General features: G+C 43.7%; 49 protein-coding genes and 2 pseudogenes (2 of these 51 cut by a window edge). 12 read left to right on the plus strand and 39 right to left on the minus strand.

Going from position 1 to position 57,671, the window contains the following annotated elements; translation table 11 throughout:
* The 36 genes and pseudogenes from TI10_RS25740 to TI10_RS21210 all read right to left on the minus strand — a co-directional run.
* A protein-coding gene (locus TI10_RS25740) for a tail fiber protein (protein ID WP_053093489.1) crosses the window boundary here: on the minus strand, positions 1-432 show its start. 1,119 nt of this gene lie to the left of the window's left edge; the window shows 432 of its 1,551 coding nt (coding positions 1-432); its start codon is at positions 430-432; the stop codon falls past the left edge of the window.
* 84 nt (positions 433-516) lie between these two features.
* A complete protein-coding gene (locus tag TI10_RS21030) occupies positions 517-3,864 on the minus strand; it encodes a hypothetical protein (protein WP_049585276.1) in 3,348 nt (1,115 codons plus the stop codon).
* On the minus strand, positions 3,861-6,560 hold the full coding sequence (locus tag TI10_RS21035; RefSeq protein ID WP_049585277.1) for a hypothetical protein: 2,700 nt from the start codon (positions 6,558-6,560) through the stop codon (positions 3,861-3,863). Before TI10_RS21035 ends, TI10_RS21030 begins: the two co-directional genes overlap by 4 nt.
* 54 nt (positions 6,561-6,614) lie before the next feature.
* Entirely contained in the window at positions 6,615-7,031 is a 417-nt protein-coding gene (locus TI10_RS21040; RefSeq protein WP_049585278.1) for a hypothetical protein, read from the minus strand.
* Positions 7,028-7,489, minus strand: coding sequence for a GPW/gp25 family protein (locus tag TI10_RS21045; protein WP_049585279.1), 462 nt, complete (start codon positions 7,487-7,489; stop codon positions 7,028-7,030). The genes TI10_RS21040 and TI10_RS21045 overlap by 4 nt, the downstream gene beginning before the upstream one ends.
* Before the next feature lie 13 nt (positions 7,490-7,502).
* Complete coding sequence (locus TI10_RS21050) at positions 7,503-9,104, minus strand: phage baseplate assembly protein V (RefSeq protein WP_049585280.1); 1,602 nt, start codon at positions 9,102-9,104, stop codon at positions 7,503-7,505.
* Positions 9,101-9,784, minus strand: coding sequence for a CIS tube protein (locus TI10_RS21055; protein ID WP_049585281.1), 684 nt, complete (start codon positions 9,782-9,784; stop codon positions 9,101-9,103). The genes TI10_RS21050 and TI10_RS21055 overlap by 4 nt, the downstream gene beginning before the upstream one ends.
* Entirely contained in the window at positions 9,771-9,950 is a 180-nt protein-coding gene (locus tag TI10_RS21060) for a DUF5908 family protein (protein WP_049585282.1), read from the minus strand. Before TI10_RS21060 ends, TI10_RS21055 begins: the two co-directional genes overlap by 14 nt.
* Positions 9,947-10,405 carry a phage tail protein gene (locus tag TI10_RS21065; RefSeq protein WP_049585283.1) on the minus strand — a complete coding sequence of 153 codons (459 nt, stop codon included), beginning with the start codon at positions 10,403-10,405 and terminating at the stop codon, positions 9,947-9,949. Before TI10_RS21065 ends, TI10_RS21060 begins: the two co-directional genes overlap by 4 nt.
* 13 nt (positions 10,406-10,418) lie before the next feature.
* A complete protein-coding gene (locus TI10_RS21070) occupies positions 10,419-11,624 on the minus strand; it encodes a phage tail sheath family protein (protein WP_049585284.1) in 1,206 nt (401 codons plus the stop codon).
* 48 nt (positions 11,625-11,672) lie between these two features.
* Entirely contained in the window at positions 11,673-13,046 is a 1,374-nt protein-coding gene (locus TI10_RS21075) for a phage tail sheath family protein (RefSeq protein WP_049585285.1), read from the minus strand.
* 11 nt (positions 13,047-13,057) lie between these two features.
* Complete coding sequence (locus tag TI10_RS21080; RefSeq protein WP_049585286.1) at positions 13,058-14,143, minus strand: phage tail sheath family protein; 1,086 nt, start codon at positions 14,141-14,143, stop codon at positions 13,058-13,060.
* A gap of 54 nt (positions 14,144-14,197) precedes the next feature.
* On the minus strand, positions 14,198-14,647 hold the full coding sequence (locus TI10_RS21085; RefSeq protein WP_049585287.1) for a phage tail protein: 450 nt from the start codon (positions 14,645-14,647) through the stop codon (positions 14,198-14,200).
* A 1,013-nt stretch (positions 14,648-15,660) separates the two neighbouring features.
* Positions 15,661-15,969: pseudogene (locus TI10_RS21095) on the minus strand (ISNCY family transposase); the annotation flags it as partial.
* A 117-nt stretch (positions 15,970-16,086) separates the two neighbouring features.
* On the minus strand, positions 16,087-17,049 hold the full coding sequence (locus tag TI10_RS21100) for an Rpn family recombination-promoting nuclease/putative transposase (RefSeq protein WP_049585290.1): 963 nt from the start codon (positions 17,047-17,049) through the stop codon (positions 16,087-16,089).
* 832 nt (positions 17,050-17,881) lie between these two features.
* Positions 17,882-18,364, minus strand: coding sequence for a DUF2778 domain-containing protein (locus TI10_RS21110; RefSeq protein ID WP_049585292.1), 483 nt, complete (start codon positions 18,362-18,364; stop codon positions 17,882-17,884).
* Between the two features lie 2 nt (positions 18,365-18,366).
* Positions 18,367-18,849 carry an Hcp family type VI secretion system effector gene (locus tag TI10_RS21115; protein WP_049585293.1) on the minus strand — a complete coding sequence of 161 codons (483 nt, stop codon included), beginning with the start codon at positions 18,847-18,849 and terminating at the stop codon, positions 18,367-18,369.
* 358 nt (positions 18,850-19,207) lie between these two features.
* Positions 19,208-19,612, minus strand: coding sequence for a hypothetical protein (locus tag TI10_RS21120; RefSeq protein WP_049585294.1), 405 nt, complete (start codon positions 19,610-19,612; stop codon positions 19,208-19,210).
* A 221-nt stretch (positions 19,613-19,833) separates the two neighbouring features.
* Positions 19,834-20,868, minus strand: a complete 1,035-nt coding sequence (locus tag TI10_RS21125; protein WP_049585295.1) for a hypothetical protein — start codon at positions 20,866-20,868, stop codon at positions 19,834-19,836.
* 123 nt (positions 20,869-20,991) lie between these two features.
* Complete coding sequence (locus tag TI10_RS21130) at positions 20,992-21,987, minus strand: hypothetical protein (RefSeq protein ID WP_049585296.1); 996 nt, start codon at positions 21,985-21,987, stop codon at positions 20,992-20,994.
* A 174-nt stretch (positions 21,988-22,161) separates the two neighbouring features.
* Complete coding sequence (locus tag TI10_RS21135) at positions 22,162-23,067, minus strand: DUF4255 domain-containing protein (RefSeq protein ID WP_049585297.1); 906 nt, start codon at positions 23,065-23,067, stop codon at positions 22,162-22,164.
* Between the two features lie 24 nt (positions 23,068-23,091).
* Positions 23,092-25,191, minus strand: a complete 2,100-nt coding sequence (locus tag TI10_RS21140) for an ATP-binding protein (RefSeq protein ID WP_049585298.1) — start codon at positions 25,189-25,191, stop codon at positions 23,092-23,094.
* Between the two features lie 9 nt (positions 25,192-25,200).
* The gene (locus TI10_RS21145; RefSeq protein ID WP_049585299.1) at positions 25,201-26,751 is read right to left on the minus strand and encodes a contractile injection system tape measure protein; all 1,551 of its coding nucleotides are present in this window, start codon (positions 26,749-26,751) and stop codon (positions 25,201-25,203) included.
* 58 nt (positions 26,752-26,809) lie between these two features.
* Positions 26,810-27,757, minus strand: a complete 948-nt coding sequence (locus TI10_RS21150) for a phage tail protein (protein WP_049585300.1) — start codon at positions 27,755-27,757, stop codon at positions 26,810-26,812.
* An 89-nt stretch (positions 27,758-27,846) separates the two neighbouring features.
* Entirely contained in the window at positions 27,847-30,696 is a 2,850-nt protein-coding gene (locus TI10_RS21155; protein ID WP_049585301.1) for a hypothetical protein, read from the minus strand.
* A pseudogene (locus TI10_RS21160) lies at positions 30,689-33,393 on the minus strand (hypothetical protein). Before TI10_RS21160 ends, TI10_RS21155 begins: the two are co-directional and overlap by 8 nt.
* Before the next feature lie 84 nt (positions 33,394-33,477).
* Positions 33,478-33,894 (minus strand): hypothetical protein, encoded by a 417-nt coding sequence (locus TI10_RS21165; protein WP_049585302.1) that lies wholly within the window; start codon positions 33,892-33,894, stop codon positions 33,478-33,480.
* A complete protein-coding gene (locus tag TI10_RS21170; protein ID WP_049585303.1) occupies positions 33,891-34,334 on the minus strand; it encodes a GPW/gp25 family protein in 444 nt (147 codons plus the stop codon). Before TI10_RS21170 ends, TI10_RS21165 begins: the two co-directional genes overlap by 4 nt.
* A gap of 12 nt (positions 34,335-34,346) precedes the next feature.
* Positions 34,347-35,948, minus strand: a complete 1,602-nt coding sequence (locus tag TI10_RS21175) for a phage baseplate assembly protein V (protein WP_049585304.1) — start codon at positions 35,946-35,948, stop codon at positions 34,347-34,349.
* The gene (locus TI10_RS21180; RefSeq protein ID WP_049585305.1) at positions 35,945-36,628 is read right to left on the minus strand and encodes a CIS tube protein; all 684 of its coding nucleotides are present in this window, start codon (positions 36,626-36,628) and stop codon (positions 35,945-35,947) included. The genes TI10_RS21175 and TI10_RS21180 overlap by 4 nt, the downstream gene beginning before the upstream one ends.
* Entirely contained in the window at positions 36,615-36,794 is a 180-nt protein-coding gene (locus TI10_RS21185; protein ID WP_049585306.1) for a DUF5908 family protein, read from the minus strand. Before TI10_RS21185 ends, TI10_RS21180 begins: the two co-directional genes overlap by 14 nt.
* Positions 36,791-37,249, minus strand: coding sequence for a phage tail protein (locus TI10_RS21190; protein WP_049585307.1), 459 nt, complete (start codon positions 37,247-37,249; stop codon positions 36,791-36,793). Before TI10_RS21190 ends, TI10_RS21185 begins: the two co-directional genes overlap by 4 nt.
* 13 nt (positions 37,250-37,262) lie before the next feature.
* Entirely contained in the window at positions 37,263-38,459 is a 1,197-nt protein-coding gene (locus TI10_RS21195; RefSeq protein WP_049585308.1) for a phage tail sheath family protein, read from the minus strand.
* A 55-nt stretch (positions 38,460-38,514) separates the two neighbouring features.
* Positions 38,515-39,900, minus strand: a complete 1,386-nt coding sequence (locus TI10_RS21200) for a phage tail sheath family protein (RefSeq protein WP_049585309.1) — start codon at positions 39,898-39,900, stop codon at positions 38,515-38,517.
* Between the two features lie 11 nt (positions 39,901-39,911).
* Entirely contained in the window at positions 39,912-40,976 is a 1,065-nt protein-coding gene (locus tag TI10_RS21205) for a phage tail sheath family protein (protein ID WP_049585310.1), read from the minus strand.
* A 93-nt stretch (positions 40,977-41,069) separates the two neighbouring features.
* Positions 41,070-41,519, minus strand: coding sequence for a phage tail protein (locus tag TI10_RS21210; protein WP_049585311.1), 450 nt, complete (start codon positions 41,517-41,519; stop codon positions 41,070-41,072).
* Positions 41,520-42,480: 961 nt separating this feature from the next.
* Here TI10_RS21210 and TI10_RS21215 point away from each other — a divergent pair.
* From TI10_RS21215 to TI10_RS21260, 10 genes are all read left to right on the plus strand, one after another.
* On the plus strand, positions 42,481-43,047 hold the full coding sequence (locus TI10_RS21215) for a type 4 pilus major pilin (RefSeq protein WP_049585312.1): 567 nt from the start codon (positions 42,481-42,483) through the stop codon (positions 43,045-43,047).
* A gap of 173 nt (positions 43,048-43,220) precedes the next feature.
* Complete coding sequence (locus tag TI10_RS21220; protein WP_049585313.1) at positions 43,221-44,018, plus strand: prepilin peptidase; 798 nt, start codon at positions 43,221-43,223, stop codon at positions 44,016-44,018.
* Positions 44,019-44,129: 111 nt separating this feature from the next.
* Complete coding sequence (locus tag TI10_RS21225) at positions 44,130-45,716, plus strand: prepilin-type N-terminal cleavage/methylation domain-containing protein (RefSeq protein WP_049585314.1); 1,587 nt, start codon at positions 44,130-44,132, stop codon at positions 45,714-45,716.
* A gap of 64 nt (positions 45,717-45,780) precedes the next feature.
* Positions 45,781-46,305 carry a hypothetical protein gene (locus TI10_RS21230; protein ID WP_049585315.1) on the plus strand — a complete coding sequence of 175 codons (525 nt, stop codon included), beginning with the start codon at positions 45,781-45,783 and terminating at the stop codon, positions 46,303-46,305.
* Between the two features lie 127 nt (positions 46,306-46,432).
* The gene (locus tag TI10_RS21235) at positions 46,433-46,732 is read left to right on the plus strand and encodes a toxin co-regulated pilus biosynthesis Q family protein (RefSeq protein WP_244161679.1); all 300 of its coding nucleotides are present in this window, start codon (positions 46,433-46,435) and stop codon (positions 46,730-46,732) included.
* A 4-nt stretch (positions 46,733-46,736) separates the two neighbouring features.
* Positions 46,737-48,344 (plus strand): PilN family type IVB pilus formation outer membrane protein, encoded by a 1,608-nt coding sequence (pilN, locus tag TI10_RS21240; RefSeq protein ID WP_049585317.1) that lies wholly within the window; start codon positions 46,737-46,739, stop codon positions 48,342-48,344.
* A gap of 36 nt (positions 48,345-48,380) precedes the next feature.
* Complete coding sequence (gene pilO2, locus TI10_RS21245) at positions 48,381-49,649, plus strand: type 4b pilus protein PilO2 (protein ID WP_244161680.1); 1,269 nt, start codon at positions 48,381-48,383, stop codon at positions 49,647-49,649.
* Positions 49,636-50,166, plus strand: coding sequence for a type IV pilus biogenesis protein PilP (gene pilP, locus TI10_RS21250; RefSeq protein WP_049585319.1), 531 nt, complete (start codon positions 49,636-49,638; stop codon positions 50,164-50,166). The genes pilO2 and pilP overlap by 14 nt, the downstream gene beginning before the upstream one ends.
* 31 nt (positions 50,167-50,197) lie before the next feature.
* Positions 50,198-51,754 carry a GspE/PulE family protein gene (locus TI10_RS21255; protein ID WP_080985114.1) on the plus strand — a complete coding sequence of 519 codons (1,557 nt, stop codon included), beginning with the start codon at positions 50,198-50,200 and terminating at the stop codon, positions 51,752-51,754.
* 12 nt (positions 51,755-51,766) lie between these two features.
* Positions 51,767-52,858: a type II secretion system F family protein gene (locus tag TI10_RS21260; protein WP_244161681.1), complete on the plus strand. Its 1,092-nt coding sequence runs from the start codon at positions 51,767-51,769 to the stop codon at positions 52,856-52,858.
* A gap of 161 nt (positions 52,859-53,019) precedes the next feature.
* Here the strand turns inward: TI10_RS21260 and TI10_RS21265 are convergent, their stop codons facing one another.
* The 3 genes from TI10_RS21265 to TI10_RS21275 all read right to left on the minus strand — a co-directional run bounded on the left by TI10_RS21265 (position 53,020) and on the right by TI10_RS21275 (position 55,793).
* The gene (locus TI10_RS21265; protein WP_049585321.1) at positions 53,020-53,301 is read right to left on the minus strand and encodes a helix-turn-helix domain-containing protein; all 282 of its coding nucleotides are present in this window, start codon (positions 53,299-53,301) and stop codon (positions 53,020-53,022) included.
* Positions 53,282-53,611 (minus strand): type II toxin-antitoxin system RelE/ParE family toxin, encoded by a 330-nt coding sequence (locus TI10_RS21270; RefSeq protein WP_049585322.1) that lies wholly within the window; start codon positions 53,609-53,611, stop codon positions 53,282-53,284. The genes TI10_RS21265 and TI10_RS21270 overlap by 20 nt, the downstream gene beginning before the upstream one ends.
* Before the next feature lie 868 nt (positions 53,612-54,479).
* A complete protein-coding gene (locus TI10_RS21275) occupies positions 54,480-55,793 on the minus strand; it encodes an FAD-dependent oxidoreductase (protein ID WP_049585323.1) in 1,314 nt (437 codons plus the stop codon).
* A 160-nt stretch (positions 55,794-55,953) separates the two neighbouring features.
* Between TI10_RS21275 and TI10_RS21280 the strand changes: the two genes are divergently transcribed.
* On the plus strand, positions 55,954-56,628 hold the full coding sequence (locus tag TI10_RS21280) for a TetR/AcrR family transcriptional regulator (protein ID WP_049585324.1): 675 nt from the start codon (positions 55,954-55,956) through the stop codon (positions 56,626-56,628).
* 295 nt (positions 56,629-56,923) lie between these two features.
* Positions 56,924-57,671, plus strand: the beginning of a protein-coding gene (gene ldtD / locus TI10_RS21285) for a L,D-transpeptidase (protein ID WP_049585325.1). The gene runs 983 nt beyond the window's last position; only the first 748 of its 1,731 coding nucleotides appear in the window; the start codon lies at positions 56,924-56,926; its stop codon lies beyond the right edge, outside the window.

Here is a 57,671-nt window from a genome sequence, read left to right on the forward strand (position 1 = left end):
ATTGACGGTGATACCGTTGGCAGCTTTGACAGCCACATTATCATTATTGACAACAATGCCACTACCTTGTCCAACACATATGCCATTGGTTTTATTAACCAGGCCACTACCAAGATCTATGGATAAAATATCTTTTTCAAGTATTAAGGGCGAAAAGTCTTGGCTGGCAAGCGTGCCCATTTTTAAATTAAGCGTACCGTCATCAGCTAATTCCAAACCTTTTCCTGGCCCATTTTGTTGTGGCGCTTGACCACAGGCTCGGCGACCGATATCAGCAATATTAATTAGATCGGCATAATCGGTTTGTAATGGAATACTGCCTTCTTTAAAACGGTTTTTCAAATCACCGACTGAAGGCCCGGTTGATTCAATATTAGCACTTTTTAGATTAACTTCTGTGTTATATAGATATAGGTTGTATTTCTTTGCCATTTTTATCACCTTATATTGTGTGCGCTATTATACTGAGATTCTTGAAATGTTCTGATATATAAATAAGATATTTATTGTATATTGTTAAGGTTTATTTCCATCATAAGTAAAATTAAAGCCGAATTTTGTCCGGGTTTCTCCTTTAAGGTCATTAGGGTCAGATATATAATTCAGCGATAAAATAATCGGCTCTTCGGTGTAAAATAATGCGCCAGAAAGATCTTGGTTATCGCCTAATACAAATCCGTAATAGAATGACCAGCTATTTCCTGCCGGTGGATCGTATAAATTCATTGCTTTCCATGCTAAATTAAGCCCGACTTTCTTCCTTCCTTTAATATGTAATGTTTCATCGGTAATAACACCATTTTTGTTTTTCTTCACTTTGATAGTGTAATCTGTCCATGCATTATCTGATTCCAGTACGGCATATTCAGGGCCTGTCTGACTGTTATCGGTTAGAAATACCAGCTTGCCTTTATTATCTACCGGTTGATACAGAAACTCTGAAACAGTGGTTTCTTTATTATTCTCTTTATTAAGATCGATATTTACCCATACTACCTTCTTAGTATAAGGCACATATAATAATTGATCACCTTTTATGACTTCTTCGTTCCATTTATCCCCAGACTCGCCAATTACGTCAATACGTTGTTGTTCAGTAGCAATTCGCATACTACCAATACCCGTTGCAGCGGAAGGCAGGCGCCCTAAAGTTAAGGTTTCTAAAATATGGTATGCCTCATCTCCTAACGGCGCGTCATTGTTTTGCCAGCGTTTGTAGGTATTGGCAAAATCTTCAAAGTGTTCCGGTGATAACCAGTGAATAATCATCGAAATATGCGCGGGGAATTCAGCGAGTATCTCTGTTTTCACCCAAGCTTCCAGTTTATAAGGGTCAACTCTGTTACTTGCAATTAACTGATGATCCACTACCACGCTGACGACAAATGAGAAGCGATCGGCCAAGGCGTATTTTTCGCTGGAGAAGTACCAGCGATAACGCCAGGCTTCGGTCTCGGCCGGAAAGTCTTTATTTAGTGAGTCTTGGTTGCATTTAATTAATATCTTACCTTGAATGCGATCAAATTTAATGACGCGGGCTTTGAGTTCATATTCGGATCGCGGTTCACTACGCGCTAATATTTTTTGCGATGGTTTGGATGGGGTAATGACATATTTCAGCGTGATTTCGTCATTGACTTCGATCATTGCAGGAAAAGGGCTTTGGGCGCTGGAGGTGATCCAACGTTCATCTTCGGTCGCGTTTTTATACGTCTCATTGGCATAAACTAATTGATAATCCATATCTTCCAGCCACACCGGGCTATTTTGCCAACGTAACTTACCATCATCAAATGCCTGTTGCACCCGGTGCAAATTGTGCTCCAACCCCGTGCTGTTACGCGAGCTAAGAGAGAAAGTATCTCCTGTCACCTCGGTGATCATCTGGCCCCGCAATATAAACTCTCTATCATCTTCAATGATAATCAGGTTAATTACTTGGCCTTGTAATAAGCGGCCTGCGGTACCTTGTTGGGTAATTTTTAACTGGTCATCTTCAACTGCCAGAGAATCGGGCTTTTGCTCAGCATTGAATTGGGTATCGGGTTTTTCCGGTAATAACTGGCGATGTTCAATTAAATAGAAAGGCAGATTAGCCAGATCAGGCGTATCAATGAAACATTCCCCGCCCAAACCTAATCGGGCAGCAATCCGTTTTTGCAATGCGGACACTTTATCAATCCGAATATTATTACGTTGATAGGTCAATTCGGGTTGTTGAGCCAGATAACCACGTTGGGTGTCCAGAAAATCCTGAAAATCAAGGGTGAGTGGTCTGGCGGCAAGTTGAGCGCCAAAATAGCCCAACAGATGATCCAGAATTGTCACTTCCTTTATATAGTTTTCGCTCTGAATTTTGTCATCAATATAGATTTGTGAATCACGGCTCAGCTTTGCGGTTAAGTCAGGGATGATCTGTTGATGAATGTTGTCACCGAGGGTATCTGCTTTAAAAGGCCATTGCACACCGTGTACCGTTTCCCCTCGTTGTTTAAAGGCCAGTAATTTTGGTAACAGGGCCAATTCGGCACAGCCGTTAGCCAACATTTGTTCAAACGGCAGCATAAATTGGTGCAACTGCACTTGTTGTGGAGTTGGTTTATTGGTCTGCAATCCATAGCAAGCCGGTAATTTATTACTCACAGGGTAATAATCCAGAACTTTACGATGTTTACCCCAATGCAGTAATTCCGGCTGCGTATCAATTAGGGGTTCTGCAATAAGCTTTTTTTCTATATCTTGTTTGGAAACGCCAATTTTAACGCCCCCTTTGGCGGTAATGGTGAGCGGGCTGTTTGGTGAGGTAATTAATGCTAAGGGGTCGTTACCCCATAGTCTGGGATAATATCCTTGGGCGATTTTCCAGGACCAATTATCGTCCGACAGTTGAGTAATAGTTTCGTCGTGATGAGTTAATGCCAGCCGGGTTACACTTTGAATACCTTTAATAGCTAATAATCGGTTAACCAAATGGCTGAGATTTAATACGGTAGCATCGGTGTAATCTTTAACTTGAGGTAATGTCGGTATCCAACCGTGATGTAAATAAGGGCCGGAAAATATCTCTTCATGATGGTAACCCTGATCTTTCATGGCCTGAGTGGTATAACGTTTTGGGTTTGCCTGCGCCATCTGTTCCGCCGTCATATAAACTTGGGCGAAAATATCAGGAAGATCAATGACGTTATCATCAAGTTCAATATCAATCTGTAAAGGCAGATCGGTGGGTTGCAGCCAAATAATGTGACTGACGGATTCCCCCAGATTACGGTTATTTTTTAGGAAAGCGTTAAGTTTTTCCTGAGCCAGCTTATTATCGGCCTGCGTTTCCCGGCTAGGGAGTAAATAGAGCCAGTAATTTCCTCTTAGTGCTAATTCGCCGTCCGCGCCTAAATCATTAAAGGTATATTCACGTTTCTGTTTGTTATACCAATATTTATAGCGTTGATTTTCAGGTTCACGAATTAATTGGACATCATTAAATAAAAAATAACCTTCATTGGTGTCATTAATTGCGTCACTGCTATGTAGGTCTAGCAAAGCCCGGCGATAATCTTCTGCGGTGATGGGGCCACAGGTCAGCGTTTGTTGTGGGCCAAACTCTTGCGGGAAAATACCGTCGCCGGATAGCTGTTCTTCCGGTTTTGGCGTCAGCAGATCTCTCAGTGGCAATGCGTGGCGATAGGCCAGATCGGAGGCGCCATAACAACAAGCTTCCAATAAGGTGGTGCCGGGATCATTTTCATTGCTATTGCTCCAGCATTGACCGGATTGCTGCTCAATCACCGTTTTGGCCTGAGCAAGTAAGGCATCGAAGGTAATGTCGTCTTTGACGATGGGAAACAGGGCATCCTGATGACTCATTGGTTAACTCCTTGGTTTGAGGGACGCTGCTCTGGCCAGACTAAAATCAGCACTTCATCATCGGCGGCTTCGATACTTTTACCCACGGCGCCTGTGACTCGGTTAGCGATGGTTATGTTTAAATCGGTGACGCGTTCCACCAGAGGAGATTGCTGGATCGTGGCTAATAACTGGTAATAATCAATGCGATTACCGGTTGTCACGCCGATAGCCGGATTTTCGCCCCACGGCATATAGTTGCGGCTTAATTCCTGCTGTAGCTGGTGATGGCCGTAGTCGGGGTTAACGCCCGCGATAAAGGTCACTTGATAATTCACATTAACGTCAACGTAGGTGGGATTGTTAATTTCAATGGTTGCCCAAGGGCTGCTGAGTTGTTTGATCCATTCGACCATCTCTGCCAGTCGAGCGGGGTTTAACGTTGGACGCAATCCATCATCGTTGTCTTTGTAACGGCTGTCGGGGATCACAATCAGTTGCTGTGTATTCGGCGCCGGAATTTTGGTTAATTCACTGGCAGACGGGTATTTGACATCAAACAAGCTGATAAATTGCTCTTTTAATAAGGTGACAATGTTGCCCCAACTCAGTACCCGATTGCGGTGGGATAAGCGGGCAGGAAGTCGCGTCAGGAAGGCTTGCTCGGTTTCTGGCGGGCGACCGTTCCACGAGGCCCAAGGTTGGGTGACGTTGCTGATGGCAACTAGCGGGTTGGTGGGTTGTTTAATGGCATCTGCGGCTAATCCATTGATAAAGTGATTCTGCTCAACGGTTTCTGCGTTGATTAATGTCGCCGTGGTGGCGTTATACAGTAGACCCTTAATGCGTGGGTAATCTTGGGGATCGGTTTGATGAGTTATCTCTGCTTTCAGCCAATAGCGTCCCGTAGGCATCAGGGCCGCCTGATTGGCCGCATCCTGTGGCAATAAGGTGCGCCAGATACCCCGGTCAAACAGGTTATGGGTTTGGTCGTCAACTAATTTGTCTAATTTGCTCCAGGTGTTGTTCTTATTGAGATAAGACCAAGATAACGCGAGTGCTTTAACACCTGCCAATTGCCAATAGAGAGATAAAGTTTGCCCCGGCAGTACACCCGTAAAGCCTAAATAGAATGCTTCATGAGTTAATGCAGGCGTTTCTGCTGCTGCTTCGCCCCGGCCAAAAGGCGTTAGGGGATAGACGGAAAATTGTCCAGTTTTAGCTTTAGCGCTGAATTGAATCTGCAATGCACTGATTTGCGGCGTATAAGGGACATTTTTGTCCGTGGGATTTTGCCAATATTGAGTGTGCATAAAATCCTGCTTATCCAATTCTATGCGTATTGATGCCGGCCATTCATTGGGAGATGGACTATCTGCAACAGGGTAATGCATTGTTGGCAAGGTGAATTTTAGGCTTTGTCCTTGTGGTGCTTCTTTTCCATTGAATAATGACTGCGCTTCATTAAGTTTTTCTCTCTTTTGGGGCGTGATTAAATAACCCTGTACTTTAAAGGCACTATTGTCGGGTTTAGTTTCATATCTTCCATACCATTTTGAAAAGTTTTGTTGCGGCAATCCCACCCATTGGGGGGTAATCGTCACGGTGGCGCTTTCAGTGCCATACCATTCTGGGGCAATTAGATTGAAACCAGAACCTAACGACGGTGATTGACCAAAAGGGAAGCTGGAGGTGTCCGTTTGTTCGATACCGCCATCAGAGGTGTAGAGCACACTGCGGTTACCGTTAGCACTGACTTCGATCCCGGTAATCTTGGGTAGAATAGGGCCTTGAGCGGCGCCTAGCTTTAATACCGGTACATCAAACGTCATATTATCCAGAGCATCAGGAGGCGTGGTCGGTGCATCACTGGCGGATAATCCAAGTTCAAGCGTTGTTTTGTTGACAAGTTTTACCGATAAGGAAAGCCAGCGATTTTCTGCGCTGATATTAGCCGTGATGTGCTCGGATTTACCGGTCCACTCGCTGGCTAATGTGACTTTAATCGTGCGTTCTCCTGCTGACATGGCAAATAAAGGCGAAGTGATCAGATAACCAGACAAAACTGGAATGTCATTGGGCGTTGGGCTAAAAAGTCGAATACCGTTTTCAGGCAATGCCATGTTATCTGCAAGATTGAAGAGGATTGCCGATAACCAACCATCATCTTTTTTCCGATACCAACGCAGGTCGGTCAGCTCCCCTTGGTTAGCCAGTAAATCCCTATCTGACGCATATTGTAGCGGGGTACCGGCGTTATCTTGCCCGGCATCAAATAGCGTACCCTGAGCTATCAACGATTCTGTGCTGTCAGGATTGAGCGTAATCCCTATCGCAACTTTATCCGCTTGCGCTTGTTTGGGTTTGAGTCCCAATAATTCCCGGTAATAAAGATTACGGTGCCGGGCCGGAAAGGTATTTAATAATCGATTAGTTGTTTCTAATAACTTTAAAAAAGCTAGGACAAAAGCTTGATGGGCAGGTAAAAATCCATTCGCTTTATTCACGTTTTGGTAAATATCGGCTAATTGTTGAGGATTATTTGCTTGAATAAAGTAGAAACTATCCCAGAACTGTTTTTTTTCTTGATCGAAAGGGATTTCTTCAGCGTAAGCTTTAAGCCAATTTAAAATATCTAGCGTGCTTCTTTCATCAAGTTTAAATTCAGTATCTGGTACAATAGCAGAGAGTTTATTTTCTAACTCGGCTTGTCCCATATTTTTATCACCTTTGGAAATATTGTTATTTAAAATTAAAATTGGAAAGATTATTTATCCGGCAGTGACCGCATATTGACTGGCAATAAAACGGCCTTTGCCCATACTGGGGGCTGTCACATCCGGGCCGCTCGATGGATTATTGGCTGGCTGTGTCGGGGTAAAACGGGCGATAAATTGTTGCCCGACGATAATCACCGTGACTGGACTACGGCAGAAGTTTACCTGCTGGCTGGCATCCAATTGAGCAATGGTGACCATCCCCATGCCGGGAACCGGGTGACTCGGGGTAATATATTGCGCTTGCAGTTGAACTTTTTTTTCATCACCCACTGTGACGATCTTTTTGCCCTGAATTTTGGCGTGTCCGCTACCCCGGATGGTTGCTGGCCCTAAGATGGTGACTTGCCGGTTGCCAAATAACGGCTCGAACAGCAAGGTATCGCCATCCACCACCAGTTGTTTGCTCATAAGCTCACCTGTACCCGACCTTCATTAATTTCAAGGGCGCCTTCAATTTGCTGGCCGATTTCGCTGCCTCTCAGGGTGTAAGTGACCTGAATATGCAGGGTATTCGGCACGTCGGTTCTCTGGTTTACTTGGATCTCGCTGATATCGGCGCGGGGTTCATAACGTAATACTCGTTCTTCAATCCGAGTTTGAATTTCGGCCATCATTTCGTCACGGATATTAGCAAACAGATAATCACTCAGGCCACAGCCATAATTTTCACGCATAATTCGTTCGCCGGGTTCGGTGAGAAAAAGAATTTTCATATTTTGACGAACATTTTCTGCTCCTTCCGCCATTGTGACGCCGGTTGCTATTTCTGGATGAATATTATCTTTGATAGAAAATTGCGGCGGAAAGGCCCAACCTCTACCATAAATATCGGCTAATACGGTGTTGGTTAATACTGTATTTGTCATCTCATTACCTTAATTATTGGGTTAAGTTAATTTTCGCACCTTTAATATCCACCCCGGATTTCCCAGAAGCAGATAGAGATTTTTCCGCCTCTATTTTAATTTCCTGAGCATTGGTGATGAGGTTTTTAGCCGAATGAAGCGTGATATCTTTATCCTGTTGCAGAGATAAGGTATGTTTTCCGCTATTTAATGCGAGCGTTTTATCTTTATTATTAAATAATAATGCCTGCTGGTTCTCTCCTTGTTTAATCACTAAGGTTTTCACCGGATTTTTTTCACTCGGTTCTAACGGCGCCTTATTTTTAGGGTTGTGCATCGATCCTAATATCACTGGGAAGCGGGGATCACATTCAAAGAAACCGATAATCACCTCATCCCCCGGTTCAGGGTAGAAGCAGAAGCCGCTTTCATGACTGGCGTAAGGTTTACCTAAGCGGGCAAAAAGGGTGCCGTTGGTTAAGTTTAAGGCCGGTATTTTGACCGGAATGCGCCCCAGTGACTGGCTATCTCGCTGGTATTTTTCCACAACCCCGACATGCAGCTCTTTCGCCTGCGGTACAACTTGCTCTGTTTCCGGTAATAGCCCCAGAGTCAGCCGAGTACGCCAGCCTTGCCGTTGATTGATGGTGTGACTGACGCCAGTGATAATCGCCTGACCGTCCATCCCTTGACCAAATCCGCTTAACGCCAGAACATCACCGGCTTGATAACGGTTATCGCCTTCGACCTCAAAATTACCGGAGACATTATGACTTCGGCGGTTATTCAGGATGCCTTGAGCCAGTTGTTTGGCCTGCTCATTATCTAACGGATAGCTGAAAACCCATTGCCATTGTTGATTGGTCAATGACGCTAGATTGTCTGTGGCGAGTTGATTGCGACCGAGATTACTGTTTTTTGCCTGATTGGCTGGAGACAGTTTTTGTTGGGCGACATCCCAGGATTGTACGCTCACGGTTTTGGGGCTACGTTGGTTATCCCATTGCAGATTCGCCTCAAATAACACCGCATCCTGATGGCGAGCTCGCTGGTGGATGGTATGTACGGTTGACCGATTCAGTGATTCCGGGGTGACCAGCGTCACGCTATCGTTGCCGGGCAATAACCAAGTATGAGTCGCGAGCAGCCGGTTTTTTAGAAAAGCCCAGTCATTACAGCGAAACTGCACCATTTGCTCATGTACGGTGTTAAGCTGCGGGGCTTGTTTTATCGTGACGGGGATACTCGCTTGGCTAAACAATTTCTTGATAATCGCCTCATCACTCTGTTTGTTGAACAATTGCGAGTGGCAGTTGTGAGTTAATTTTTGCAACGCATGTTTGGCGGTCAGAGTAATGATGCTGTCCTGACCTTTAAGTCCCAATGTTTGCCGAACGATGATCCCTTTAAACACCACGGTTTTTTCGATTTGCACAATCAGTTGATGACTGGGGCGGCAACTTGCCAATTCAGCTTGCGCCTTGGCATCAAAGATATGACTGGCATCACCGGCGATCCCCAAAGTGATATTAGCCGAGGGAATGCCATTAATATGATGGTTAACTGTCAGATTGATAACCGTAAGTTGGCTAAGGGCTTTACCACCGATTTTGAGCGTTATCGTCGGTATCTTCATGCCTCCCCCTGTGCTTGCAGCGTTTGCCCCGGCGTGAAATCATCAAGATTATCCAAATCGTTTTGCCAGGCCAGCGAGAGATAATCGATACCGCCCGCCAGAGAGGCGCCAGCACCGAGAGCGATCAAGGGCAGGGAGAGCATATCGGTTATATTAACTGCGGTAACCGGTGGTGATTTTAATTGCTGCTCGGTGGCTTGAATGACAAAGCTTTCATCTGCTGCCAGAGATAAGGTAGCGCTGGCCCGCAACGGTGTGGCGTCCCGGTCAAACAGGGTGTAATGAATGCTGAGACCGCTGGCGCGACAGGCAAAATAGCCTTTGTTTTCCCAACGCATTTTGCCCCATTTGATTTTAAGAAAGTGAGGGACGTTAGTACTGGCATCCACGGCACATAAGGCTTTTAGCGTTGCCAGTTGGGTTTCTACCGGCGTGTTGTTGCCGGGCATGGCGGCATCAAATAATAGGATTAATGACAGACCCGCCGGTTGGGATAACACATAGCGGCTGCTTTGGCTGGCGCTGTTAATGCTTTCATCCTGCTGATAACGGGTTTGATAATCGAGCTGGATGGCATCAGGGTTATACATCGCCTGTAAACTGCCTACGGAGATTTTCCCCTCGCGGTCTTTGAAGGCGGTGAGGGTGAGTTTGGATAGGCTGCGTTCAATTAAGCTCATAATGACCTCCTGTTTCACGCAATGCGTCTAATACTGCTTGTTTCACTTTCTCAATCAGGCGGGCGTCATCCAGCGCTTCCTGCGCTAATGTTGGCGGCGCGACCGGATGACTCGCCGAATCGGTGACTTTGGCCTGAATAATCAGTTCCTTAATTTCGACGGTCATGCTTTCACTCCTAACCAGCGCATATCCTGATAACGTAACTCCAGCGCATTAACCAAAACCGTATTGCTATTGGCATCAAGGTCGCCGGTGGACCAGCGAACCGGCAGCGCGTTACTTAGCGTCCAGCTTGCCACGGGTAAGGTGTTTTCATTCAGTAGCATGATGACCACATCGGCATAAACTGCTTTCTCGCCGCGCAGGACGCGATCAAATACCCAAGTCAGCGGCGTAACGGTCATAACACCGCGTTCCAGTACTAAACTGCCGTGTTGGATCTTCTCGGCTAGCCAAACATTTCTGGCATTTTCTCCGCCCTGACTGTGTTGGCTAGTTTGCAGTTCGCGGCTGAGGCCCGATATTCGTTGGAAAGCTATGTCGAGTGGGCTAGGGATGTTGTTAAACAGAAAACTGGCGATAAAACGGTGTGATACTGATGGGGTGTATAAGATGTTCATATTTTGCCCCTGTTTAATGGGTGATGCCGGTGCGGGTATCAAATGTCAGACTCAGCTCAATAAATTCCGCCGGAATTAACAGCGCCAGCCTGATCTTCATGATCATTTTCCCGGCCCGCAGATCCGCTTCGCTCATCGATTCATCAACTCCTAGCAATACCTCAAAGGCTTGATCTTCCTGAGTGCCCCGTAGTCCGCCGTTTAGCCATAACTGATGCAGCCAGTTGTAAGCTTGACCTTTAAACTTCATCCAGGTGATGGCGTTATTAGGTTCAAACACAAAGGCCCGGCCCAGTTGAGTCATATGGGCTTCAATATAGGAAACCAGACGGCGAGTCTGGATATAGCGCCAAGGAGAGCCGGGGGTGTTATCCAGCGTGCGGCATCCCCAGATTCTTGTCCCTTTGCCGGGGAAGCTGCGAACCAGATTCAACGAGGCGCCATCCTGATTAAACAGGGCATCGGCTTCAATGTGAGAGCGTATTGGGCTGATCACTTTGGCTAACGCGACGTTGGCGGGCGCATGCCAGACAACCATTTGGTTATCGTTACGCTGGATGACGGCAGCCACTGCCGCAGTTGGCGAAAGGACAACCGGTTGATTTTGTTCCTGATAGGCGCTGTTTACTCTTGGCCAATATACCGCGGCCCATTGCCGATCATTGGAAGAGAACTGCGTTAAACATTCAACGGCCAGTGCGGGATCATCGGGGGCATCCAGTAATCCCATGATGCCGCGTCGATTCTTGCAAAGGTTAAGTACGGATTGCCAAAACTGTAGCCAGAATTGAACCTTATCGTGTTGATCGATTTCCGAGTTGGGATTGTTCATCTGATTCAGATAGACAATATCGGGGACCACAATCAGCGTGATAGCATTCTGTGCGGAGATCGCTTGTTTAATCCAATCTTGCTGTAGGGTGTTGGTCAGTGATTGAAAATCGTCTCGTGGTTCATCAGACCCTAGCGACAGCACATAGGCTTGCTGACCGCCGTTTTCAAAAAAGTGACGCACGGAATGATACATTAATCCTGTCTTTTTAAATGACAGGGTAAAATCTGCCAGACTATTGAGCTTGATGGCGGTTTTATCATTGGCATGGCTATTTTCAGCAGGTTGGGTATAGCCGATAAAAACCGGTATACCGACAAATGCCTCATTTTGTTTCTGGGATATCAGATTCTCCGTGATGGTGACGCCCGGCTGTGTTATTTCCATTCTCGTTTCCTCAATAGAACAGGCGCGGCGAACCGCGCCTCAGTACGGTTACTGTGTTACATTTTGCGAAAATTGCAGGATAATAAATTCAGCCGGACGCACCGCCGCCATCCCAACTTTGACTACCATTTTGCCTTGCTTAATATCGGCATCGGACATCGTGAGACCTTGACCGATTTGCACAAAATAGGCTTCTTGTGGGCTATTACCGGCCAGCGCCCCTTGTTGCCAGAGTTGATGGAGATAGTTATCAATGGCTGACCGGACCCGTTCCCAGGTAGGTTGGCTATTGGGTTCGAAGACGGCAAACCGCATGGCTTGCTTGATATCCCGTTCTGCCGCATTAAATAAACGTCGAACCGGAATGTAGCGCCAGTTGTCATCATCTTGCAGGGTACGTGCGCCCCAGACGACAAAACCTTTGTTGCTGAAATAACGGATAGCATTGATCCCGTTTTGATTCATGGCGCCTTGCTCATCTTCGCTGAGCCGTTCCGCCACATCACTAATTCCGCTCAGCACTACGTTAGCGGGCGCTTTCCAGACGCCACGGCTGGCATCAGTGGCGCAATAGACACCCGCCATAACTGCACTGACGGGAATCGTTCTGCTTATATTCTGTATTGCCGCGACGGCTTGCTGATAGACATCAAGGTTTTTCTCTTTGAGTTGTACCAGATTGGTGATGGTGTCTGATGTTGTATCTGCATCCCGATAACCTGAAACAGCGACGAGGCTCTCTTCCGTTTGCATAAGCTGTGAGACTTTCACCGCAGGATAATACGTTGCGGTTTGTGACGGCACGTTAACGCTGATGGCGGATGCTTTGTCCTGATTATCAGCGATAAGGAAATAACCCTCATTCAATAATGCTGGCGTCAGGCTGTTATATATCTTGCTCTGATAATTGGAATCTTGTTCAGGACAGACGATTAAGGTGATTTCTAATGCCTGCTTAATTAACTCAGGGATGAATGCCAGAGTAGCTTCTTGGGTATCGGTAATTGGCAGGATATAACAAGGTCCGCCGCCATTTTGGAAATAAAGTTTTAACGCATCACTGCCCGTTGTGTAGGTATCCACCACCACTTGGTAAGTGTAATCGGGAGTTTCTTCATCTGCGCTGAGCGTCGCGGCCTTTGCATCGTCTTTGACGGAGGTATCGCCGTCGTCGGTTTTAGGTTTTTCAGGAGGAGTCGGAGCGGTTGATGTGATGGCGATTGATGTCACACAACCTAGATGGAACAAGTTAGTGAAATCCAACCAGCTACTAATGCGTGTCGCTTGGGGCGTTGTACTGGTTTTTTTAGTTAAGAAACGGCCAATAAAAACCGGGATTGCCGTGTTCCCTTGACTGACGGAAAGCGCCAGTGATGCATCTTCTTCAATATAGACGCCAGGATAAGTTGGTGTTGTTGGCATGCTGCCTCCAATTATTGAGCAATGTTTTGCGTGAATTGCAAGATAATGAACTCGGCTGGACGAACTGCTGCCAGACCCACTTTGACAATCATTTTGCCCTGATTGATATCGTCATCGGTCATGGTGGCGCCTTTACCGATCTGCACGAAGTAAGCCTGTTCGGCTTTATTACCCATCAGCCCGCCTTGTTGCCAGAGGGCATAGAGATAGTTATCGATAGCGCGGTGCACGGTTTTCCAGGTCGGTTGGCTGTTGGGTTCAAATACCATAGCTCTCATGGCATTTTTAATATTTTGTTCTGCGCTGTTAAACAGGCGGCGAACCGGGATATAACGCCAGTTATCGCTATCTTCAAGTGTACGAGCTCCCCAAACCAAAGCGCCGCTCTTAGGAAAGGTACGGATCATATTCAGCGCTTTGCCTTGGTTATATTTCCCTTGCAGGTCGTCAGTCACTGGATATTTAGGTTGCAATCCGCCTTGAATAGCCACATTAGCGGGTGCTTGCCAGACACCCCGATTGTTATCGACGCTGGCATAAATACCGGCCATCACGGCACTGGGTGGAATATCAATGGCGGCTTTATTTTCTCCCCATTCGGCGGTCAGCCAAGGGTAATAAACGGCGCCATAGGCAGTGGCGGTATAAGATTTGAGCACTTCATCGGGTTTTTGCTCCGAAGTGATTTGAGTGACTGGACCATCAAAAATAGCAAATAAGCCTTTGCCCGGTTTACAAAGTTTTCCCGTCACCTCATTGATATCTTCTCCGGCAGCAACCAATAAGGTGACATCATCAAGTTTTGGCACTTGTTGTTCTAACGCTTCGGTTTTAACGAGATAACCATAACCGCCGCCGTTAATAAAATAAGCGCGCAGTGCGACATCAAGCTTATCGGTGGGAGTAAATTGACCGCCTTTGAGCGACAGATAATCCAACCAGCTACTAATACGAATATAGGGATTATCATCGGATATTAATGAATTATCCTGTGCAACGGCAAAGACAGGCACTGCTGTTGCGCCGGCGCGGACAGAGAGGGCTGGTGAGGCATCCTCTTCAATATAGACGCCGGGATATTTTAATTCTGTTGGCATATTGCCTCCAATTATTGTGCGATATTCTGAGTAAAACAGCTTTATAAATGAGTCTTAAGCCGCTTGAATAGTTACCCGATCTGCGGTCAGGGAAATTTCCTGAACAGCAACTTCATTGCTGGCGGCATCAAAAGAAGGGGAGGTTAATGAGGTTGGAAAGGCATTTGCCACACTCCAGGTCATTAAAATTTCAGTGCCTGCTTCGTTGGTCAGGCTGATTGAAATATCTTTTTTCTCAACCTGATTCAGTTGGATGGAATTAAGCCAATCAAAAAGTTTGGTATCACCGGCGAATACCCCTTTGCGCAGGGTAATATTGATCGCCTGACGTTGACCGGGCATTTTGTAATAATTACCGGTACCGTCTTTATATTCTATGACATCGTGGGAAATATCGAGCCCGGAAACGCTATTAAAAGGGATCTGCTCATCACCGATTGAGACGACAAACCGATAAGTAGGGATCGGATATTCAACAGCGATTTGTTCTGGAGTTGTAGCCATAATGTTTTCCTTTGTGAATTATTGATATTTAAGAGACAAGAAAGCAGCTATCACCTTGTTTCTACTCGCATTGAGCTATGGGTATAGCTACCGCAGCAACCTGACAAAGAGGTTATTATTCATACTGGTAAAATTTGCCTGATAACTATTTAGGTCATTTTTAATAAAGCGGCATGATTATAAGTAATGAATCTTTAGAGGGAATATTAATTAATAATGAAGGGTAATTATTAGTTGGTATGGCAGAGGTTAACCATTTTAGGTATTAGCGCGGTTTTATTTGGTTTTAGGGGTAGGGAAATTATGAATGGAGAATTATTTTCTGTTTTATCGATTAATTTATGATCAAAAAATAGATAGGTAAGTATGATTATACAAATCGCTATAGGAGAAAATAATCTTGGTGGTATAAGAGGAAAAGTATCTCTTCCGATTAGGGAGGAAAAAGATATACCCTTCATCTTTCAAGCTGCTGCTTTGTTGGCTGCTTTCACTCACCCCAGTCACATCGTTATCTATGCTCCTGGGGATTCATTCACTTGCCGCCGCGCTGCAACTCGAAATCTATTAGGTATAGTCTTATTGCAGTGCTAATAAAATGGATTTTTTACGGTAGTAATAAATAGATAAAATGAAATCATGTTTGCAGTTAGATTATTTCTTTAGGGTGGCAGATAATACGTCTATTATAGTTTGAAATCAATATTAATTATGTTCAGGAATTGGTACTTTTTTGATTGCTTATTGGTTATGAAATTTAGTAGTAATTCGATTTAACCGATTTTCTACGAAATTCAGTAAATAGTTAAAATTGATATTTGTTCATTAAGACAATAATTGGTTTATTATAAGATTATAACTTTTGTTTTTTTATAAACCGTGATTTTGTTTCCGCAAACAACTCACCTAATCGCGTTCCTCATGCTCTTAAGGTGTCATTTTGCTCCCTATAAATAAGAACAAAAATGCCGATCTTGAATATCGGCATTTTGCTGTATAAAGAGAAGATTAATTTAATGCTTTAACGCTTCAATTTTATCTCGGCTCAGTCCGGTACTGGCGACAATAATGTCCAAACTCACGCCATGCCGTAATAAGGCACGGGCCGTTTCCAGTTTATTTTCAGCTCTACCTTCCTGTCTACCCTCCTCTCTACCCTCCTCTCTACCTTCCTGTCTACCCTCCTCTCTACCTTCCTGTCTACCTTCCTCTCTACCTTCTGTTCGGCCTTGCTCAATACCTCGCTCAAGCCCTTTTTGTTCAAGCTGTTCTGCAATAGTCATCAACATTGTTTCATGCTCCGGAGATAGTTGCTTTAGTCTGACCGGTTTCAGCTTCGCCGGGTAAACGTAAAAGTCCCTTGTATAGCCATCACCTTGAATAAGAACAAAAATGCCGATCTTGAATATCGGCATTTTACAGCGAAAAAGGAGATTAATTTAATGCTTTAACATTTCAATTTTATCCCGGCTCAGTCCGGTACTGGTGACAATAATGTCCAAACTTACGCCATGCCGTAATAAGGCCCGAGCCGTTTCCAGTTTATTTTCAGCTCTACCTTCCTGTCTACCTTCCTCTCTACCTTCCTGTCTACCTTCCTCTCTACCTTCTGTTCGGCCTTGCTCAATACCTCGCTCAAGCCCTTTTTGTTCAAGCTGTTCTGCAATAGTCATCAACATTGTTTCATGCTCCGGAGATTGTTCAATCAGTTGATGGACAAATTGGGAGAGATCCAGCGTATGTCCATTCAGTAAAATATAGCTTAACACAACATTGCGCTGCTCGGTTGTATTATACCCTGCATTCAAGAGTTCCACCAATTGGGGGACCCATTCCAGCATATCCCGGCAGCGGATGTGTTTTTGCACTAACTCCATCAGGGCAACGCCTTTATGTGTCAGGATTTCTTCATCGCTGAGCACACTAACGTCCACCAACGGAAACGCCTGACGGTATAAGCGAGCAGCCTGTTCAGGAAGCGTAAAACAATCCAGCCACCGGTTTGAGTAAGGATAAGGTCGAACCTCGCCATGATAAAACAGCAGAGGCGCCACCAAAGGGAGTTCAGTATGGCCTTTTTTCAGGTGAGCCGCCATCGCTGACATGGCGTAATACATCAACCGCCAGGCCATCAACGGGTCAGGGGTGGACTGATGTTCAATCAGACAATAGATATAACCTCGTCCCCGAGCTGTTTCAACCGAGTACAGCACATCACTGTGCAGTTGACGTAAATGCCGGTCCACAAAACTGCTAGGCTCCAGTTTCAATGTGGCTAAATCGCACAACGACTGGATCTCTTCGGGCAGATAAAGGGATAAAAACTCCCTGGCCGTTTCGGGCTGGGTTAAAAAATGCTTGAATAATGCGTCATGGTGAGGCCGTTTTTCTTTCTTTGCCACAATCTGTTTCTCTGTCTTATCAGGTAGTCATTACCACTCATTGTCAAGGTATATACCCTTCATCTTTCAAGCTGCTGCTTTGTTGGCTGCTTTCACTCACCCCAGTCACATAGTTATCTATGCTCCTGGGGATTCGTTCACTTGCCGCCGCGCTGCAACTCGAAATCTATTAGGTATAGTATTTCTACCAAGTTACAAAAAACATCTTCCCAGATTTCCTCAGGAAAATCTTTACCGAATGCATTAATATAAGAACCTAAAAACTCAAATACCAGAAAATAAAAAACGAGGAAACATTATATTTACAATAACTATTCTATGAAAGTTATTGGTCGAATCCGCCAGGTATGGTTATTAACTGTCTATCCCTATAGGGCTATTTTATTTGCCATTTTTTGCTATAAAGAATGAACCTGGGGAATTATACAGAATAATGTACAGACTCATTTGATTGATGTGAAATCGTGATACGTAAGATTATATATCTTATGTTTTATCTTGATATTGCAACTAATATAAAACCAGCCATTAATGATTAATCCGTTTGCTCGTGAGATCACTTAATGGCCGGCTTTTATTTACCAATTCTATTTTTTCCTTTTTTTTATATGTTTTTTATAGCTTGCTATCAATATAATGGATATTATTATTGATAGCATTGCTGATGTATCTAGATATAAATCCATAACATTCTCAATACCATATATTCCCCAAAAACTGGCGAATGATGTAATGAAGCTAGTCGGCGTTATCATATCTATGATTTTCATCGTTATAATGAAAATCACAGAAGCCGCTATTATGTATTTTATAAAAGATAAAGTTTTCTTCATCAGTTCACTTTGATTGTTCCATATGCTTTGAGTGATGAGCCAGGAATAGGTATCATTGTCGTTTTCAGTAAAGCTGCTCGGATATAATCAAAATCCGTCTGCTGTGTTAGCGTAACACATCCTTCACTTAGCCCGCGAGGCCCAATTGGATGTAGCCGAAAATTACCTCTTTTGACACCCTCAATGAAAGTTTCATCATTAATTTTCCCATCATCACGATAAAGAGCAAACCATGTTTCTCTGTCAGTACCGTAAAAATTTTTTAGTACCCACATCCTAATTGCATTCAGACGTCCTCCGGACTGGCGGCCAACGATAAAGTATCGGCCTTTTGGTAAAGGCCCGATATCTTGCACGGTAGTCATATAAGCATTGTTTCTACCATATTTTTGTCCGGAAAAAGCAGGAAAAGATCCTACCCCGATACAATGAAGGATAGATGTTGGCATTCCGTTTAATGTAAATGTACATGTGATCGGCATGATTATCTTTCACTCCATGCGTCAGAAAACATGACATTACCATCACAATATTTCCAGGTTATTTTTTCATACCTAAGCTCAATGCATTCCAGGTGGTTTTGATGTTGATGTGATGGGTCTTTTATATTGTGCATAATTGGTGATATAGATACGACTTTTACGTTTTCAAGTAACATATTGAAGTACTCTTTTTCTTGGCCAGCATCATCGATTCTGTACCATTTGATCTCAGCCATTTTTAACGTTTGTCCTTTTGCCACAGCTTTATAAAAATATGGGGATGAACAATCGAACTCTTTCTCAAAACATAGAGGAGCATGAATTCTTGTTCCAGTTAACTTTCCAGTATTACCGTCAGTAGGAATGTGAAGGTTATGTCCAAAACCAAGGATTTCAATACTTCCCTCCCTACCTAATACATCAACTGAACCTTTAATATCTGAGCCCCCATCATCTTTAATCCAGAGATAAGCTGGTATTGCCATAATTTTTCCTTCCTCTAATTGAATATTAATAACGAAGCTTCATTTCTACGAATCAAGTGAAACTTATATAGTCAATCAGTAAGACAACAACAGATTCGAATAGTTCCCAAGGCTACTAAATTTTTTAGTCGCCAATAGCGACACAGCTATCCCTTATATAGCCGCCGCTTTCCATCTTTCATCGTTTTCTGCAATTCTCTCTGTTTGATGTTCCATATTAAGTCTTTTGGCATCAGGACTTGAATGTCTAATGGAAATGTTCAGGAATCTTCCCATATTCCCGGTAGTTAAACTGGCATCTCCAGCCAATTTCTTACCATTAATTTTCTGGTTACTCAGTACTGTACTTTTGCTAGTTTCATAGTTTCCGATGATTCAAGGCTCTAAGAATTTCATCTGACAATGATTTCGATTCTACTGCTTGATGGAAGCCTTCTTCTGGATGAATCATAGAAACAAGTCTGGTTTTTATGATTGGCTTACCGTCAAAGTAAATAAACAGCTCTTTCCCTAAGTTTCTTGCTAAAAAAAGTTTGAACCGGTCACTACAATTCAGTCCTTTCTTAACCTTAAGAAAAATGTTATTGGCATTCACAGCTAAATCATCACCGATTTCTCCTACAGGAAGAGCTTGTTCTATACAAGGTTTGGATAAATAAAATGTTTCATTACCCGCGATGTAATCAAGAGAAAGTGGTTGTTTCCGCGAAATACACCCGGTAAGACCGAGGATAATAGACAGCGTAAGGATTAATTTAGTCATTCAGTTTGCCCTCATTGTTGACATTAGTGTTCTCAATTATAGCTACCGAAAGAAGTTATTTTATGCAAGTTATTTTTGTCCCTCTTCGGTCTGATTAATTAAGAGAGGTATGGTTATTGACTGTCTATCCCAATAGAGCTATTTTATTTGCCATTTTTTACTATAAAGAATGAACCTGGGGAATTGCCTGTACCATCTCCCGATAATATGATTATTTTATTCTATTTTTTACTATTGCTTTTCTTGTTGTTATTGTTTTTTTTATTTTTCTCTTCACTTCTTTTTTTCTTTCCTGCTGTAATACGAGCTTGTATTTCTTCTTGAGATAATGGTGTTTTAGCGGGTGATATTTGTGGCGTAATATCAAAAATATTCCTATCATCGAATTCAGGATGGTTAATAAATGGCAAATATCCGGCAGGAACAGTTAGATTATATTTATTAACTACATATCTTAATTCTCTGTTCGTTGGTACTCTATTTAAAATAACCGTTAATCGTGATATTGCTAATTCTAATTTATCTAATGGTGAAATGGTGACTATAGTGACTTCATCTTCCCCACTCAAATGAGCATAATCTTCCTTTTTACTTATTGAATAAAAAAATGAGTCGTCTGCCATTTTATTATATATTTCATTATTCTTCCTGGTGTCTCGATAGCTATCCAATCCTCTATAGTAAATTTGATTCAACTGAATAGCTAAAGCCGTCTTGCCTTTTGATAACAAGCTGGCTTGTTCGGAACTGTATGCGTTATATTCTCTCGCCTTTTCTTTATCTTTACTATCTAATTCGGTTTTGTTACTCCCAATATGAGCTCTATGATTTTTATCAAATTCTTGATAAGCATGTCCAAATGACTCTAATACCTTACTTATTTTAGTTTCTCCTCTGGATTCACCACCAATAAGTATGCTATTCAATATTGTGTGCTCAGAGGTTAAATAGGGTCTCTTTCCGTCTTTTTTTGCTTTGTCGTAATAGCGTGGAATTTTATCTTCATTACTAAATAAACGGTCTGATTCATTTTGTCTATATCCATGTGCGCCAATATTATCTTTATTAAGTGTAAGGAAATCTTGGACGGTCATTTTTTTGCTATTTACTGCTGATGCACCGATTTCATTCATTATTTCTTCATTATTCAGCATATCTTCTTCATCGTGCTTAATAGAATTATTCGATTGTGACGGGCGTTTTTTTTGTTTTTCTTTTTCGCTATATTTTTTGACCGCAGTGTCTTTTTTAATCATAGTATTACCTGTCGATTTTTTTAGGAAATATATTAGTAAGTTATGTCGCCAAGATCCTTCGTGCCACATGCTCTTATGTCAATGTATATGTCAATTGTTCAATTATGTTGATACTTGATTTAATTATTCATTTCTGTTGTATGAGGAAAGTTTTAATACTTGTTTATTAATACTGTTAATTTTAATCTCTATTTTGTTTTTTGTCCTTACCATTGTATCTAAGGTTAATTTTTTCCTCATTATTTTAGAAGATAACCCAGAGAGACCCATTGCATTATCGCCATATTTTCCACGTATAAATGCCACCGCATCAGAGTGGCTTTCATTGAGAACTTCACGAATACTATTGGTAAAATCTAATATGTGTCTGGCTTTATCATCATTCAATCCTTCTAATGCCCTATGGTGTGATATAGCCAGATCAGCAAGTTTATAAGCAGGGATTTTTATTGGTAGTAATTTTTTCATAATTTCTGATGTTAATAAATTTCCTGCGGTGACTTTTAGATTCTCTTTATTGAATGTCTTTTTTATTGCCTTAGTGATGGGGTTTTTATCGTAATTGTTGATATCGATTATCATGTTTCTTGTTTTAGGGTAAGGGTGAGCTACCTTCAACTTTTTATTTAATTTTCCAATAGCTGTATCATTAAGGTAATTCAATCCTGTTCCGGCTAATGCGCCAATACCCGCACCCGCTATAGTGCCGACACCTGGTGCGATAACGCTTCCTATAGCGCCGCCAATAGTGCCGCCGGCTATACTGCTTCCAGTACTTAATAGTGTTTGTAGTGCAGTCGTCCCTATATTTTTAGCCACATTATTTCCAGCAGATTCAGGGGAGTCCATTGATTTTAAGGTCCAATCTAATTGTGTTAAGTGACCTTTGACCACAACCATCCATTTGTAATACTCAGAAATATTTTCTTTCCAGAATGCATGGTCTTGAATTTGATCTAAGTTAACAGAACTGCTTCCCATCATGGTATCTAAATCCAATCCTATTTCTAATGGAGCACTGTCTATATCATCATTAATAGAATGATTTGACTGTATTGGCAGCTCTTTTGCTCTATTTTTAAGATGGTTTTTATTTTCACTGTGTTTATTTTTTGGCATATTATCACCTAATGGTTTTATGATAAGAAAAATATTGGTAATTTTTACCTATAAGATTCATTCGATAAAATAAAAAATTTAATTTATTAATAAAAGATTTTATATAGAATACCAATTAATAGATAGGAGATTGTTTGTCATCCTGTTGATGAATATAATAATTAAAAAATGATTTTAAATTCCGATCAATTTTTCAGAATTCTCTTTTGAGATAATAATGTTTATCCCATTGACCCTAATAATAGCTTCTTGACTTTTTACCCATATGGAAAGGATATCTTTTATTTTAGCTAAATAAGTTGAATGGGTAATGCCCGAAACTTCAAGAATAATGTTTTCATTATCCTGACGATTATTATTATTATCTGTGGCAGATTGAGTGATCAGATTCACTTTATTAAGGGCAAGGCGGGCATCTTCTGTACCACCTAAGTCGGCACATAATTTATCTATCAGGGCTTGATGTATTTGTGAACTGTCCAGGCTAGATTTTTGATCTACGGTAGCGGATATTTTACTAACTGGAATTACATTGTCTTCGATATTTTGAAGTTTCATTGGCACGGTAATAGAATAGAGTAAAGAGAGGCGCGGGCGATTACCCAGAGCTTGCCAAAAATTACCCAGACTGTTTAAATTTTCCTGTTGTGGAATAACCCGGGTATATGAGCCGGGAATACCGGTTAATTGGCGATTATTGATTAATGCATTTAAAACCCGTGTCATAACTTGTGCCGCCTGATTATCCGGTTGGCTATCTGGGCTGGAGCTGTCACTTGAGGGTTTATTAGCATCCCAGTAAGTGATTAAATAGTTACAATTGATATTGACCCATCCCGGTAATAATGTGCTGGTTGCCGGATTATAGCGCCTTGGTTCAGCAGAGCGTAATTGTAGATCTTCATGTATTTCATAAAGAAATACACTGACCGTCGGTTCTGATTGAATAGAATTAATTTCGGGTAGGTCAAAGCGGATATCGATGTTATTCTCTTTAATATTTAAATACAGGGATAAAATAGTATTTAATGCCTTGTTAACTTCAATAATAGCATTGTCGGAAGCAATTATCGTTGTCATATTAGCTCCAATTTTATGAAATAGTTAAAATACCAATCTGCCGGTTTTGTTTAATTCAAGTATTATAGCCCGTTCTATATGTCTGTTTTCAATTTTATCACAGTTATCATCTGCTGATAATATTGATGATAATAAGGCAATATTTCTGATGTTCGCTCCGGTTAGGTCAGTTCGTTTAGCCAGATGATCAAAATCAATTTCGTCGGATAATTTAAGTTGTTTCGGCCAAATGATTTGCCACATTTTTTTACGTAATGTTTCGTTGGGATAAGTAAAACGGGTAATAAAGGTAAAGCGGCGATTAAATGCGCTATCCAAATGGCTGCGATTATTGGTGGCTAAAATGACTAATCCCGGATAATCTTCTAATCGTTGTAATAGATAAGAAACTTCAATATTGGCATGTCTGTCTTGGGCATCTTTAGTTTCACTGCGCTTACCAAATAAGGCATCAGCTTCGTCGAAAAATAGCACCCCAGAATCGGCTTCGGCTAAATCGAAAATATGCGCGATATTTTTTTCCGTTTCGCCAATATATTTATTCACCACGGTAGAGAGATCGACTTTAATCAGATCAACACCAAGCTGTTCGGCAATCACTTCTGCGGCCATTGTTTTTCCGGTGCCTGATTCACCGTAAAATAGTGCGCTAATACCGGTACCATAACCTATTTTTTCCTGAAAACCGGTCGCCAGAATTTGGTCACAGTAATTAATGGCGGCGATAATTTCTTTTAATTGCTGCGCTAAGGCATCTGAAATCACTAAATCTTTAAAGCTGCGTTTGGGGGTGATTCGTTGGGCTAATTTGCCAAAATTCTGTTGAGCGCGGAAATTTAATGCTTTACGTAGATCGGTTTCTTCTAATTGGCCTGTTGGTTGCCGGAGTATTTGATATTGATATGCTTCTTTAATAATGAGTGGTAATGTTTCTGCTGTAAATGAAAAACGCTGACATAGCTGAGTCATATTGATTTTCTGAGTGATATTATCCGGTAAATTTGCTTGCAGCATTGTTTTTCTATCCTCCACAGTGAGTGCTGGCATATTAATTTGCACCATTGGTAGATGTTTAATCCACATTAATGAATCTTGTGGTTCTGCCAGACAAATTACGCGTAATTTAGGTTGATTGAGTAGGGTGGATAATTCGTTATGCCATATTTTCTTTTCTTGCGCCAATAAAGAGAAACTGCTGATTAATAAACAAGCATCGTGTAGACGGACTTCCCGTATTGCATTTGCCAGCAAGTTAGCTATTTCAGTTGGGTTTTCTTCGTCTGGCAGACGGACTAAATCGAGAGTTAACGTATTGATATCATGAGAAGCCATAATATTGCTTACTGCTAATCTTCTGGCACTGTCCTGTTTTCCTCTAAGTATTACCAGTGGAAGAATCTCGTCGGTTTCATTCAATAATATCTTTTCCAGTGAATCATAAAGAATTGGCGGGTACCAATTTTGCGAGGCAGGAATGCTCCAATAAGCACAGGTTGTTAGAGGCGGTAAAATAACCCGCTGGCCTGATAAAAAATGCCAGATAGCGCTGTGGGTTAAAAATTGCGTTTGTAACCAGACAGATTCTTCACAGTTATTGAGTCGTAATAGGTGATTACGTATTAATGGTGTTTGTGGTAACAAGCTGTTTTGCAGTAATTGCCAATCACTTTGGCGTTGGCTAAATAATTCAATTGCTAAAGCAAAACTAGGCCACTGTTTTTTACTATTGCCATTTAGAGCAGAAAATAGTGAATGATAACGACTGTTAAAATGGGGCAATAAACCTAACAACAAGGTATCACGTTCAAATTCAGTGAGTTCAAAACGTTCGACCAAGAGTGATATTGGATCAAAGGCAGGGGGTTCCTCGGTTGTTTCTGAGCAGTGAATAGTATTATCTGCTTTAGGTAGCCAGTGAGGAACACCGAATGGTTCTGCCAGACGTTGTTCTACTTCACCTTCGGTAAGTAAAAAACTTTCCGGCAATGAATTGTATCTGTCTTTTTTTTGGTAATAATAGTGCTGCAATAGCAGGTCAATACGTTCCAGATGGGAATAAAGCCAGCGTAATTCAGGCGTTATAGGTTGAAGTTCACCGTGATTATTTGTTAGCAGGTAATCCATATAAACCTTTTAAATGTTTTGCCAGTTAATTCGTAAAGGGCGATCCAGCCAGGGAAGTTTGGCGATATTTAATGGCCACGGCCAATCAGTTAACAGCACATCGAATGGTTGATTTTCTACCGTGATGTTGATTTCTTGCTCATTTATCAGCAATTCTCCTGGTCGTTGTAAAAATAGTTGACGGACGTCATTACAACTTAATTTTTTCCAGCCAGGAAGTTGATTGATAACCGCACTCAGCCATTGATCTATTATCAATTGTTTTTCTGGTTCAATAGAGATTGATTCACTGTTTTCATCAGCCATGAGTCCACACAGAACGTTATTCAGGACTTTTTGCTCTGTTGGTGTTTCTTCGGTTTCCCAAATCAGGTAATCAAGGAAATTGACGGCACTAAATTGAGCCTGACGATGGGTAAATTTTTGTTCCTCAAGTAAACCAAGCTGATTAAATAGTGCTGGTAGCATCGGCCATAGAATTAATATTCCAGCATTATTGACTTGGCACGATTTAGGTAATAAAACGGTTTTTGAGTTTGGCAGGTTAATTGTCTGACGTGGGTTATTGTTATTTACTCCTGTAATGAAAGTGTTATCTGATGCTGATTCTGCGTCAGATCTATTTTTATTTAATTTATTTGAAATGAAGTATTCTGATAAGTACGAGTATTCATTAACCGATAAATATTTTTTACAGAATTGTGAAACAGGAATAGTTTGCCAAAGCTGTTTTAACCAACTATTTAATGGAAGCCTGTGAGTGATAATTTGGTGAAATAATTCGATAATAGGTTTTGCATTTAGTTTACCGTTATTCAATTCAGTTGTGATGCGTGATATGACTTTCACATCAAGTCTCGGTATTTCCTGTGTATTGTGTCGTTGCATGTACCCCAGTGCATTGAGTATCAATTGCCCGGAGGAGATAAACTCCTCCCGGTATTGTGGTCTGTTTGCTCTTTCAGATAATCTGTCATTGATAGCGCTTAATAAAGCAGGTTGTTTGATTGCCAAGAGCCGTTTTAGGCTCGGTTCAGATAAGCAGCTTTTTGCCAATAATAATGCTAACTTGCTCTTTATCTGCATTATTTGGTTAGTTAAATGTTTAATATCACTATTTTTACTATTTATTATTGCCTCCATTTTATCTAATGTCGAGTCTTTTTGATATAAAGTATGAATAAATCCCTCTGCATTGATTGGGCTATAATCGCCAAATAAAATAGGATTGTGGATAATTTCATTTGGTATAGGTTCATTCAAACTAATTTTTTCTTGATGATTTATCTGATATTGATTTAGAGCTTTACTTAAGGCTATATTAAGCTGGCGTGGAAACACTGAATTGAAGTTATGTAAGCTTATTTCACCAAGATTTAAGGTCAATGTTTCTAGATATATATCCTGATTAATAGGATGTTGAGTAAAGAATGTATTGAATAAGCTATTTATATTGGCTTGATTAAGTAGGGAGCCATGCAATACTGTTTTAGCCACCTGTTGATTGTTAGCTTCAATAGTAATGGTAATCCGATTTAACAGATTTGGCTCCGAAGTCATATCAATATATCCTTGATGATTAGCAAATAATAGATAGTTTAGATCTGTATTTATGGAATTAAATCTTCATAATAAATGCCAGAATATAATAAGGGGGGATAATATTAGCGCTTGCATCAACATTATGGGTATGTTCATTACCCTTACCAACATTAGAGGTGTAGAAGTAATAAGCATTATTGTCTGCTTCTACAAAAAGGCTTCTCCCTTTTTTTGTTATATAGCTTGTAAAATCGTAAGAATTAGGGTTATTGTCAAGTTGTCTAGGGGCAGTTTCATGAGGTTGATCCACATTATATCTTGCTCCTTCTCGGCTAAAGTAACCCGTTCCTCCTATATGTTGATGTTCTGGTATTTGATCCTGGGACAGTTTTGTACCTTTTATGGTGATTGTCAGTTCTTTATTAGTAGTACTTATTTTAAATTGCTTATTATTAGCAAAAAGACCAGAAACTTTTTTTCCATTATTTTTATTAATATCGGAAACTTTACCGCCTAAAATAAACCGATCGATTAAATCTGGTGTGTCATTCTTACCATCACACAGCGCCCAACCATCAGGGATATCACTACCAGAAAACATCACAATTATCCCTTTGGGGAGTACATTATTGGAATCAATACTGACACCGCTTGAATCAACAATGATTCCGCTACCGGCTTTGACTGAAACACCATTATTATCAACGTTAATCCCATCGTAAGGTTTAATTGCTAACGCTTTTTTATCAAAATGCAGTCCGCCAGTTGAATTAACAACTGTCTGTAAAGTTCCGTCATCCGTCAAACTCAAACCATCACCAGGTTCTCCTGATTGTCCGGGGGCTTGCCCGGTTGCTTTACGGCCAATGTCAGCAATATCAATCAAGTCAGAATAATCGGTTTGTAGGGGAATACTGCCTTCTTTAAAACGGCTTTTTAGATCATTTGTTGAAGGACCGGTTGATTTAATATTAGCATTTTCTAAATTGTTTTCTGAATTAGATGGGTTATCTTTATTTGCCATTTTATCACCTTGTATATAATATCAAATAATTCTATCTTTCTTGATTTCTCATTCGCAGGTTAAATCTGAAAATTTTAAAATGTCAGTATTTAAATATTTTTACTAGAGTAGGGTACATATAATAATTGGTTGCTGATAATGACTTCTGTATTCCATTCAGTTCCAGATTCACCAATTACCTCAATACGCTGCTGTGCGGTAGCGATTCGCATACTACCAATACCTGTTACCGCGGAAGGTACTCTTCCCAAGGTTAAGGTTTCTAAAATGTTATATGCCTCGTCCCCTAAAGGAGCGCCGTTATTTTGCCAACGTTTATAGGTACTGGCAAAGTTATTAAAATGTTCCGGTGATAGCCAGTGAATAATCATGGAAAGATGAGCGGGAAACTCAGCCAAAATTTCGGTTTTCACCCAAGATTCCAATTTATAAGGATCAACGCCTTCATTCTCAATGAGTTGGCGATTAATCACCACACTGACCACGAATGAAAAGCGATCAGATAAAGCATATTTTTCGCTGGAGAAATACCAACGATAGCGCCATGCTTCTGCCTCTGGTGGAAAATTACCTGATGAGTCTTTACTGCGTTTAATGAGTATCTTTCCTTGAATGCGATCAAATTTAACGACTGTTGCCTTGAGTTCATAATCAGCTTCTTGGGTTGGTTTGGATGGGGTAATCACATATTTCAGTGTAATTTCATCATCTTCTTCGATCATCGCTGGAAAGGGGCTTTGAGTGCTGGAAGTGATCCAGCGTTCATCTTCAACATCATTTTGATAGGTTTGATCGGTATAAACCAGTTGATAATCCATATCTTCCAGCCATACCGGACTGTTTAGCCAGCGCAGTTTATCTTGCTCAAATGCCTGTTGTACTCTGCTCAGATTGCGCTCCAGTTCGCTGCTGTTACTGATACTAAGAGAGAAGGTATCTTCTGTGACATCTGTAATCATTTGACCACGCAATACCAGTTTGTTATCACCTTCATAGACAATGAGATTTATTACCTGTCCTTGTAGTAACCGGCCTGCTGTACCTTGCTGGGTAATTTTTAACTGATCGCCTTCAATCGTTAGCGAATCAGGTTTTTGTTCGGTATCAAATGCTTTATCAGGTTTTACCGGTAAGAGTTGGCGATGTTCAATTAGATAGAAAGGCAAGTTAGCCAGATTAGGTGTTTCACTAAAACACTCTCCGCCCAGACCTAGCCGGGCAGCGATACGTTTTTGAAGTGCCGACACCTTATCGATACGAATATTGTTACGCTGATAGGCCAGTTCGGGCTGTTGAGCCAGGTATCCCCGTTGGGTAGATAAAAAATCCAGTAAATCTAGGGTAAGTGGCCGGGCAGCGCGCTGAGTACCAAAATAGCCTAGTAGATAATCTACAATTGTCAGCTCTTTTGCATAGTTTTTGGTTTGAATAGCGCCTTGATGAGAGATTTGTGAATCATTGTTGAGCTTTGTTATCACATCAGATGCTATGTTTTGATGAACTTGCTGACTGACCGTATCAGCTTTAAAAGGCCATTGAATACCGTAGACGTTATTTCCCCGTTGTTTAAACGCCAATAGTTTTGGTAATAAGTCGAGTTCGGCGCAGCCATTAGCCAGCATCTGTTCAAACGGCAGCATAAATTGGTGTAATTGTACTTGTTGTTGGCTATTGGCATAGGTCTGTAATCCATAGCAAGCAGGTAATTTATTGCTTACCGGATAGTAATCCAGGACTTTTCGATGTTTTCCCCAATTTAATAATTCCGGCTGTGTATTAATGAGCGGATCGGCAATGATTTTTTCCTCTATTTGTTGTTTGGAAACGATAATATTAATTCCACCTTTGGCGATAATGGTGAGTGGACTGTCTGATGAGGTAATTAATGCCAGCGGATCGCTGCCCCATAATCTGGGGTAATATCCTTGGGCGATTTTCCAGGACCAATTATCGTTCGGTAGCGGGGAAATTATTTCATCGTGCGGAGTGAAGGCTAATCGGGTGATATTTTGCACTCCCTTAATCGCCAGCAATTGATTAATCAAGTGGCTCAAATTTAATACGGTAGCGCCGGTGTAATCTTTGACTTGCGGTAATGTCGGTATCCAGCCGTGACGTAAATAGGGGCCGGCAAATATCTCTTCGTTACTGTAACCCTGATCTTTTATGGTCTGCGTGGTATAACGTTCGGGTTTTGCCTGAGCCATCTGTTCCGCTGTTATATAAACTTGGGCAAATATGCCAGCGATATCGTTGACATCATCATCAAGTTCAATGTCAATCTGTAGAGGAAAATCGGTGGGTTGTAGCCAGATAATATGGCTGACGGATTCCCCTAAGTTTCGATTATTTTTCAGGAAAGTCTGCAAACTTTTCTGTGCAGCAGCTTTATTGTTTTCAGTTTCCCGGCTGGGGAGTAAATAGAGCCAATAATTTCCTCTTAACGTTAATCGTTCGCTATTTGGGGTTGAAGTGAAACTGTATTCACGTTTTTCTTTGTTATACCAGTATTCATAACGTTGATTTTCAGGTTCGCGAATAAGCTGTACATCGTTAAAGAAAAAATAACCTGTGCTTTTTTCACTGACGGCGTCGCTACTATGCAGGTCCAGCAAAGCCCGGCGATAATCCTCTGCGGTAATCGGTCCACAGGTCAGCATTTGTTGTGGGCCGAACTCTTGCGGGAAAATGCCGTCATTGGGAGGTTGTTGCTCTTTTTTCGGGGTAAGCAGATCCCTGAGCGGCAGTGAATGACGATAGGCCAGATCGGAAGCGCCATAGCAGCACGCTTCTAGTAAGGTGATGCCGGGATCGCTTTCACTGGTATTGCTCCAACATTGGCCGGATTGCTGCTCAATGACCGCTTTGGCCTGCGAGAGTAAAGCATCAAAAGTAATATCGTCTTTAACAATGAGGAATAGCGCATCCTGATTATTCATTATCAACTCCTTGGCTTGGGGAAGTGTCATCAGGCCAGACTAGAATCAGTACCTCGTTATCGGCAGCCTCGATACTTTCACCCACCGCACTGGTGGGATGGTTGGCGATTGTCATACTTAGGTCAGTGACGCGTTCTACCAGCGGGGATTGTTGGATGGCGGCTAACAAGGGGTAGTAGTCAATGCGATTACCGGTTGTGACGCCAATAGCGCTATTTTCTCCCCACGGCATATATTTTCGGCTTAATTCCTGTTGTAACTGATAGTGACCGTAATCAGGGTTAACGCCTGGGGCAAACACCAGTTGATAGCGGATCAGGACATCAACGTAGGTGGGATTGTCAATTTCAATGGTGGTCCAGAGGCTGCTTAATTGGCTTAACCATTCGACCATCTCTGTCAATCGGGCCGGGTTTAGTGTTGGACGTAATGCATCATCGTTATCTTTATAACGGCTGTCAGGGATCACAATCAGTCGCTGTATTTCCGGCGCCGGGATTCGGGTCAATTCATTGACGGAGGGGGATTGGACATCAAATAAGCTGACAAAATGCTCTTTTAGCAAGGTGGCGATATTTCCCCAACTGAGTACCCGATTACGGTGTGACAACCGGGCAGGGACTCTCGTCAGGAAGGATTGCTCGGTTTCTGGCGGGCGACCGTTCCAGGAGGCCCAGGGTTGCGTGACGTTACTGATTGCCACAGATGCGTTGACCGGTTGTTTAATGCTGTTGGCGATCAATCCGTTGATAAAGTGCTCTTGCTCAACGGCTTCTGGGTTGATTAAAGTCGCTGTGGCGGCGTTATACAGCAGGCCCTTAATGCGTGGGTAATCTTGAGGATCAGTCAGATCAGTTATCTCTGCTTTTAGCCAGTATCGTCCCGCTGGCATCAAGGTGGACTGGTTTGAAGCATCCTGTGGTAATAAGGTACGCCAGATACCCCGGTCAAATAGGTGATGAGTTTGATCATCAATTAATTTATCCAATTTGCTCCAGATATTGCTGGTGTTGAGGTAAGACCAGGATAAATTGAGCGCTTTAAAACCAACTAATTGCCAGTAGAGAGATAAAGTTTGCCCCGGCAGTACACCTGTAAAACCTAAGTAGAATGCTTCATGGGTGAGTGTTGGCGTTTCTGCATTTGCATTCCCCCAACCAAAAGGGGTCAGAGGGTAGATGGCGAATTGTTCGGGTGCTATTTGGGCATGGAATTGAACCTGCAACGCACTGATTTGTGGGTATAGGGTGCGTTTTTCCCAATGGGGTTTTGCCAATATTGGGCATGCATAAAATCCTGTTCGGCCAGTTCTATGCGTATTGAAGCAGGCCAATCATTGGGTGAGAGGCTGTCTGCGAGCGGGTAATCCATTGCAGGTAAAGTAAAAGTGAGGCTTTTTCCTTGTGGCGCTTCTTTTCCATCGAATAATTCCTGAGCCTCATTAAGTTCTTCTCTCTTTTGAGGCGTGATTAAATAACCCTGTACTTTAAATGCGCTATTATCAGGTTCAGGGTTATACCCTTTATACCACTGTTTAAAACTCTTGGTAGGTAAGCCAACCCATTGAGGCGTCAGGGTAAGTGTCGCATTTTCGGAACCATACCATTCTGGGGCGACCAGATTAAAGCCGGAACCTGGTAATGGCGATTGACCAAAGGGGAAACTGGTGGTATCCGCTTGTTCGATACCGCTATCAGAGGCATAGTGCACATTGCGGTTGCCGTTAATATTGATTTCAATACCGGTAATTTTGGGCAACGTGGGTTGCTGAGTGGCGCCTAATTTTAGTACCGGTACGTCGAATGTCATGCCGTCAAGGTTATCTGGCGGGCTGATAGGATCATCTGTGGATGATAATCCAAGCTCAATATTCTTTTTGTCGATAAGTTTTACCGATAACGATAACCAGTGATCTTCTGCACTGATTTTCGCGGTGAGGCGCTCAGATTTACCGGTCCACTCGTTGGCTAATGTGACTTTAATCGTACGTTCTCCAGCGGACATAGCAAATAAAGATGAGGTAATCAGATAACCGGATAGCACCGGCATATCATGGGCTGTTGGGCTAAAAAGTTGAATGCCATTTTCAGGTAATGCAATGTTATTCGAAAGGTTAAAAGGTATTGCCGATTGCCAGCCGTTGTCACCGTTTTTTCGATGCCAACGTAAGTCGGTTAGCTCCCCTTGATTCGCCAATAAATCCATGTCTGACGCATATTGTAACGGGTTTCCGGCGCTATCCTGCCCGGCATCAAACAGGGTGCCTTGTGGTACCAGAAATGCCGCGTTATTTGTGTTCAGGGTAATGCCGATGGCAACCCTATCCGCTTGGGCGTTTCTGGGATTCAGCCCCAGTAATTCCCGGTAATAAAGATCACGGTGTCGTGCCGGGAAGGTGTTTAATAAGCGGTTGGTTGTTTCTAATAGTTTTAAAAAAGCCAGTACAAAAACTTGATGTGCGGGTAAAAGGCCATCCGCTTTGTTAGCATGTTGGTAAATATCGGCTAATTGCTGAGGACTATTTTCCTGAATAAAGTAAAAACTATCCCAGAACTGTTTTTTCTCTTGATCGAAAGGGATGATTGCGGTGTATTCTTTAAGCCAGTTTAAAATATCCAGCGTACTTCTTTCATCAAGTTTAAATTCAGTATCTGGCACAATAGCAGAGAGTTTATTGTCTAACTCGGCCTGTCCCATATTTATACCACCTGTTATTTGAATATATTCCTGATAGTTTTTCAGGAGATCGTTGTTATTTAAAAATAAAGTTGAAGCGGTTATTTATCCGGCACTGACAGTATATTGACTGGCAATAAAACGGCCTTTTCCCATACTCGGCGTTGTCACATCGGGGCCGCTCGATGGATTATTTGCCGGTTGTGTCGGGGTGAAACGGGCAGTAAATTGTTGCCCGACAATAATCACCGTGGCGGGAGTGAGGCAAAAGTTTACCTGCTGGCTGGTATCTAATTGGGCAATGGTGACTATGCCCATGCCGGGTACCGGATGGCTAGGGGTAATATATTGCGCTTGAAGCTGTACTGTTTTTTCGTCACCCACAATAACGATTTTTTTGCCTTGGATTTTGGCGTGTCCGCTGCCTCGAATGGTCGCAGGCCCCAGAATTGTGACTTGCCGGTTGCCAAACAACGGTTCGAATAGCAGGTTGTCGCCATCAACTACTAGTTGTTTACTCATAAGCTCACCCGTACCAGACCCTCATTAATCTCAAGGACGCCTTCAATCTGTTGGCTGATGTCGCTGCCCCGCAGGGCGTAAGTGACCTGAACATGCAGGGTATTGGGCAAGTTTGTTCTCTGGTTTACTTGAATTTCAGTAATTTCGGCGCGTGGTTCATAGCGCAATACCCGTTCTTCAATGCGGGTTTGAATTTCCGCCATCAATTCATCGCTGATATTGGCAAACAGGTAATCATTCAGACCACAGCCATAGTCTTCACGCATAATCCGTTCGCCGGGTTCAGTGAGAAAAAGAATATTTACACTCTGGCGGACATTTTCTGCTCCCTCCGCCATGATGACGCCGGATTGTATTTCAGGCGGGTTGTCATTGATAAAAAACTGTGGCGGAAATGCCCAACCGCGGCCATAAATATCGGTCAATATTTTATTTGTCATCTTATTGCCTTGTTATTGTGTTAGGTTAATTTTCGCCCCTTTAATATCAACGCCAGATTTTCCGGCGGCGGAGAGGGATTTTTCAGCCTCTATTTTAATTTCTTGCGCATGAGTAATGAGATTCTTAGTTGAATTCAGCGTGATATCTTTATCTTGTTGCAGAGATACGGTATTTTTTCCGCTATTCAATGCGAGGGTTTTATTTTGATTATCGAAGGCTAATGCTTGTTGATTTTCCCCCTGTTTAATCACTAAGGTTTTTATCGAATTTTTTTCACTCGGTTCTAGCGGGGATTTATTTTTCGGGTTGTGCATAGAACCTAATATCACCGGGAAACGGGGATCGCATTCAAAAAAGCCGACAATCACCTCATCCCCCGGTTCAGGATAGAAGCAAAATCCGCTTTCATGACTGGCGTAGGGTTTACCCAAGCGAGCGAAAAGTACGCCATTAGTTAAGTTTAGGGCCGGTATTTTGACCGGAATACGGTCCAGTGATTGTTGGTCTTGCTGGTATTTTTCCACAACGCCGATGTGTAGCTCTTTTACTTGCGGTACAGCATGCTCTGTTTCCGGCAATAAGCCGAGTGTTAACCGGGTGCGCCAGCCTTGTCGCTGAGAGAGGCTTTGACTGACGCCGGTGATAATGGCTTGACCATCCATTCCCTGACCAAAGCCGCTTAACGCCAGCACATCCCCCGGTTGATAACGGTCATCGCCTTCGACTTCAATATTGCCGGATATATTATGACTTCGCCGGTTGTCCATAATGCCTTGAGCAAGATGTCTGGCTTGTTCATTATCCAGCGGGTAGCTGAAAGTCCACTGCCACTCTTGATTGGTTAGATCTGACAGGCCATCTGTGGCAAGTTGACCACGGCCAAGGCCGCTGTTTTTTGCTTGAATTGCCTGAGACAGTTTTTGTTGGTTAATGTCCCAAGAGTGTACGCTCACCGTTTTAGGGCTATGTTGGTTGTCCCATTGTAGATTCGCTTCAAATAGCACAATGTCCTGATCGTTGGCCCGTTGGCGAACAGTATGCACGGTTGATTGATTAAGCGCTTTCGGCGTAATCAGCGTGACCGTCTCGTTACCGGGCAGCAGCCAGGTGTTCGTGGCAAGCAGCCGATTTTTTAAAAAGGCCCAGTCATTGCAACGGAACTGCACCATTTGTTCATGTACCGTTTTAAGTTGAGGGGCTTGTTTTATTGTTGCGGTTATACCTATTTGACTGCATAACTTTCTAATAATCGCTTCGTCACTCTGTTGGCTGAATAGTTGCGAATGGAGGCCATGAGTGAGTTTTTGTAACGGATGTCTGGCCGTCAGGGTAATTAGGCTGTCTTGACCTTTTAGCCTCAGCGTTTGCCGAACAATGATCCCTTTAAACAATACCGTTTTTTCGAACTGCACGATAATTTCATGATTTGGACGGCAGTTTGCTAGCTCAGCTTGTGCCTTGGCGCTAAAAATTTGGCTGGCATCACCGGCTATATTTAAGGTGATGTTGGCCGAAGGGATACCATTGATGTGATGGTTGACAGTAAGCGTGATGACAGAGAATTGGTTGAGTGTTTTTCCATCTATTTTAATGGTTATTGCGGGTGTCTTCATGCATCCCCCTGCGCTTGCAGTGTTTGACCGGGAGTGAAGTCATCAAGATTATCCAGATCGTTTTGCCAAGCTAGGGAGAGATAATCAATGCCGCCAGCTAAAGAAGCTCCGGCGCCTAAGGCGATTAAGGGCAGGGAGATCATATCGGTTACGCTGACTGCGGTAACTGGCGGTGATTTTAGTTGTTGCTCGGTGGCTTGAATAACCAAGCTTTCGTCTGCGACTAAAGATAAAGTGGCGCTAGCCCGTAATGGAGTCGCATCACGATCAAATAGGGTGTAATTAATGGCGAGGCCGCTGGCTCGGCAGGCAAAATAGCCTTTGTTTTCCCAACGCATTTTGCCCCATTTGATTTTAAGAAAGTGGGGAACGTGGGTGCTGGCATCAACCGCACATAGGGATTTTAGCGTCGCCAGTTGGGTTTCTACCGGGGTGTTATTGCCGGGCATCGTGGCATCAAATAACAGGACTAATGACAGACCGGCGGGTTGGGATAACACATAGCGGCTGCTTTGACTGGTACTGTTAACGCTTTCATCTTGTTGATAGCGAGTTTGATAATCGAGTTGGATGGCGTCGGGGTTATACATGGCTTGTAAACTGCCTACCGAGACTTTACCTTCCCGGTCTTTGAAGGCGGAGAGAGTGAGTCTGGATAGGCTACGTTCAATTAAGCTCATAGTGACCTCCTGCTTCACGTAATGCGTCTAATACTTCCCGTTTCACTATCTCAATCAGGTGAGCATTATCCAGCGCTTCCTGAGCTAACGTCCGCGGAGAGACGGGATCATTCACTGAGTCGGTGACTTTGACTTGAATAATCAATTCTTTAATTTCGACGGTCATATTTTCGCTCCTAACCAGCGCATATCCTGATAACGTAGTTCCAATGAGTTCACCAAAACGGCATTGCTATTGGCATCAAAGTCGCTGGTGGACCAGCGAACCGGTAATGCATTACTTAATGTCCAGCTTGCCGCCGGTAACGCATTTTCATTCAGTAACATGATGACAACATCGGCATAAGTCGCTTTTTCGCCGCGCAGGATGCGATCAAAGATTAAGGTTAACGGGGTGACTGTCATCACGCCGCGTTCTAGTATCAAACTGCCATGCTGGATCTTCTCCACCAGCCAGGTATTGCGGGCGTTTTCTCCACCTTGACTGTATTGGGTGGTTTGCAGTTCACGGTTGAGGCCCGATATACGCTGAAAGGCGATATCCAGCGGGCTAGGAATATTATTAAACAGGAAACTGGCGATAAAACGGTGTGACACCGATGGGGTGTAGAGATTGTTCATGTTTTGCCCCTGTTTAACTCGGTATGGTACCGGTACGGGTATCAAATGTCAGATTCAGCTCAATGAATTCCGCCGGAATTAAAACGGCCAGTCTGATCTTGATGATCATTTTTCCGGCCCGCAGATCCTCTTCGCTCATTGATTCGTCAACGCCCAGTAGTACTTCAAATGCTTGATCTTCTTGGGTACCTCTCAGCCCGCCTTTTAGCCATAACTGACGTAGCCAGTTGTGGGCTTGACCTTTAAATTTCATCCAGGTAATGGCGTTATTCGGCTCAAAGACAAAGGCTCGGCCCAGTTGAGTCATATGGGCTTCGATATAGGAAACCAAACGGCGGATCTGAATATAGCGCCAAGGGGAACCGGGGATGTTGTCCAATGTTCGGCATCCCCAGATTCTGATGCCTTTACCGGGAAAACTGCGAACCAGATTCAGTGAGGTACCCTCTGGGTTAAAGAGAGCGTCAGCTTCAATATAGGAACGTATTGGGCTGATCACTTTGGCTAACGCGACATTGGCTGGCGCATGCCAGACAGCCGTGTGGTTATCGTGGTGTTGGATGACGGCAGCAACCGCAGAGGTCGGTGAGAGTACGATAGGCTGGCTGTTTTCTTGGTAAGCGCTTTTCACCCTTGGCCAATAGACTGCGCCCCATTGTCGATCAGAGGAAGAAAACTGTTTTAAACATTCAGCGGCCAATATTGGATCGTCTGGCGCATCCAGTAATCCCATGATACCGCGCCGACTTTTGCAAAGATCGAGTATTGATTGCCACGATTGTAACCAGAGCTGAATTTTATTGTGTTGGCCTGTTTTTATCTGATTGAGAAGATGGACAATATCAGGGACAACAATCAATGTGATTTCGTTCTCTGTGGCGATTGCCTGTTTAACCCAATCCTGTTGCAGTACGGTGAGCAATGACGGGAGATCTTTTAGCTGCTTATCAGAACCCAGAGACAGGACATAAGCTTGTTGACCGCCGTTTTCAAAGAAGTGGCGCACGGAATAGTACATTAATCCTGACTTATCCCAGATCAGGGAAAAATCGGCCAGGCTGTTTAGTTTGATGGTAAGGTTATCGTTAGTATTTTCATTTGTGGCCGGTCGGGTATAACCAACAAAGACCGGTACGCCGATAAATGCATTATCCGGTTTTAGGGATATTAGATTTTCCGTTATCGCAACGCCTGGTTGTTTTATCTCCATTATCATCTCCTCAAATGGCTGAGTAGACGCGGTGTTAAGCCGCGTCTCGGTACGGTTACTGGGCTACATTTTGGCTAAACTGGAGGATAATAAATTCAGCCGGGCGTACCGCCGCCATGCCAATTTTGACGATCATTTTCCCTTGTTTAATATCGTCGTCGGACATGGTGATACCCTGGCCGATTTGGACAAAATAGGCTTCTTGTGGTTTATTTCCCGCGAGTGCTCCTTGTTGCCATAAGGAATAGAGATAGTTGTCAATGGCTGATTTCACCCGTTCCCAAGTGGGTTGACTATTGGGTTCAAAGACGGCAAATCGCATTGCTTGCTTGATGTCTCGTTCTGCGCTATTAAATAAGCGACGAACTGGGATGTAACGCCAGTTGTCATTATTTTGCAGAGTACGAGCGCCCCACACGACAAAACCTTTGTGGCTGAAATAGCGAATAGCGTTGATGCCTTTCGCATTCATCTCCCCTTGTTGATCGTCAGTAAGCCGTTCGGCTACATCACTAATCCCGCTAAGTACAACATTAGCCGGCGCTTTCCAGACGCCACGGCTGGCATCAGTGGCGCAATACACGCCTGCCATCACTGCGCTGGCAGGAATGATATTGCCATTGGATGTTATTGCGCTTTTTATTGCATCAACCGTTTGCTGGTAGACATTTTTGTTCTTCTCTTTGAGTTGCGCCAGATTTTTGACTGCATCTGGTTTTGTTGTGGCATCCTCGTAGCCTGAAACGGTTATCGAGTTCTCTTCTGCTTGAATAAGCTGTGCGACTTTCACCGCAGGATAATAAGCGGCAGTTTGTGATGCGACGTTAGTGCTGATGGCGGTTGTTTTATTCTGATTGTCAGCGATCAGGAAGTAGCCTGCATTCAGTAATGCAGGTGTGAGGCTGTTGTATATTTGACTTTGGTAACTAGCATCCTGCTCAGGGCAAACTATTAAGGTGATTTCTAAAGCCTGCTCAATTAATTCGGGGATTAATGCCAGAGTGGCGCTATCTTCAGTATTAGCAATGGGCAGGATATAACAGGGCCCGCCGCCATTCTGAAAATAAAGTCTTAAAGCATCACTGCTCGTTGTATAAGTGCCGACAGTCACCTCGTAAGTGTAATCTGTGCCGGTATCGTCTGCATCAGGGGCGATATCGGTCATGGCGGCAACTTCTGCATTGTTATCCGCTTTTTCAGGGGGCGGTGGTGGAGTAGGCGCAGTTGATTTGATTGTTATTGAGGTAATACAACCCACATTAAATAAGTGAGTGAAATCCAGCCAGCTACTAACGCGCGTCGCTTGTGGCTTTGTGCCGGTTTTTTTCGGTGAGAAACGGCCAATGAAAACTGGGATTGCGGTGTTTCCTTGGCTGACAGAAAGCGCCAGTGATGCATCTTCCTCAATATAGACGCCGGGGTAGGTTGGTGTTGTTGGCATTCTGCCTCCAATTATTGTGCGATATCCTGTGTGAACTGCAAGATAATGAACTCGGCTGGACGAACCGCTGCCAGACCCACTTTGACAATCATTTTGCCTTGTTTGATATCGTCATCGGTCATGGTGATACCTTTGCCGATTTGGACAAAATAAGCCTGCTCGGCTTTGTTGCCCATCAGTCCGCCTTGTTGCCAGAGAGCATAAAGATAGTTATCGATAGCCCGCTGGACGGCTTTCCAGGTGGGTTGGTTGTTAGGCTCAAACACCGCGAAACTCATGGCGTTTTTAATGTCTCGTTCTGCGCTGTTAAACAGGCGGCGAACTGGGATATAACGCCAGTTATCACTGTCCTCAAGTGTGCGAGCGCCCCAGACTGTGGCGCCCGTATTCGGAAATTCGCGGATGATATTAATCGCTTTGCCGGTGTTATAGATGCCTTGCAAATCATCGGTAACTTTAAATATCGGTTTCATCCCACTTTGTAACACGACATTCGCGGGTGCTTTCCAAACGCCACGGGAACGATCAACTGAGCAATAGATGCCGGCAATGGCAGCGCTTGGGGGAATAAGGGTATTGGCTGCCCAATCTGCCGTTAGCCAGGGATAATAAACGGCGGCAAACGGGTTTTGATCATAATTATCTCGAGATGTGCCATCAGATTTTAACGCGGTCGTTGGGCCATCAAAAATGGCAAATAAGCCTTTGCCCGGTTGGCAAAGTGTGCTGACGGCATTGTTAATGGTTTCTCCGGCGGCAACCAGTAATGTCACATCGTCAAGTACTGGGACCTGTTTTTCTAAATCTTGAGTTCTGATGAGATAGCCATATCCCCCGCCGTTAATAAAATAGGCTCGCAGTGAAACATCAACGATATTTTTAGCATCAAATTGTTCACCTTTTAGCGTCAAATAATCCAGCCAGCTATTAATACGGACTGGAACATCTGTGGGTAAAAATGAATTGTCATTCGCAACGGCGAAAACAGGTACTGCTGTTGCTCCCGAGCTAACTGAGAGTGCGAGTGAGGCGTCTTCTTCAATATAAACGCCGGGGTAGGTTGGTATCGTTGGCATGTTGCCTCCAATTATTAGGTGATATTCTGCATGAATTGCAGAATGATGAGTCATACATTGTGATGATCATTGGTCGGCGTATTGGCAGCTTGATTAGGCCGCTTGAATTGTCACTCGATCGGCTGTCAGGGTGATTTCCTGAATTGCAATTTCATTACTGGCGGCATCAAAAGAAGGCGAGGTTAATGAGGTTGGAAAGGCATTTGCCACGCTCCAGGACATTAAAATTTCAGTGCCTGTTTCATTGGTTAAGCTAATGGAGATATCTTTTTTTTCAACTTGATTAAGCTGAATAGAATTAATCCAGTCAAAAAGTTTGGTATCTCCTGAGAATATACCTTTGCGTAAAGTAATATTAATAGATTGACGTTGGCCTGGCATTTTATAGTAATTACCAATGCCATCTTTATACTCGATTACATCATGAGAAATATCGAGTCCCGAAACGCTGGTAAAAGGAATTTGTTCATCACCAATCGACACAACAAATCGATAAGTGGGAATGGGATAGTCAACAGCAATTTGTTCTGGAGTTATAGCCATGATTTTTTCCTTTGTTTATTATTTACATTTAAAATATTAAGAAAGTGTTTTTCACTTTATTTTCATTAGTCATGAATTATGGGTATAGCTACCGCAACAACCTGAATTTAATAGGTTATTATCCATGATAAACATTTGCTCAGTGATTTATTTAAATCACGTGTAGTTAAATAGTGAAATTATAAGTGGCAAGGTATACATATAGTTTTTATTTTATAATTATCATTAATTAATAGGAAGGACAAGATGAATTTATTAATGATGCTACATGTCCACATATTTATATTGTTTTTGTAATTCAGACAGGGTAATTAATAGAATTATTTTCTGATTATCTGGATTAATGGATTAATTCTATATCTTTATCTGATCAACTTATGATCATTATGTGTATTTCGTTCTGTTATTTAAAAGATGAGGTTGGTATTATTTTGTTTTAATTGAGTATTTAATTCCCTATTCCTTTCTCAATAGATGGCGGGCAAAAATTCGCTGTCGGCATTTAAAAAAACCTTGGTTAATGAAGGGCATTTACCTTCAACAAAGTGCACTGTTACATCCCCCACTTTTACAAAAAAGTTATCTATGATAAACGCGGTACAACAGCGAATCTTAACAACAACATCATTAAATTTATTAATAAATTTAATGATTAATTATTTTCAACGGATTGGTATGACAAAATATATTGGTTTTTTAATAGGCTATATTATCAATTTTAATCGATATTCACGATAGAAATTAAAATATTTGATAGTTTTTAACAATCGTTTGTGTGATTTTTGAGCGATTTAAGCAATTTTATTTTTCTAATTGGAATCTATAACATTAGTTTCAATATGAAATACTAAAGTGTTTTAAATATTTAAATATATGTTATTATTGCGTTAATATTTTATTTCATTTGGTGAGTATGTGAGTGGTAATGCGTCTCTATTATTTTGATTTTGGAGTGATTAGCATGAATAAGAAAGTCAATGTACTGCGTGGCGTCAGGCATCAATCGGGTTTTACGCTGATTGAAGCATTGGTTGTGATGATTGTCGGCATTGTGATATTGGCCGCCGCCGCCGCCGGGATTGGTAAGTTGTTTCGGGCTTCGGAAATTTCAACCGAATCGTCGAATATTACTCAGATGGCCGCCAATTTGAAATCAATTAAAAATGGCGCCAAAGGATATGACAGTTTGGATAACAAGATTGCCATTAATTACAAAGTCGTTCCCGCCAATATGACTCAGGATGGTAAGACCGGGATTATTTTTAATAGTTGGAATGGCAAGGTTACCATTTCTCCGGGAGATGCCACCGCCCAGACCTTTAAGATTGAGTATCAAAATGTGCCTGATGAGGCTTGCCAACAACTTTCACTGAAATTGCGGGTTGCGGGTTGGTCGAAAATGACTGTGGGTAATGGAAAAGGACAGCAATCTGCCACAGAAATTAAACCAGATGCGACTTTGGCGCAAATTGAAGCGGCGTGCAATGCCAGTGACGCAAATACCATGACGCTGGTTTCCGCCAGTTAGGTCATTGATTTAGAACATTGATTGTTTTGATGTGATATGTGGCTTGGCAGGCTTGGTGAAAGCTGCTCAAGCTGCATTTTCTTGGTGGGGGAAGCAGCCGGTTTCTCTGGTTTTGTTGCTGTTTCTCTTACTCAATGGGGTTGGTTATGTGCTGAATCTGCTGGGAGATCATCATGATGATAGGGTGGTTGCAATCTTCTACCGGATGTTTAGTTCTGGCGTCAGGGTTGCTGGGGCTGTGTGTCGGAAGTTTTCTTAATGTGGTGATCTGCCGCCTGCCGATGATGCTTTTCTCTGAAATCAATGATGAGGCTGCCAGCTTTAATCTCTGCTTTCCCCGTTCCCATTGTCCACGTTGCAGCCATGTGTTAGCGGTCCGCGATAACATTCCCCTGTTGAGCTATCTGTACCAGAAAGGGCTCTGTCGATACTGTAACGGTACGATTTCTATACGCTATCCATTGGTTGAAGGCGCGGTAGCGGTACTCTTTTCTTTACTGGCTTTGGCGCTGGGCTGGAGTTACTCGTTGTTAGGGTTATTGGTGCTGAGTTCGATGTTGATCGCACTGGCGGTAATTGATTTCGAACATATGCTGCTGCCCGATCAACTGACACTTCCTTTGTTGTGGTTAGGGTTGCTGTTCAATCTGGATTCTGCCGGATTTGTGGCACTACCTTTGGCCGTCAGCGGCGCGGTTTGTGGATATCTGTTTTTCAGGCTGGCGGCGTGGATTGCTCGGCAATGGGTCCAGCGTGATGCATTGGGAATGGGAGATGCCAAATTTCTGGCGGCGCTTGGCGCTTGGTTGGGGGGGGAGGCGCTCCCATTAGTGATTTTGCTTGCAGCCAGTTTCACATTAATAAGTTATCTGACGATTTGGCGGCTACGCAGAATGAGTACGGCGCCACAGATACCTTTCGGTCCAGGTCTGGCAGTCGCTGGATTGATTGTAGCGCTTTTCAATAGGTAGCCAGACATGAATGGGCCGCAGTGTAGTTCCCTTGGGGCGGGATCGCTTTGGGGATAAATAGTTTATCGGATGGAATAGGTTTTCTTACTTAATGATTAAGAAGGACTATTTATGCATGATGATGAGTCTGTATCTGTATTGATGATAAGCCGCCATGATGCAGGTTTCACTTTGCTGGAGGTGACTGTTGCTCTGATAGTACTGGCATCAATGATGGTGGTTGGTGTGATTTATCTGAATAGGCAGAGTGATATGTTGGTGAATCAGGTCGTCGCCGGGCAGATCCAGCATCTTGGCGATGCGGTGGTGGATTATGTTAATGATAATTATGTCTCTCTAAGTCGTGGACCCACTCCAGCGCCAATTAATTGGGCAGAGATGACCCCTTATTTACCGCCGGGGCTTGACCAGAATACGGTTAATCCGCTTGGTCAAAAATATGATGGCGTATTACGAGTTGTCGCACTGCCTAATGGCAAAAAACGCATTGATCCGTTGGTTTATACCGTTCCGGCAATGGCTGATGGAAAACAACCAAATGTTGCTGAACATTCGATGAAGATTGCGCAATTGATTGGGGTTGGCGGCCTGTATCTGGATTACAGAAATCGAGATCATCGTAATCCGGCCACTTATTGGAATAGTTATGGTCAGGTCAATGCGCCTGAATCTTTTGCTGGTTTTTTCAATGAACAACCTAAGGAAATTGGCCGTATTTTTTATGCTCCGTTCATGCGGGATGCGTCAATCTATGGCCCAGGAACATTGGCGGGCGATTTGCTTCATCGACAAAAAATAGGCGGACATCCAGAATGGAATAGGATGGAAACCAGCATCAATATGGGCGGTAATGGCCTTGAGCAGGTGGATATGCTGTCGATGCAAGGCCCCGGCATGGTTAATGGTGTGAATAAGATCGCCTTCTCTTCCCGCTCTCAGGGAAAACCCTCCTATATTGAACAAAATAGCGATGGTGAAGTGGTTGTCAATCCAGAACATGGCACGTTGTTTATCCTTGATGGTAATGCCAATCCCGGTAGTAAAGGGACTTTGGCTGCCGGTGATATTCATGCAGATAAGAACGTCGTTGTTGGCAATAACTTAGTGATAAACACTCAAACTGGAAATCTTGTCGGCGGTAAGTGCCCTGCGTTAGGTAACCTGTCCATGAGCAAGCAGGGGGAACTGTTGGTGTGTCAGGGAACTAATGTCGATAAGTCGGATTTGGAATGGAAAGATGCTAGTGGAAGCAGGCGGTTATTGGCAAATCAAGCGGTAATTAGCCGTGGCTATTGGCTTGCATCAGGAATGTCGTCAGGAACAACAAGTAAGGAAGAGACCTATTATGTTGGCGGTGGCGGTAAAGCAAACAGTCGGAGTCAGCCTTTTTTTAATAATTCAAATGCTCCTGTGTTAGTCACCGTCTCTACACCTCCGATTTCTAATAACCATCGTATGCGTTGCGTGTTGGCTGTGTATGAAGCGGATAAAAATGGCAACAGCCAGGAATCTGATTTGCCGCTTGTTTTTCAACGATCTGGGCTGGTGGATTATCCAGAAGCGAGTTCCAATGTAAATCGCAAGAATACAAGAGCTTGCATAGTGACATTCGTTGCTGGACCGCATCGCAAATATAATATTGCCAGTGTGTTCCATTCTTCTAACAACAGTTCCCATATTTTGAGAAGTCATAACTGATGAGCAGCATCTTGTGCATCTGATGATTTGGCATTAACCAATCTAGAGTAATAGGAGAACATAAATGTGGCCATTAGCGATTGTTGGGATTGCCGTCGTATTTTTCATGCAACTGATTTTTGGCGAGTTGTTGTATGAAGTGCGTGTGCAGTCAGTGCGTGCCAAAACTGATGTAGCCGCGCTGTTTCGTAACTATGCTTCAGTCGGCGCGCAATTGCTTAATAAGCATTCCGTTGGCGTGATCAAGAGTCGCAAGATGCGGCAGGTATTGGCCGCTCGACATATGACGTGGGTGAATACCGATGCTTGGTGTGACAACGTTGCCAGCCAGTGTCTCTGGGGCGGGTTTATTTCAGGGGCTCATGTCTATATTTTCCGCAAAAATAGCCTCCCCGGCGACAATGGGTTGCTGCATCGCGCCTTCGGAGAATTGCTTAAATGGAGTGCTGAACCCGATCAGATTGGTTTTAAGCAGGGTTCCAGACTTATCGACGGTAGAGGAAAACGGGTAGAAAGTCTGCTTGCCAGACAGTTACCGGATGGCGTGCGGAAGTTTGTATCTGACGGAGCGCTGGTGGAAATATTGTAGTTGTTGTTTCGCAAGCGGGCTTTCCTTCGGTCACTGGGCTTTGTTAATAGGTTGTTTGGCTATTTTTTTCTTTTTGGAAAAATCGATGAACAAAATAATCACATATGTTTTTACGGTGCTTGTCTGTATGTCAAGTGTCGCCGTTTATGCAACACCGATGCTGACGCCAGTTCCTGCGGCGGCGGTGTGGACAGCAACTCCGGGGCAAACTCTGCGTGATGTTACACAAGAATGGGCCAGTAGGTCTGGCTACCAAGTGGTATGGGATGCTTCCTATGATTTCCCTATCCGAGCTAGTCTGCGTTTTAATGGCACGTTTATCCATGCGGTAAGCGAGCTGTTCGAAGCCTACACGATGGCGAATCGTCCTTTCGTTGTCGATATTTATCAGGAACAGCGGCTTGTTCATGTCCAGGCTCGGAGGTAATAACATGCATATCCAGTTTTTGACGTTTTCCAGATTGGTGTTGTTGCCCTGCATAGCGGTTGGCCTGTCAGGTTGTGCGGCAATCTCTAATGTTGATCGGCAGGCAGATGCCGAGATGGCAAATGCGACCGGTATTATTAAGGAGTTACGCGGTACTCCCGCCATGACGGCGGTGCATGTGCATGAGCATGGTTATTGGGTATCAACTAAGGAGATTCCATCAAAGAAGGAGGGGGAAACGGTTTCCTGCATGTTGACTTTGCAGGAAGCTGAACCGATGACGCTGAGTCAGTTTGCGGAAAAGATCAAGCGTATCTGTGGCGTGCCGGTGCAGATCAGCGCTGATGCGCGGTTTGCAGCGCATCCCAGTGCGGCGCCGGCATTGGAGGAGAAAGAAAATGGTCAGGGGATTGTTGTTGACAATTCTAACGCGCAGTCAGTATCTGAAGGCGGTGAATCAGAAGAGATGAGAATAAACGTGAATTGGCATGGTTCCTTGGCAGGTTTGCTTGATTCGGTCATTTTATCGTCAGGATTGCATTGGAAAGTACACAATGGAACAGTACATATTTTCAAAACAGAGACGCGGGTATTTCAAATATATGCATTGCCGGGTACGGATGCATTGTCTGCCAGTGTGACAGCGACGACTAGCGCAACGTTCGGCGGCGGCTTAAATGGAAGCGATAGTGGTAACAGCGGTAGTTCCCAAACTCTCGCGACTTCTTTGACCCGTTCGGTTATGGATGAGATCCAAAAAACGGTGTTGAATATGTTAACGCCTGGTGAAGGGAAGTTAACTTTGTCGATGGCGACGGCATCATTGGTGGCGACCGACTCACCTGAAGTACTCGATAGAATTAAAGATTATATTGATCAGCAGAACAAATTATTGACAACGCAAGTGGTGCTTAATGTCAAGATCCTTAACCTGACGTTCGATAGGTCTGATCAGTATGGCGTTGATTGGTCACTGGCCTATAAAAGCGCTCATATAGGCGTGGGCGGTGAAGGCAGCAGTGTTACTGATGGGCGCGATATCAGTACCAATATTCATATTCTCAAGGGACCATTTAGTGACAGTAAGTTACTGATCAAGGCGTTATCGGCTCAAGGTAAGGTCTCTATAGTGACTCAACCTTCTGTGACTACCCTGAATTTGCAAGCAGTACCGATGCAGGTTGCAACGCAGACTGGTTATGTTTCATCAATTTCTAGTACTTCAACGCCACAAGTCGGCATTTCAGTTGGGATCGAACCGGCGACAGTAACGACGGGTTTTAATATGTTGATGCTGCCTTATGCAATGGCCGACAAGCAAATATTGTTGCAGTACAACATTAGTTTGAGCGATTTAAAGAGGCTGGAGAAATTCGGCAAGGAAGAGACCGGTCAGGTGCAGTTGCCGACAATAGATTTACGCGCATTCAGTCAGAAGGTGAGACTACATTCAGGTGAAACTCTGGTGTTATCAGGGTTCGAGCAACAGTCAGATACCAGTGATCGTAGTGGTTTGGGTAGCCCGGATAATCAATTCTTGGGTGGTAGCCGTCAGGGTAAAAGAAACCATAATGTGATCGTAGTCATGATTACCCCTATAGTGGTAGATTGAAAAATGACCCAGACTGAAACAGGCGCGGAGCGCGCTATGCAAATCAAACTATATGGTAAAACTTTGGTCGCAGGCATTATCTGGCGACCGCCTGTCACTGTGTTGACACGTTCTAACATCCGTAGGAATGGGATTGCCGCAGGGTTTACTTTGGTTGTCCGGCATCGTGCTGGGCGAAGTATACAGATTGGGTATGTACCAAAAGAGGCAGGAGCGCCAGGTTGTTATTCATTGGCGGCCGTGCTTGCTAAAGCGGTGGATAAGCCTAATTGGATAGGTGCGTTTCATTTGCCTGATGGGCATTATGCATTGGTAGCGGTACATCAAGGCGCGATCATGGCTGGGCGTGATTTAATCGGCACTCGTGAAGAAATCGAAACGAAATTGCGCGATACGGTGCAGTTGGTCGAGGGAGCCAATGGGGTGTGGAATGCGATTTATGCGCCGAAGGAGTTTGAATCGCCGTGGCCGGAGATGCCATTAGCGCAATTGTTGCCGCAGTCCGCATTGAGAAAATCTGTCGGCCAGCTTGAGAGTTTAACCGGCGAAATGTCGAAGCATCAAATTAAGATCTTTGCCATGACCGCAGGTACGGTGTTCTTGTTAGCCGGCGGTTGGTGGATATGGCACATCCATCAGCAGAATACGCAAATAAGGGTACCAGATTTATCCAATGAGGTGGTGGAAGTTCCGCCGCCGCATCCGTGGCTTACGCAGCCGACAATGGAATGGCAGTTTGCTGCATGGAATAAGGCTTTAGCCAAAGTTCCCTTATCGCTTGCGGGGTGGCAGGTTGAATCTATTATGCTGGATGCTGATGCGGTTTCTGTGAGTTATCAGCGTCATGACGGGATGCCGATCAATGTTTTCCAGGTTGCTGCTATCAATATTTTCCGGGCTGGCCCGGTGATTTCCAATGGTGGGGAACAGGCACAGGTATTAATACCGTTTGGGCAGTCGCAGAGTCATGATCAGGAAAACAACGACGATGTATTGCAGTCGTCAGATCAGGCGCTGATTGAGCTGATGTCTTATTTTCAGGCGCTAGGTTTGCCGTCTCCAACTTTGACCGAGGGCGCTTCCGTTTTGCCGCCGCCTCCGCCCCCTTTGCCGGAGGGAGAAACGCGCATGTGGGCCAATCCTGATTGGCAGACTTATAACTGGACATTGACTTCTCAATTATCTCCAGACGCACTGTTTTCAGGTAAGCAGCTCCCCGGCTTGAGAGTGACCAGCGCCAGAATTGTGTTATCTGATGGTTTTCCTGAGTGGAAGCTGAGTGGAGTTTTCTATGCAAAAAATTAGCCAGCTTATAATCAGTCTATTTGCGGCGTCGGTATTTTCCCTGACATATGCGCAAACGTCATCTACTGAGCTACCGGCAGCTCAGGCGAAGCACGGTGCGCAGAAGCCTGCATCGCCAGCGGTAACGGCTGACAGTGTTGCCGCGCAACTGGAAAAGTTACAGACGGATTTGATGTTGCTTAAAGCTGAAACCGCAAGGGCAAATGCTCAAGCTGAATTCGATAAAATTTCCAAGATGGTGAATAAAGGAGGAGCCGTTAATATTGGCCTGCCTCTGGTTAAGTCAATCTTCGGGCGTAATGGGGTTCTGACCGCTACGCTCCGGCTTCGTTCAGGCGGCATCATGGATGTGAAAACTGGTGAACAGTTGCCGAATGGTTATAAAGTGGTCCGCATTGATACCGGGGTAGTGACTTTCTCTAAACAGGGGCGATTCTATGATGTAGGTCTTACTGCTACCAACGATGCATCGTTGCTGGATAGCCTTGATTTAATGGTTGCGCCGCCGCTGCGTTAAACCGTTAGTTACTGATGGGTGGAGATATTTAATGGCAATAACATGCTCCGATCTGTTGTGTATGGTCAGGCAGGGCGCAAAAGTTTTATCTGCCTTGAGCGGCGCGCTTGAAATAGAGTTAGCTAACCGCAGTTTGATATGTCTTGTTGAGTTGCCCCAGCAGACGGGGCAATGCGTACTTGCCGTGTCTGCTTCCCACCGGCTTGATCCACATGTGCTGGCCTATGAAGAGACGGTTAAAAGGCATGGATTTATCTATCAGGTTGTCACTTGTGGCATGGGAAGCATATTGGAATTGTACCGTCTCAGTAAGAGCGAGAGTCATGGACTGGGAGGGACTGAATCGGATGTTCAGCGTTATATCATTCGCTTAATCGGTGAAGCTACTGAGGAACGCGCGTCGGATTTGCATATTGTCGCTCGCCGTAATTATTGTGAAATCCGTTGCCGGATCGATGGTTATTTGCGGCCGATAGGACAACTGCGGCCGGAAGAAGGGTTGCGATTATGTGCGACTATCTATCAAAGTATGTGTGACGTGGCAGAGCCGACGTTTAAACCGATGCAGGCGCAGCGTGCGCGAATGAAAGATGAGTTTCTGGCCGAGTGCGGACTTTCCGGGGCGCGGATTAATACCCGTCCGCTTGATCGTGGCATGTTGATGGTGCTGCGATTGTTGTATGCGGACAGCCCCGGCACGGTGTGTACTCTAAGCGATCTCGGCTATTTGCCGGAACAGTGCCAGATACTGGAAGAACTCATGGACCATCGGGCCGGTGTGGTTCTTTTGTCTGGCGCGACCGGTAGCGGCAAGAGCACTACCTTGAAGATCGTGATGCAGAAGATGATAGCCGAGCAAGCTGGCATTCATCTGCTCACGCTTGAAGACCCGCCTGAATATGAAATTGAAGGGGCTAATCAATCCCCCATCACCGGCGATCGTGGCGATAGCCTGATTATCGAACAAGAATGGGCGATGGCAATTGCTGATGCAATGCGACTCGATCCCGATGTGATTATGGTCGGTGAGATTCGCGACGCAGTGACTGCAAAGATGACATTTCGTGCAGCCATGACCGGCCATCTTATTTGGACCACCATACATGCAAACGATGCTTTAGCGATCTTGCCCCGCTTGCAGGATGAGGCTGTGATGGAGTCGTTATTGATGGATTCGCGGCTGGTGATTGGTTTGGTCAGTCAATCGCTGATTCAGGTGTTATGTCCTCATTGTAAAGTTCCCCTGCAAGGGCATGAGCAGGAAGTCTCCGAGCGTCTGCTGAAACGACTAAATCTTTATTGTCAGCCCAAATCAGTTTGTCTACAGGGGAAAGGTTGCGACTATTGCAAACAGTGCGGCACTGTGGGCCGAACGGTAGTCGCTGAAGTGATACGCACTTCCCCCGGTTTAATGCAAGCTTATCGAATGGGTCACCATCACGAAGCGACTCGATATTGGATCTCGGAGATGGGGGGATTAAGCAAGATCGACGCGCTTATTCGCAAAATAAATGATGGAATAATCGATCCCCGTGCCGCAGAACGGGTGATGGGGCCGATTATTCCTGCGATCCATCAAATAGAGTGAAACGATATGTCCATGACCGATTTTATTGCAAGACTGAATTATCGAATGGTGAAGATGCAGTTCAGTAGGAAAGTGCGAATCCGTTTCTACGAGCATCTGATTATGATGTTAGAGAATCGTGTCATGCTGATTGATGCATTACGTGAAATGTACAATGTTGCCAGCGACGAAGGCCATAAACCTAACGGTGGTTATGCGTTGGTATTGAGTAGTTGTTATGAAGCTGTGAGTCAGGGCAGCACGTTGGCAGAGAGTTTGCAGCAATGGATTGGTCCTAATGAGGTGGCGGTGATTGCCGCAGGTGAGCGTTCCGGTGATATCCGTAGCGCTTTCATGGATGCGATCGCCATGATCGACGCGAGTAGTAAAATTCGCCGTGCAGTCATCGGCGCGTCTATTTATCCCGCAGTGCTCATTGGGATGATATGCGTATTGTTGCACATTGTGGCAGGCAATCTGGTGCCAAAATTGGCTGCGGTTTCCAAGCCGGAAACCTGGGATGGTGCGGCTTATACCTTGTATTTGATGGGAACATTTGTTAATGACTATGGGCTGTATTCTCTGATATTCCTGATGATATTGTTCATGTTAGTGGCATTATCGTTGCCTTTTCTTGGCGGACGGTTACGAACGGAACTTGACCGGTTTCCGCCGTGGTCACTCTACCGAACCATTCATGGCAGTATGTTCATACTGAATGTGTCGTTGTTGATCCGCTCAGGGATGATGCTGCAATCGGCGTTAGAATTGTTGCTGGAACAGGCCGGTTCACGTTGGTTGTATGTCCGTATCGCCGCCACGCTTGAACATATCTCTATGGGAGCCGGTTTCGGTGAGGCGTTGCGCGATACCGGGTACCGTTTTCCTGATAATGAGGCGATCAGTTATCTGCGGCTGTTGTCGCGGTTACAGGGGTTTGATCAATCAATGGCGAAGTTTGCACGGCATTGGTTGGATGAAACGATTGTTAAAGTGCAGATAGTGACCCGTGGGTTCCTGTTCGCTTCGATCCTCATGATCGGTGGTATGTTGATGCTGGTGGTTACGGCGGTATCTGGCATTGAAAATGCTATTGAGCAGTCGTTATCTATGCCGTCTGTTTAGCTGTAAAGTTCAATAGGCAATACTTAATATTGGGATTAAAGATGAAAATCAGGCAGGACATTGAAGCTGGAACCCGCCAAAATTTTAGAATGCCAGGATTATCGGTGGTTCCAGCGCTTACATCCAAATAAAAGGTAGACCAGCCCAAAAGGGCTGGCTATTCAGTAGAGGGTGATGACGGGCTTTTTAATACCACAGGCGTGAGCGTAACGGGTCAGCGTATCGATGCTGGCTTTGGTGATGTTATTTTCCAGGCGGGAAATAACTGGAGGTGTAACCCCCATCCGTTCAGCGACCTGAGCTTTTGTCAGATTGTCATGTTTACGCCATTCCGCAAGCAGCTCTCTGAGCTTCTCCTTGCGTTCTTCCTCATGCCATGCTGCACGATATTCGTCATCCTGCATCCACTCGTTATGCAGTTCTTTATGACTTACCAGTTTCATTAAGTACCTCCGCTAACCGCTTTTTGGCGAGTTCGATTTCTTTCGCTGGCGTCTTCTGTGACTTCTTGATGAAAACCCGGAGCATGATAATGGTATTGCCTTTGTGATATACCCAGATACCTCTGGCTATGTCCGTTCCCATCGTGCGGATCTCAAAAAGACCATCGCCCAGTGGCTTAGTGCCCGGTTCCCGCAATAACCGCGCGTCAAATTCGAGTTTACCAATAAGTCGGTCAAATTTAACCCGAATCCTCACGGGCAATGCCGTGGCTTCTTCCCTGGCTTCCGGGTGATAAACTACGTTAAACATATGGTCTCCCCTTTCTAAATATATTAACCTACAGGCTAATAAATGGCAATGAAAATTAACTTGCAAGCTAATTTAAATCAGGGTTAACAAATCATGAGGATTGTAGTGGCTGAATTGCCGTCAGGTAAATTAAAAGATAACTCGTGCTTCTTGCCACGGAGTTGCTGATTTTATTCATCTACTATCCCTTTTGTTGAATTTAAGTGTGACAAAGTCAGTGATGCTGATCAATAAGTGACCCGGTTCTGCGGTCAGGTTGCGGTGATAAAATGGTCATCTACCCACAGAGAATATTGATGATTTAATAGTGACATCATTCAACCATTATTTTTAACAGGGACAGAATGGTTAAAAACAGCTTATTCCTTTTCATTTTTAATCCTTTTATCGGTGATGCTATCCTCAGATTATTTTATACCTGTTATCTTTCAAGTTGCCTCTTTGTTGGCTGCACTCGCTCACCCCGGTCACATAGTTCGCTATGCTCCCGGGGATTCGCTCTCTTGCCGTCGCGATGCATCTTGAAATCCATTGGGTATAATTCATATCTTTTAAATAAAATAGATTTAAAAATATATAATTTCATAAATTTTTGTAGCCCGGATAATATGGAATTAAGCCATTGTAAATTTGGCAAAAATCGACCAAATAATCCGGGCATGGATTTTTATTATATTTTTTAGACAAAGATATTCTGGCCGTTGCGATAGTAAATAATCGATTCTGCCTTATCAAGTCTTTATTTTTCAAAAAAGAAGTTCTCACTGGTTTACCAAAACCAGATTCCATTCTTGGGACGACGCAATATTACAGCAAATTCTTTGCTAATCGTTTATTCAAGTTATCTGGCGGTAAAGTGGAAGCCTCTTTATTGCGTACTACTAAAAGAATGTGTAGTACTTAATTTTATTTTTCCCTGGTGTTGCGCAGATTTTGTTATCGGGAATAGCACTCGCTTTATTGGCGGTAAAGTTTGTGCAACCCGAAGTACAGTTCGAAACAGTATTCGCTTGATCATTGAGCGATCGGCTGCATTTAGCGCGGTACGTAACGAAATATCAACGGCCTCATTAGCATATGTTCGCATTTGTTGTTCATAATCTGAAATCGCCTTGATTAACTCTTCATGACCAGAGGCTACGCGAGTCAGCGTCTGGGTAAGTAAAAGTGCGTCTCGAAGCGCTGTATTGGCTCCCATTCCCACCATTGGCGTCATGTTGTGAATAGCGTCGCCAAGTAGGGTGACAGCGCTAGAACGCCAGGGTAAGAGGTGATCCATACTGCGTAATCGAATCACAGAGATGTTTTCCATATCACTTTGCTTAATCAGGGTATGCAGGTTTGGGTCCCATGAAGCAATCCGGGAGCAGATCAGATCACACAGAGATTCCGCAGGAAAATCAGTAATCGTATTCGGATAGCTGTTAGTTGCTGCTGCATAGGCCCACATGACGAAATCGCCAATTTCTGTCGATGTGGCCTTTACCCGGGTATTGACTGGAGCACGCCATAGAGAGACAAACAATCCACCGGGGCTTTTAGGCACGATATTGTTGGGCGAGCCATCCAGCAAATAGGGAGGCAATGAGGCAGCAAGAGCTTGGGTAAGGCGCACACGCCCAACGGTGAGAGTGACGCCAATATCAAGCCTTTTTATCGCCGGGAGGTATTGCTTGCGTACTTTTGAATTGCTTCCATCCGCACCAATAAGAACATCAACATCTTCGTGACTTTTATCTGTGAAAAAAAGCCTGACTTTACCGTTTTGCATGTGTTCATAACGCTCGAACGTTTTGTTCCATTGCACGGTATCTGAGAGTCCCTCATTGAGGACTTCTATAAGTTCAGATCTGCTGATTGACATTCGATCTTCGGTAATGATTTCCCCATCTTCTTGGTGAATATCTCTCTGAGCTGCGAGAAGAAGATGCAGATGCTCATCATAGAATCTTGTCTGTCCACCAACAGGCTTTGAAATCTTTTTAAAGGTTAGCCAGTTGGTTTCTGGGAGGCATTCCTGCATTGCTTGCTGGCCGAATGTATCGACGTAAATTCCATAACCGGGAAGTATGGATGACGTAGCAGAGCCTCGTTCATAGACTTTCACCTTTATTCCGTTTTTGCGCAAGCCATGTGCCAGGCATGCTCCTCCAATCCCTGAACCAATTATTCCAACGTTCATTTCTTTTTTCTCCATAAGTAGTACGATGTGATTCTGAAAGAATCATGGTGACTGTAGCTGGCTAGGACCATTTGATCACAGCCATCGGTTGTGTTACTGCTATAGTCTTAATAATAGTATACCGTACCGTTCGGTACCAATAAAAATTTAGGTTTTTTACATGACAAATACACCTAAAGCCCAAACAGATCACAAAAGAACCCGTTCGTACTCTAGAATTTCAGGAGAACGAGTTAACGAGCTGTTAAAAATTGCTGCTCAGGTATTTGCAGAACGGGGTTTTGATGGTGCCAGTATCAATGAGATGGCGAAACGTGCTAATGCTTCGAAGGGAACCTATTATAGTCGATTTCCTTCCAAAGAAGAGCTGTTGGTAGCCGTTGTTAAGCAGAGAATAGAAGAGGTTGAGGGCGATCTGGACAAGACCATGAATCCCGAACCAGATATTGGGAAAGCCTTAACAATTTTTGCAGAGGAAATTTTCACGGTAATTCTTTCTGAGGCAATGATTGCAAATTACCGGGTGGTCACTCTGGAAGCCCAACGTTTTCCGCAACTAGGTAAAATCTATTATGAAAAGGGAGTCAAAAAGATAGTCGATTTTCTTGTCGAATATCTGCTACGAAAGATGAAGGAGGGAAAATTGAACATAGTAGACCCGAAAATCTCTGCGGAGGTGTTTATCGATGGCATCATTGGAACGCCAAGGCTTAAGGCTACTTTGGGTATTGGTTTGCCTACTCCAGAGGAGCAATCCCAGCGAATTGCCATCGCGGTTCAGTCATTTCTCGCTGCATATGGTACTGCCTCATGTGATAGCACTTCTTCATCATGATAGTCGCGTTGTCGTAAATTATCGTAGGAATGGCGTTAAATTGGGGGCCTGCCTGTTATCAGGTAGGTCTCTCTGCTGAGTTAAGAAAGCGGTTTGCATACCTTGAATATAGATGAGACGCTTTGGCGTCTTTTTTGCTCTTGTGTGCTGGATTGGCTGGCGATGACTTATTATATTTCCTTTGTAGATAAATAGTTTACAATGTAAATAACTTGTTGTTTTTCTTTGATTAGAGCCTGAATTTGTCATAATTAAAATTAACTCATGAAAATGTTCTGAAGATGGGTATGTTGATATGGTAAAAAGAGCGATAAAGCCACTGTGCATTTCGGTTATTTGTAGTACATCAATAGTCGCTGGATATGTTTTAGCTAAGCATCAGAGTAGGCTTATTGAAGGTGATATTCAAAATCCGCCAAGAGTGCAGGTTGAAAAGATATCTGAAACAACCACACCTGAACAAGTACAAATTCAAGCTGCTGCAATTTCAGAAACAGAACGTCGTAAAATGCTGCAAAGCTGGATACCAGCACAAATTAAGCCTGTTTTCTTTGACCAATTGGTTAGTTTGTACTCTTCCAATCAAATGCAACCTTTGTGGCAAGATAAAATCGCGGTTCAACGCTTTGAACAACAACTTTCAGAACTGGCATTGGCTGGGTTTCAGCCGCAATTTGGCCAATGGTTGATTGAACTCAATGATGGTCAATTGAGTCAGATGGGACGTGATCTGATCTTGTCGGATGCTATGCTAGGTTATTTACAATTTGTCTCAGATGTCGATCATCAGGGCCAAAGCTGGCTCTATCGCACTGTGTTATATAACAGCACTACACCGTACAAAATTGCATTACCTTCACCAGTCGTTATAGGTCAGTGGCAGCAAGCTATTATCGATCACAATGTGGCCGCTTATATCGCAGCATTGGCGCCGCAACATCCTCAATATGAAAATATGCGCAAGGAGATGATGAAACAACTGGCTGATGGTGAACCGTGGCCGCAGCTTTCTGACAAAAGTGCGCTAAAACCGGGGCAGAGTA

The sequence above is a fragment of the Photorhabdus luminescens subsp. luminescens genome, from assembly GCF_001083805.1.
Taxonomy (GTDB): Bacteria; Pseudomonadota; Gammaproteobacteria; order Enterobacterales; family Enterobacteriaceae; genus Photorhabdus; species Photorhabdus luminescens.

Bases quoted from the DNA above. Each gene is read 5' to 3' on its own strand.
- TI10_RS21030 (WP_049585276.1), bottom strand. From the start codon at position 3,864: ATGAGTCATCAGGATGCCCTGTTTCCCATCGTCAAAGACGACATTACC.
- TI10_RS21035 (WP_049585277.1), bottom strand. From the start codon at position 6,560: ATGGGACAAGCCGAGTTAGAAAATAAACTCTCTGCTATTGTACCAGAT.
- TI10_RS21040 (WP_049585278.1), bottom strand. From the start codon at position 7,031: ATGAGCAAACAACTGGTGGTGGATGGCGATACCTTGCTGTTCGAGCCG.
- TI10_RS21045 (WP_049585279.1), bottom strand. From the start codon at position 7,489: ATGACAAATACAGTATTAACCAACACCGTATTAGCCGATATTTATGGT.
- TI10_RS21050 (WP_049585280.1), bottom strand. From the start codon at position 9,104: ATGAAGATACCGACGATAACGCTCAAAATCGGTGGTAAAGCCCTTAGC.
- TI10_RS21055 (WP_049585281.1), bottom strand. From the start codon at position 9,784: ATGAGCTTAATTGAACGCAGCCTATCCAAACTCACCCTCACCGCCTTC.
- TI10_RS21060 (WP_049585282.1), bottom strand. From the start codon at position 9,950: ATGACCGTCGAAATTAAGGAACTGATTATTCAGGCCAAAGTCACCGAT.
- TI10_RS21065 (WP_049585283.1), bottom strand. From the start codon at position 10,405: ATGAACATCTTATACACCCCATCAGTATCACACCGTTTTATCGCCAGT.
- TI10_RS21070 (WP_049585284.1), bottom strand. From the start codon at position 11,624: ATGGAAATAACACAGCCGGGCGTCACCATCACGGAGAATCTGATATCC.
- TI10_RS21075 (WP_049585285.1), bottom strand. From the start codon at position 13,046: ATGCCAACAACACCAACTTATCCTGGCGTCTATATTGAAGAAGATGCA.
- TI10_RS21080 (WP_049585286.1), bottom strand. From the start codon at position 14,143: ATGCCAACAGAATTAAAATATCCCGGCGTCTATATTGAAGAGGATGCC.
- TI10_RS21085 (WP_049585287.1), bottom strand. From the start codon at position 14,647: ATGGCTACAACTCCAGAACAAATCGCTGTTGAATATCCGATCCCTACT.
- TI10_RS21110 (WP_049585292.1), bottom strand. From the start codon at position 18,364: ATGCCGATCACATGTACATTTACATTAAACGGAATGCCAACATCTATC.
- TI10_RS21115 (WP_049585293.1), bottom strand. From the start codon at position 18,849: ATGGCAATACCAGCTTATCTCTGGATTAAAGATGATGGGGGCTCAGAT.
- TI10_RS21120 (WP_049585294.1), bottom strand. From the start codon at position 19,612: ATGACTAAATTAATCCTTACGCTGTCTATTATCCTCGGTCTTACCGGG.
- TI10_RS21125 (WP_049585295.1), bottom strand. From the start codon at position 20,868: ATGATTAAAAAAGACACTGCGGTCAAAAAATATAGCGAAAAAGAAAAA.
- TI10_RS21130 (WP_049585296.1), bottom strand. From the start codon at position 21,987: ATGCCAAAAAATAAACACAGTGAAAATAAAAACCATCTTAAAAATAGA.
- TI10_RS21135 (WP_049585297.1), bottom strand. From the start codon at position 23,067: ATGACAACGATAATTGCTTCCGACAATGCTATTATTGAAGTTAACAAG.
- TI10_RS21140 (WP_049585298.1), bottom strand. From the start codon at position 25,191: ATGGATTACCTGCTAACAAATAATCACGGTGAACTTCAACCTATAACG.
- TI10_RS21145 (WP_049585299.1), bottom strand. From the start codon at position 26,751: ATGACTTCGGAGCCAAATCTGTTAAATCGGATTACCATTACTATTGAA.
- TI10_RS21150 (WP_049585300.1), bottom strand. From the start codon at position 27,757: ATGGCAAATAAAGATAACCCATCTAATTCAGAAAACAATTTAGAAAAT.
- TI10_RS21155 (WP_049585301.1), bottom strand. From the start codon at position 30,696: ATGAATAATCAGGATGCGCTATTCCTCATTGTTAAAGACGATATTACT.
- TI10_RS21165 (WP_049585302.1), bottom strand. From the start codon at position 33,894: ATGAGTAAACAACTAGTAGTTGATGGCGACAACCTGCTATTCGAACCG.
- TI10_RS21170 (WP_049585303.1), bottom strand. From the start codon at position 34,334: ATGACAAATAAAATATTGACCGATATTTATGGCCGCGGTTGGGCATTT.
- TI10_RS21175 (WP_049585304.1), bottom strand. From the start codon at position 35,948: ATGAAGACACCCGCAATAACCATTAAAATAGATGGAAAAACACTCAAC.
- TI10_RS21180 (WP_049585305.1), bottom strand. From the start codon at position 36,628: ATGAGCTTAATTGAACGTAGCCTATCCAGACTCACTCTCTCCGCCTTC.
- TI10_RS21185 (WP_049585306.1), bottom strand. From the start codon at position 36,794: ATGACCGTCGAAATTAAAGAATTGATTATTCAAGTCAAAGTCACCGAC.
- TI10_RS21190 (WP_049585307.1), bottom strand. From the start codon at position 37,249: ATGAACAATCTCTACACCCCATCGGTGTCACACCGTTTTATCGCCAGT.
- TI10_RS21195 (WP_049585308.1), bottom strand. From the start codon at position 38,459: ATGGAGATAAAACAACCAGGCGTTGCGATAACGGAAAATCTAATATCC.
- TI10_RS21200 (WP_049585309.1), bottom strand. From the start codon at position 39,900: ATGCCAACAACACCAACCTACCCCGGCGTCTATATTGAGGAAGATGCA.
- TI10_RS21205 (WP_049585310.1), bottom strand. From the start codon at position 40,976: ATGCCAACGATACCAACCTACCCCGGCGTTTATATTGAAGAAGACGCC.
- TI10_RS21210 (WP_049585311.1), bottom strand. From the start codon at position 41,519: ATGGCTATAACTCCAGAACAAATTGCTGTTGACTATCCCATTCCCACT.
- TI10_RS21215 (WP_049585312.1), top strand. From the start codon at position 42,481: ATGAATAAGAAAGTCAATGTACTGCGTGGCGTCAGGCATCAATCGGGT.
- TI10_RS21220 (WP_049585313.1), top strand. From the start codon at position 43,221: ATGATGATAGGGTGGTTGCAATCTTCTACCGGATGTTTAGTTCTGGCG.
- TI10_RS21225 (WP_049585314.1), top strand. From the start codon at position 44,130: ATGCATGATGATGAGTCTGTATCTGTATTGATGATAAGCCGCCATGAT.
- TI10_RS21230 (WP_049585315.1), top strand. From the start codon at position 45,781: ATGTGGCCATTAGCGATTGTTGGGATTGCCGTCGTATTTTTCATGCAA.
- TI10_RS21235 (WP_244161679.1), top strand. From the start codon at position 46,433: ATGTCAAGTGTCGCCGTTTATGCAACACCGATGCTGACGCCAGTTCCT.
- pilN (WP_049585317.1), top strand. From the start codon at position 46,737: ATGCATATCCAGTTTTTGACGTTTTCCAGATTGGTGTTGTTGCCCTGC.
- pilO2 (WP_244161680.1), top strand. From the start codon at position 48,381: ATGCAAATCAAACTATATGGTAAAACTTTGGTCGCAGGCATTATCTGG.
- pilP (WP_049585319.1), top strand. From the start codon at position 49,636: ATGCAAAAAATTAGCCAGCTTATAATCAGTCTATTTGCGGCGTCGGTA.
- TI10_RS21255 (WP_080985114.1), top strand. From the start codon at position 50,198: ATGGCAATAACATGCTCCGATCTGTTGTGTATGGTCAGGCAGGGCGCA.
- TI10_RS21260 (WP_244161681.1), top strand. From the start codon at position 51,767: ATGACCGATTTTATTGCAAGACTGAATTATCGAATGGTGAAGATGCAG.
- TI10_RS21265 (WP_049585321.1), bottom strand. From the start codon at position 53,301: ATGAAACTGGTAAGTCATAAAGAACTGCATAACGAGTGGATGCAGGAT.
- TI10_RS21270 (WP_049585322.1), bottom strand. From the start codon at position 53,611: ATGTTTAACGTAGTTTATCACCCGGAAGCCAGGGAAGAAGCCACGGCA.
- TI10_RS21275 (WP_049585323.1), bottom strand. From the start codon at position 55,793: ATGAACGTTGGAATAATTGGTTCAGGGATTGGAGGAGCATGCCTGGCA.
- TI10_RS21280 (WP_049585324.1), top strand. From the start codon at position 55,954: ATGACAAATACACCTAAAGCCCAAACAGATCACAAAAGAACCCGTTCG.